Annotated in this window: 59 protein-coding genes, 4 pseudogenes and 1 riboswitch (1 of these 64 only partly in view); of the genes and pseudogenes, 46 read left to right on the top strand and 17 right to left on the bottom strand. The window is 45.3% G+C overall.

Features of this window, described 5'->3' with window-relative positions; translation table 11 throughout:
- Nucleotides 1–12: the 5' portion of a GNAT family N-acetyltransferase gene (locus tag ABLT31_RS29295; protein ID WP_367758341.1), read on the bottom strand. It extends 438 nt beyond the left edge of the window; 12 of the gene's 450 nt are visible here — the first part of the coding sequence; it begins with the start codon at nt 10–12; its stop codon lies beyond the left edge, outside the window.
- 346 nt (nt 13–358) lie between these two features.
- On the bottom strand, nt 359–544 hold the full coding sequence (locus tag ABLT31_RS29290; protein ID WP_367758339.1) for a twin-arginine translocase TatA/TatE family subunit: 186 nt from the start codon (nt 542–544) through the stop codon (nt 359–361).
- 196 nt (nt 545–740) lie between these two features.
- On the opposite strand from ABLT31_RS29290, the gene ABLT31_RS29285 reads away from it, so the two are divergent.
- From ABLT31_RS29285 to ABLT31_RS29265, 5 genes are all read left to right on the top strand, one after another.
- Nucleotides 741–1,667, top strand: coding sequence for a hypothetical protein (locus ABLT31_RS29285; protein WP_367758338.1), 927 nt, complete (start codon nt 741–743; stop codon nt 1,665–1,667).
- Between the two features lie 17 nt (nt 1,668–1,684).
- Nucleotides 1,685–1,939, top strand: coding sequence for a hypothetical protein (locus tag ABLT31_RS29280; RefSeq protein WP_367758336.1), 255 nt, complete (start codon nt 1,685–1,687; stop codon nt 1,937–1,939).
- A gap of 18 nt (nt 1,940–1,957) precedes the next feature.
- On the top strand, nt 1,958–2,932 hold the full coding sequence (locus ABLT31_RS29275) for an NAD(P)H-dependent flavin oxidoreductase (protein WP_367758334.1): 975 nt from the start codon (nt 1,958–1,960) through the stop codon (nt 2,930–2,932).
- A 304-nt stretch (nt 2,933–3,236) separates the two neighbouring features.
- Nucleotides 3,237–3,536 carry a 4a-hydroxytetrahydrobiopterin dehydratase gene (locus ABLT31_RS29270; RefSeq protein ID WP_367758332.1) on the top strand — a complete coding sequence of 100 codons (300 nt, stop codon included), beginning with the start codon at nt 3,237–3,239 and terminating at the stop codon, nt 3,534–3,536.
- A 152-nt stretch (nt 3,537–3,688) separates the two neighbouring features.
- Complete coding sequence (locus tag ABLT31_RS29265; protein ID WP_367758330.1) at nt 3,689–4,207, top strand: DUF3907 family protein; 519 nt, start codon at nt 3,689–3,691, stop codon at nt 4,205–4,207.
- Between the two features lie 30 nt (nt 4,208–4,237).
- Here ABLT31_RS29265 and ABLT31_RS29260 read toward each other — a convergent pair whose 3' ends face one another.
- Together ABLT31_RS29260 and ABLT31_RS29255 are read right to left on the bottom strand one after the other, a co-directional pair.
- Nucleotides 4,238–5,659, bottom strand: coding sequence for a S8 family peptidase (locus tag ABLT31_RS29260; protein ID WP_367758328.1), 1,422 nt, complete (start codon nt 5,657–5,659; stop codon nt 4,238–4,240).
- A 141-nt stretch (nt 5,660–5,800) separates the two neighbouring features.
- Nucleotides 5,801–6,610 carry a metallophosphoesterase gene (locus tag ABLT31_RS29255; protein WP_367758326.1) on the bottom strand — a complete coding sequence of 270 codons (810 nt, stop codon included), beginning with the start codon at nt 6,608–6,610 and terminating at the stop codon, nt 5,801–5,803.
- Nucleotides 6,611–6,823: 213 nt separating this feature from the next.
- Here ABLT31_RS29255 and acsA point away from each other — a divergent pair, with 213 nt between their 5' ends.
- Nucleotides 6,824–8,539 carry an acetate--CoA ligase gene (acsA, locus tag ABLT31_RS29250; RefSeq protein ID WP_367758324.1) on the top strand — a complete coding sequence of 572 codons (1,716 nt, stop codon included), beginning with the start codon at nt 6,824–6,826 and terminating at the stop codon, nt 8,537–8,539.
- 69 nt (nt 8,540–8,608) lie between these two features.
- Here acsA and cysK read toward each other — a convergent pair whose 3' ends face one another.
- The gene (gene cysK / locus ABLT31_RS29245) at nt 8,609–9,535 is read right to left on the bottom strand and encodes a cysteine synthase A (protein WP_367758322.1); all 927 of its coding nucleotides are present in this window, start codon (nt 9,533–9,535) and stop codon (nt 8,609–8,611) included.
- Nucleotides 9,536–9,832: 297 nt separating this feature from the next.
- Here cysK and phaQ point away from each other — a divergent pair, with 297 nt between their 5' ends.
- Nucleotides 9,833–10,228, top strand: a complete 396-nt coding sequence (phaQ, locus tag ABLT31_RS29240) for a poly-beta-hydroxybutyrate-responsive repressor (RefSeq protein ID WP_367758320.1) — start codon at nt 9,833–9,835, stop codon at nt 10,226–10,228.
- An 86-nt stretch (nt 10,229–10,314) separates the two neighbouring features.
- Nucleotides 10,315–10,854 carry a MarR family transcriptional regulator gene (locus ABLT31_RS29235; RefSeq protein WP_367758318.1) on the top strand — a complete coding sequence of 180 codons (540 nt, stop codon included), beginning with the start codon at nt 10,315–10,317 and terminating at the stop codon, nt 10,852–10,854.
- Nucleotides 10,855–10,990: 136 nt separating this feature from the next.
- On the opposite strand, the gene ABLT31_RS29230 is transcribed toward ABLT31_RS29235, so the two are convergent.
- Nucleotides 10,991–11,668: a tetratricopeptide repeat protein gene (locus tag ABLT31_RS29230; protein WP_367758316.1), complete on the bottom strand. Its 678-nt coding sequence runs from the start codon at nt 11,666–11,668 to the stop codon at nt 10,991–10,993.
- 229 nt (nt 11,669–11,897) lie between these two features.
- Here ABLT31_RS29230 and ABLT31_RS29225 point away from each other — a divergent pair, with 229 nt between their 5' ends.
- Both ABLT31_RS29225 and ABLT31_RS29220 read left to right on the top strand, forming a co-directional pair.
- Complete coding sequence (locus tag ABLT31_RS29225; protein WP_367758314.1) at nt 11,898–13,427, top strand: fumarate hydratase; 1,530 nt, start codon at nt 11,898–11,900, stop codon at nt 13,425–13,427.
- Between the two features lie 121 nt (nt 13,428–13,548).
- On the top strand, nt 13,549–14,583 hold the full coding sequence (locus tag ABLT31_RS29220) for a M42 family metallopeptidase (RefSeq protein WP_367758312.1): 1,035 nt from the start codon (nt 13,549–13,551) through the stop codon (nt 14,581–14,583).
- An 18-nt stretch (nt 14,584–14,601) separates the two neighbouring features.
- Here the strand turns inward: ABLT31_RS29220 and ABLT31_RS29215 are convergent, their stop codons facing one another.
- On the bottom strand, nt 14,602–14,877 hold the full coding sequence (locus tag ABLT31_RS29215) for a small, acid-soluble spore protein, alpha/beta type (protein ID WP_367758310.1): 276 nt from the start codon (nt 14,875–14,877) through the stop codon (nt 14,602–14,604).
- A gap of 91 nt (nt 14,878–14,968) precedes the next feature.
- Between ABLT31_RS29215 and ABLT31_RS29210 the strand changes: the two genes are divergently transcribed.
- Genes ABLT31_RS29210 through ABLT31_RS29200 form a run of 3 tightly spaced genes read left to right on the top strand, consistent with a single transcriptional unit; the run spans nt 14,969 to nt 17,512 of the window.
- Nucleotides 14,969–15,865, top strand: coding sequence for an EamA family transporter (locus ABLT31_RS29210; RefSeq protein WP_367758308.1), 897 nt, complete (start codon nt 14,969–14,971; stop codon nt 15,863–15,865).
- 56 nt (nt 15,866–15,921) lie between these two features.
- Complete coding sequence (locus ABLT31_RS29205) at nt 15,922–16,995, top strand: M42 family metallopeptidase (protein WP_367758306.1); 1,074 nt, start codon at nt 15,922–15,924, stop codon at nt 16,993–16,995.
- 13 nt (nt 16,996–17,008) lie between these two features.
- The gene (locus ABLT31_RS29200; protein ID WP_367758304.1) at nt 17,009–17,512 is read left to right on the top strand and encodes a hypothetical protein; all 504 of its coding nucleotides are present in this window, start codon (nt 17,009–17,011) and stop codon (nt 17,510–17,512) included.
- A 140-nt stretch (nt 17,513–17,652) separates the two neighbouring features.
- On the opposite strand, the gene ABLT31_RS29195 is transcribed toward ABLT31_RS29200, so the two are convergent.
- On the bottom strand, nt 17,653–18,150 hold the full coding sequence (locus ABLT31_RS29195) for a molybdopterin-binding protein (protein ID WP_367758302.1): 498 nt from the start codon (nt 18,148–18,150) through the stop codon (nt 17,653–17,655).
- A 167-nt stretch (nt 18,151–18,317) separates the two neighbouring features.
- Between ABLT31_RS29195 and ABLT31_RS29190 the strand changes: the two genes are divergently transcribed.
- The 3 genes from ABLT31_RS29190 to ABLT31_RS29180 all read left to right on the top strand — a co-directional run bounded on the left by ABLT31_RS29190 (nt 18,318) and on the right by ABLT31_RS29180 (nt 19,629).
- Entirely contained in the window at nt 18,318–18,620 is a 303-nt protein-coding gene (locus ABLT31_RS29190; RefSeq protein WP_462976546.1) for an Fpa/YlaN family protein, read from the top strand.
- A 210-nt stretch (nt 18,621–18,830) separates the two neighbouring features.
- On the top strand, nt 18,831–19,085 hold the full coding sequence (locus ABLT31_RS29185) for a DNA alkylation repair protein (RefSeq protein WP_367758298.1): 255 nt from the start codon (nt 18,831–18,833) through the stop codon (nt 19,083–19,085).
- A 157-nt stretch (nt 19,086–19,242) separates the two neighbouring features.
- Complete coding sequence (locus ABLT31_RS29180) at nt 19,243–19,629, top strand: Asp23/Gls24 family envelope stress response protein (RefSeq protein WP_367758296.1); 387 nt, start codon at nt 19,243–19,245, stop codon at nt 19,627–19,629.
- A 71-nt stretch (nt 19,630–19,700) separates the two neighbouring features.
- On the opposite strand, the gene ABLT31_RS29175 is transcribed toward ABLT31_RS29180, so the two are convergent.
- Nucleotides 19,701–20,036, bottom strand: a complete 336-nt coding sequence (locus ABLT31_RS29175; protein WP_367758379.1) for a YugN family protein — start codon at nt 20,034–20,036, stop codon at nt 19,701–19,703.
- Nucleotides 20,037–20,214: 178 nt separating this feature from the next.
- On the opposite strand from ABLT31_RS29175, the gene ABLT31_RS29170 reads away from it, so the two are divergent.
- On the top strand, nt 20,215–20,664 hold the full coding sequence (locus ABLT31_RS29170) for a CBS domain-containing protein (protein WP_367758294.1): 450 nt from the start codon (nt 20,215–20,217) through the stop codon (nt 20,662–20,664).
- A gap of 160 nt (nt 20,665–20,824) precedes the next feature.
- A complete protein-coding gene (locus ABLT31_RS29165; protein WP_367758292.1) occupies nt 20,825–21,745 on the top strand; it encodes an NAD(P)/FAD-dependent oxidoreductase in 921 nt (306 codons plus the stop codon).
- Nucleotides 21,746–21,757: 12 nt separating this feature from the next.
- Here ABLT31_RS29165 and hprK read toward each other — a convergent pair whose 3' ends face one another.
- From hprK to ABLT31_RS29150, 3 genes are all read right to left on the bottom strand, one after another.
- Nucleotides 21,758–22,672, bottom strand: coding sequence for an HPr(Ser) kinase/phosphatase (gene hprK, locus ABLT31_RS29160; protein ID WP_367758291.1), 915 nt, complete (start codon nt 22,670–22,672; stop codon nt 21,758–21,760).
- Nucleotides 22,673–22,788: 116 nt separating this feature from the next.
- A complete protein-coding gene (locus ABLT31_RS29155) occupies nt 22,789–24,177 on the bottom strand; it encodes a hypothetical protein (RefSeq protein ID WP_367758289.1) in 1,389 nt (462 codons plus the stop codon).
- Between the two features lie 87 nt (nt 24,178–24,264).
- Nucleotides 24,265–24,702, bottom strand: coding sequence for a protease complex subunit PrcB family protein (locus ABLT31_RS29150; protein ID WP_367758288.1), 438 nt, complete (start codon nt 24,700–24,702; stop codon nt 24,265–24,267).
- A gap of 99 nt (nt 24,703–24,801) precedes the next feature.
- On the opposite strand from ABLT31_RS29150, the gene ABLT31_RS29145 reads away from it, so the two are divergent.
- From ABLT31_RS29145 to ABLT31_RS29085, 13 genes are all read left to right on the top strand, one after another.
- Entirely contained in the window at nt 24,802–26,616 is a 1,815-nt protein-coding gene (locus ABLT31_RS29145) for a helicase-associated domain-containing protein (RefSeq protein ID WP_367758286.1), read from the top strand.
- An 81-nt stretch (nt 26,617–26,697) separates the two neighbouring features.
- Nucleotides 26,698–27,150, top strand: coding sequence for a YlbF/YmcA family competence regulator (locus tag ABLT31_RS29140; protein ID WP_367758284.1), 453 nt, complete (start codon nt 26,698–26,700; stop codon nt 27,148–27,150).
- Between the two features lie 265 nt (nt 27,151–27,415).
- A complete protein-coding gene (locus tag ABLT31_RS29135; RefSeq protein WP_367758282.1) occupies nt 27,416–27,745 on the top strand; it encodes a YlbG family protein in 330 nt (109 codons plus the stop codon).
- Nucleotides 27,746–27,948: 203 nt separating this feature from the next.
- On the top strand, nt 27,949–29,133 hold the full coding sequence (locus tag ABLT31_RS29130) for an LL-diaminopimelate aminotransferase (protein ID WP_367758280.1): 1,185 nt from the start codon (nt 27,949–27,951) through the stop codon (nt 29,131–29,133).
- Nucleotides 29,134–29,705: 572 nt separating this feature from the next.
- Nucleotides 29,706–30,800, top strand: coding sequence for a GspE/PulE family protein (locus tag ABLT31_RS29125; RefSeq protein ID WP_367758278.1), 1,095 nt, complete (start codon nt 29,706–29,708; stop codon nt 30,798–30,800).
- On the top strand, nt 30,790–31,809 hold the full coding sequence (locus ABLT31_RS29120) for a type II secretion system F family protein (RefSeq protein ID WP_367758276.1): 1,020 nt from the start codon (nt 30,790–30,792) through the stop codon (nt 31,807–31,809). Before ABLT31_RS29125 ends, ABLT31_RS29120 begins: the two co-directional genes overlap by 11 nt.
- A gap of 14 nt (nt 31,810–31,823) precedes the next feature.
- Nucleotides 31,824–32,189, top strand: a complete 366-nt coding sequence (locus ABLT31_RS29115; RefSeq protein ID WP_367758274.1) for a competence type IV pilus major pilin ComGC — start codon at nt 31,824–31,826, stop codon at nt 32,187–32,189.
- Nucleotides 32,149–32,619: a GspH/FimT family pseudopilin gene (locus ABLT31_RS29110; RefSeq protein ID WP_367758272.1), complete on the top strand. Its 471-nt coding sequence runs from the start codon at nt 32,149–32,151 to the stop codon at nt 32,617–32,619. The genes ABLT31_RS29115 and ABLT31_RS29110 overlap by 41 nt, the downstream gene beginning before the upstream one ends.
- Nucleotides 32,612–32,959, top strand: coding sequence for a hypothetical protein (locus ABLT31_RS29105; protein WP_367758270.1), 348 nt, complete (start codon nt 32,612–32,614; stop codon nt 32,957–32,959). Before ABLT31_RS29110 ends, ABLT31_RS29105 begins: the two co-directional genes overlap by 8 nt.
- The gene (locus ABLT31_RS29100) at nt 32,914–33,354 is read left to right on the top strand and encodes a hypothetical protein (RefSeq protein ID WP_367758268.1); all 441 of its coding nucleotides are present in this window, start codon (nt 32,914–32,916) and stop codon (nt 33,352–33,354) included. Before ABLT31_RS29105 ends, ABLT31_RS29100 begins: the two co-directional genes overlap by 46 nt.
- A 72-nt stretch (nt 33,355–33,426) precedes the next feature.
- Nucleotides 33,427–33,750, top strand: a complete 324-nt coding sequence (locus ABLT31_RS29095; RefSeq protein ID WP_367758266.1) for a hypothetical protein — start codon at nt 33,427–33,429, stop codon at nt 33,748–33,750.
- A gap of 78 nt (nt 33,751–33,828) precedes the next feature.
- The gene (locus ABLT31_RS29090) at nt 33,829–34,008 is read left to right on the top strand and encodes a YqzE family protein (protein WP_367758264.1); all 180 of its coding nucleotides are present in this window, start codon (nt 33,829–33,831) and stop codon (nt 34,006–34,008) included.
- 5 nt (nt 34,009–34,013) lie between these two features.
- Entirely contained in the window at nt 34,014–34,262 is a 249-nt protein-coding gene (locus ABLT31_RS29085; protein WP_367758262.1) for a YkuS family protein, read from the top strand.
- Between the two features lie 100 nt (nt 34,263–34,362).
- On the opposite strand, the gene ABLT31_RS29080 is transcribed toward ABLT31_RS29085, so the two are convergent.
- The 3 genes from ABLT31_RS29080 to ABLT31_RS29070 form a co-directional block, all read right to left on the bottom strand.
- A complete protein-coding gene (locus ABLT31_RS29080) occupies nt 34,363–35,127 on the bottom strand; it encodes a hypothetical protein (RefSeq protein WP_367758260.1) in 765 nt (254 codons plus the stop codon).
- A 123-nt stretch (nt 35,128–35,250) separates the two neighbouring features.
- Nucleotides 35,251–36,114: a YqhG family protein gene (locus ABLT31_RS29075; protein WP_367758377.1), complete on the bottom strand. Its 864-nt coding sequence runs from the start codon at nt 36,112–36,114 to the stop codon at nt 35,251–35,253.
- Nucleotides 36,114–37,802, bottom strand: coding sequence for a DEAD/DEAH box helicase (locus ABLT31_RS29070; RefSeq protein ID WP_367758258.1), 1,689 nt, complete (start codon nt 37,800–37,802; stop codon nt 36,114–36,116). The genes ABLT31_RS29075 and ABLT31_RS29070 overlap by 1 nt, the downstream gene beginning before the upstream one ends.
- Nucleotides 37,803–37,958: 156 nt before the next feature.
- A riboswitch (glycine riboswitch) is annotated at nt 37,959–38,050 on the top strand.
- A 179-nt stretch (nt 38,051–38,229) separates the two neighbouring features.
- Here ABLT31_RS29070 and gcvT point away from each other — a divergent pair.
- The 8 genes from gcvT to ABLT31_RS29030 all read left to right on the top strand — a co-directional run bounded on the left by gcvT (nt 38,230) and on the right by ABLT31_RS29030 (nt 46,331).
- On the top strand, nt 38,230–39,330 hold the full coding sequence (gcvT, locus tag ABLT31_RS29065; RefSeq protein WP_367758256.1) for a glycine cleavage system aminomethyltransferase GcvT: 1,101 nt from the start codon (nt 38,230–38,232) through the stop codon (nt 39,328–39,330).
- Nucleotides 39,331–39,335: 5 nt separating this feature from the next.
- Entirely contained in the window at nt 39,336–39,728 is a 393-nt protein-coding gene (locus ABLT31_RS29060) for a glycine cleavage system protein H (protein ID WP_367758254.1), read from the top strand.
- 2 nt (nt 39,729–39,730) lie between these two features.
- Nucleotides 39,731–41,083 carry an aminomethyl-transferring glycine dehydrogenase subunit GcvPA gene (gene gcvPA / locus ABLT31_RS29055; RefSeq protein WP_367758252.1) on the top strand — a complete coding sequence of 451 codons (1,353 nt, stop codon included), beginning with the start codon at nt 39,731–39,733 and terminating at the stop codon, nt 41,081–41,083.
- Nucleotides 41,076–42,539 carry an aminomethyl-transferring glycine dehydrogenase subunit GcvPB gene (gene gcvPB / locus ABLT31_RS29050; protein ID WP_367758250.1) on the top strand — a complete coding sequence of 488 codons (1,464 nt, stop codon included), beginning with the start codon at nt 41,076–41,078 and terminating at the stop codon, nt 42,537–42,539. Before gcvPA ends, gcvPB begins: the two co-directional genes overlap by 8 nt.
- A 53-nt stretch (nt 42,540–42,592) precedes the next feature.
- Complete coding sequence (locus tag ABLT31_RS29045) at nt 42,593–42,718, top strand: hypothetical protein (protein WP_367758248.1); 126 nt, start codon at nt 42,593–42,595, stop codon at nt 42,716–42,718.
- Complete coding sequence (locus ABLT31_RS29040; RefSeq protein ID WP_367758246.1) at nt 42,718–44,022, top strand: sensor histidine kinase; 1,305 nt, start codon at nt 42,718–42,720, stop codon at nt 44,020–44,022. The genes ABLT31_RS29045 and ABLT31_RS29040 overlap by 1 nt, the downstream gene beginning before the upstream one ends.
- Nucleotides 44,012–44,914 (top strand): response regulator, encoded by a 903-nt coding sequence (locus ABLT31_RS29035; protein ID WP_367758244.1) that lies wholly within the window; start codon nt 44,012–44,014, stop codon nt 44,912–44,914. Before ABLT31_RS29040 ends, ABLT31_RS29035 begins: the two co-directional genes overlap by 11 nt.
- A gap of 151 nt (nt 44,915–45,065) precedes the next feature.
- Nucleotides 45,066–46,331: a cation:dicarboxylate symporter family transporter gene (locus ABLT31_RS29030; protein ID WP_367758242.1), complete on the top strand. Its 1,266-nt coding sequence runs from the start codon at nt 45,066–45,068 to the stop codon at nt 46,329–46,331.
- Nucleotides 46,332–46,718: 387 nt separating this feature from the next.
- Here ABLT31_RS29030 and ABLT31_RS29025 read toward each other — a convergent pair whose 3' ends face one another.
- Nucleotides 46,719–47,549, bottom strand: coding sequence for a DMT family transporter (locus ABLT31_RS29025; protein WP_367758240.1), 831 nt, complete (start codon nt 47,547–47,549; stop codon nt 46,719–46,721).
- 164 nt (nt 47,550–47,713) lie between these two features.
- Between ABLT31_RS29025 and ABLT31_RS29020 the strand changes: the two genes are divergently transcribed.
- Entirely contained in the window at nt 47,714–48,553 is an 840-nt protein-coding gene (locus ABLT31_RS29020) for a lipoate--protein ligase family protein (RefSeq protein ID WP_367758238.1), read from the top strand.
- A gap of 134 nt (nt 48,554–48,687) precedes the next feature.
- Complete coding sequence (locus tag ABLT31_RS29015) at nt 48,688–51,378, top strand: S-layer homology domain-containing protein (RefSeq protein ID WP_367758237.1); 2,691 nt, start codon at nt 48,688–48,690, stop codon at nt 51,376–51,378.
- A gap of 61 nt (nt 51,379–51,439) precedes the next feature.
- Here the strand turns inward: ABLT31_RS29015 and dat are convergent, their stop codons facing one another.
- On the bottom strand, nt 51,440–52,282 hold the full coding sequence (gene dat, locus ABLT31_RS29010) for a D-amino-acid transaminase (RefSeq protein ID WP_367758235.1): 843 nt from the start codon (nt 52,280–52,282) through the stop codon (nt 51,440–51,442).
- 205 nt (nt 52,283–52,487) lie between these two features.
- Between dat and ABLT31_RS29005 the strand changes: the two are divergent.
- From ABLT31_RS29005 to ABLT31_RS28985, 5 genes and pseudogenes are all read left to right on the top strand, one after another.
- Nucleotides 52,488–53,156, top strand: a pseudogene (locus ABLT31_RS29005) (adenosylcobalamin-dependent ribonucleoside-diphosphate reductase); the annotation flags it as partial.
- Between the two features lie 430 nt (nt 53,157–53,586).
- Nucleotides 53,587–53,973 (top strand): annotated as a pseudogene (locus ABLT31_RS29000) (adenosylcobalamin-dependent ribonucleoside-diphosphate reductase); the annotation flags it as partial.
- Between the two features lie 359 nt (nt 53,974–54,332).
- Nucleotides 54,333–54,842: pseudogene (locus ABLT31_RS28995) on the top strand (glycyl radical enzyme family protein); the annotation flags it as partial.
- A gap of 311 nt (nt 54,843–55,153) precedes the next feature.
- Nucleotides 55,154–56,122: pseudogene (locus ABLT31_RS28990) on the top strand (TSCPD domain-containing protein); the annotation flags it as partial.
- A gap of 271 nt (nt 56,123–56,393) precedes the next feature.
- Nucleotides 56,394–56,628, top strand: a 235-nt coding sequence (locus tag ABLT31_RS28985; protein ID WP_367758233.1) for a YdbC family protein, incomplete at its 3' end; no start/stop codon positions are given.

Here is a 56,628-nt window from a genome sequence, read left to right as displayed (position 1 = left end):
ACGATAGACCAACTCGATTCCCCCTCATTGCATGCATAGTTATTCTATGATGATGCGATTCGCTGAGTCACTTAAGCGCAGAAAATCGACTTGCTGCATATAGTAATCAAGGATAAGGGAAAAGAAGTGGGGAGATAAGCGTGAGGGAAGAGGAGCGCTGTCAGCTGATTCCGGTACCGCGATCTGCTCTTTGGGGACTGTTCTCCAAAATATACCGTTGGATTAAACGGTATTTCGATCTGAAGAAAAGCTTCTGATGAAGCCTTCACAGAAAAAAAGATTCTCCTAGCGCAGAGGAGAATCTTTTTTTTAGTATTAGTAACAGCTGAAGAGGAAAAATCCTAAAGCTGTCATCTTGCTACTTTATAAGCTTAGGATCTTCTTTCTTGTCGTCATCATCCATAATTCCTTTAGTGGAATCCTTAAATTCTTTTAGAGTACGTCCGACAGCTCTTCCCAATTCAGGCAATTTGCTTGGGCCAAAGATGACTAAAGCAATAACAAGGATAAGGATTAAACCGGGTACGCCAATGTTCGAAAACATATTATCATACCTTTCTGGGTAAGTAATGTGACATTCTTAGTTTAGCTAAAAAAAGAATACTTAACAATGTTTCTTTTTTCTATAGATCTGAAAAGAATGTGACAGAAAAACCGATGAAACATGAGACAAACTGTAGTAGACATGGTATAGTGTAAATATACCAATTTTTGAGAGTTAAAGGGGGTTAACGACACCATTGCTAGAACATATTTATACGCCCATCAGCTTAATCAAAAAGACATTCAAAGCAGGCGAAAGGTCGTTGGCGCGCGAGGAAATCGCACACCGGCTTCAAGCGATGTTTGGGGTAGAAGATTCCGCAGCGGATTCTTTTATCCAACTGTCCTTAGACCGACCTTCCTCACCGTTGCGTGAAGGAAGCTCTCGTGCTGTTATTGAATATGTACAAGAATCTCAACCTTTATCCCAACACGCATGGAAAATTCTTCAGGATAGTGGAAGCCCTTTAACGGAGGAACAGATTCTTCGGAAGCTGAGGAGCCTCAACTTAGTCTCATGGAGCTTTTCCTTTGATCGATTAGGGCTGTTGGGGGACCACCGCTTCTCCCAGCTTAACGATGGGCGCTGGATTATAAGCGAGTGGGAGATTGTCAACGATGACATTTTTGAGCTGATTCAAAGAAAGGAAACAAAGGAGCTCCTTATCAAGGACGTCCCTTACATCATGCAAATGAGTAAAGGGCTTTCGAAGAGAAAAGGATTGTTCCTGCCTGAACTGGATTCTCGTTTTGAGATCTCGGAAGATAAGATTTACTTACATGAAAGTTCAGTAACTGTCATGGAGAATGAGACCATTCCTTCTTCCGACAGCCACATCTTGGATATTAACCAAACAACAATAATGGAGGTGGCGGCAGCCATGAATCAGGAGACCTTAGAATTGGTACAAGAAAAGCAAGAGAAGACCGTTGTAGACCAAGTTGTAGAAGATTTGATGGGTGCACTAATCAAATTGGAAAAACGCTCTGCTGAAATGAAGGAAGAAGTTCTTTCCCATTTTACGGCTAACAATTTGGACGCCATTAAATCCTTAATGTCTGAAAAAGAAAAGAACGAAAGAGTTCTCCTTAAAATAAAAGATATTGTGGACGAGCTGTCTTAGATCAGGGATGGTAACACGTGGAGACGGAAGTTTTCCTTTCTAGGCGTTTTGATCGCCTTCGTCAGATTATTCAGCTGAGAAATGATAAAATTCGAAGCTTGGACGCCCAGGTCCTAGATTTGTTTGAAGAGGGTAATTTGGAAGGCATAGAAGCCCTCATGCATCAAAAAAAGTCCATGATGATCACCAACCATCAACTCGCCCTCTTTATCGACAAATGGGAACCCAGGGCTTCCGGATGGCTGGGAGAACAACTCTATACGTCCATATGATAAAGAGGAGTGTGCAGGATGGGAAAAAACCGGATTTGTGAAATGCTGGGGATCGATTACCCCATAATCGAAGGAGGCCTTGCCTATGTAGGGAATGGGGCTTTAGCTGCTGCCGTTTCCAACGGGGGCGGATTAGGGGTTGTTGGGTCCGCCGGTCGCTCGGTTGACGATTTTCGAGAGCAAATTCGCATTGCTGAAGAAAAGACAAGCAAACCTTTTGGAGTAAACCTTCCGATCAGTGAGCATTCTGATAATTCCGCTTATGTGCAAGCGATTCTTGATCATAAGCATCTCATTAAAGCCGTTAGCATATCTGCAGGGAATCCTAGACCGCTCATCCCGATTTTTAAAGAAGCTGGGATGAAAGTCATGGTTTTAACCTCGACCGTTACTCATTCGCTCAAAGCAGAGCAGGCCGGAGCCGATATTATTATCTGCGAAGGATTTGAAGCTGGGGGCCACAACGGGCCTGCTGAGATGACCCTGTTCTCGCTCATTCCGCAAGTGTCCAGGGCTGTAAAAGTTCCTGTAGTAGCGGCAGGCGGAATTGCTGATGGCCGAGGAATTGCAGCTGCCATGATTCTAGGCGCAGATGGGGTGCAACTCGGTACAAGGTTTGTAGCCACCATAGAGTGCCAAGCCCATGAGGCGTATAAGCGCATGCTCATTGAGTCACAGGATGACGCAACTGTGGTGATGGAGAGAAGCATTGGCCGAGTTACACGGGTACTGAAGGGTCCTTTTGTGGATAAAATTCTAGAGGTTGAGAAGACCAACCCAAGCATAGAGGATATGCTCCCTTACATCCGGGGAATCAATAATAAAGTGGCTGCCATTGAAGGAAGTGTGCAGGATGGGTGGCTCAACTGCGGACAAAGTGTCGGTTTAATTGATTCCATCCAAAGTGCAACGGATGTGGTAAGAAGTCTTGCTGCAGAGGTTGAAGCCATCATGACCCATTCGCCTTCCTTTTTTGAATCTTTTCGGTCATAGCCATAGTCAAGATTGGATCATGCCCCCTGGAGAAAGTTTCTCGGGAGGCATGATTTTTGCACCAAAATGTATGCGATTTCAAAAAAATAGGCAGTAATTTATAAACATATATCAAAATATTCCTATTATATAGTATATAATGAAGCGTAAAAAAAGCTTCATTGAAGCATTTCAGGGTAGCCAGACCACCTTTAGAGGAAGCTTTTTATGCGTTTAAGAAAGTTTGTTCACTTTAGTGCTTTAGTGAACTTAAACTTTCTCTAACAGTAAAAAATTAGGGTGTGAATGAAAGGAGCAAATCCGCATGGCAAGACTTTCAAAGGAACAGATTGCATTCAATATGTCCAAAATACCCGGGTGGAGACTTAATCAGGACATGATTGAGAGGGTGTTTGAATTCGAAGGTTTTAAGCAGGCCATTTCTTTTATCAATCAAGTTGCGGAATATGCTGAGGAGATGAATCACCACCCTGATTTTATCTTGCGTTATAACAAGGTATCGCTCACCCTGACTTCCCATGACAGCGGAGGGTTAACGGGGAAGGATTTTGCCTTGGCACAACGGATCAATAAACTGCTCCCTTCGAAAGGAAAAGCAGTATAGCCCTCTTTTCTCGAACCTGCTCAGTATAGAGTTCAGGTTCTTTTTTTGCCTATAAAGATACAGATTATAAATAAGAATATAATTTTCCTCTTCTTAATCCTCCGGTTATTTGCTAGAATAGATATAAATCAAAAGTTGGAGGGTATACAACTATGCCTGAGATACAAGTTAGGGAACTTTGTGAAGAATCCTATCACCGTCTTAAAAAGTCGGCATTAGACATTGAGAATTTCCTGAACTCAACCACACTTCAAGATCTTGTCAACCGCAGTGGAGACCAAGAAGAATATAGTTCTTATTACAAAGCTTATTTATCTGACTTAAGAAGCCTGTTGGTTCATTGTGAGAAAGTTTATGAAAACATTGGAGTTTGTTTGCGAAGATCAGAATTTAATAAAGAATTCGCTGAAGAAGCCCTTTATCATTTATACCACACCTGCGTAAACCTTTTTTATTATCCAAAAGGTGAAGTGTATGAAGAGGATGGCAGACACAGTTATACCGGCAGGGATGCGATCATTTTCCGCAAGGAAGTCACCCCTGAGCTGAAAGCTTTAACACTGTCCTTGTCTAAGACTTTTGAATACTTGCGTGACGAGTTGCAGTATTATGAGACAGACTACATCACGATGAAAAAAATGAATAGCCAGAAGAAAAAAGCAACCTTATAAGGTTGCTTTTTTCTTTACTCAACCTGGAAATTAAAATCCAAATCGATCTTGCAGCGATCCGAATCTAAATCGCCAGAAAAATTTATCTCCCCATCCTATTTTATTGGGAGGCTCCTCAGCTTTTGGTTGGGCCGGTGTGTTTTCCTCTTGCTGATTGGTTGCCAACTGAAGCGCCTGCGCAACGTTAATCAACCCATGTCCATACTGAGTATCCCAGCCAGTCGGCCCCAAATCCATGGAGGATTTTTGGATGATATCACGGACATCTTCGACACCTAACTCCGGATTAGCCGATAAGATCAGACCAGCTAAGCCGGCTACATGGGGACAAGCCATGGACGTGCCAGACAAGGCCGCATATTCATTATCCAAAAAGGTGCTCGGGATATCCACACCAGGTGCAGCTACTTCAATATAGTTCCCATAGTTGGAGAAATTTGCGCGTTCGCTTCGGTCATCCACTGCGGCTACGCTGATGACTTCAGGGTAAACAGCAGGATAGCTGGACTGGTCCGTGTTATCATTTCCTGAAGCAGCGACGAGAACAATCCCTTTATTATAAGCATACTGTACGGCTTCGTGAAGGATAGCCGAATGATTGTAATTGCCGACACTCATATTAATGACTCGCGCTCCATGATCCGCAGCCCATCTAATACCTTTAGCAATATCGAAAGAAGAGCCCGTTCCGTCGCCACCCATCGCTTTGATAGGCATGATTTTATTGAACCATGCAACCCCGGCAATCCCCAATGTATTGTTGGTTTTAGCCGAGATAATCCCTGCTACGTGGGTACCATGCCCATTATCATCCTGGGGATTGTCGTTTTCCGCTACGACGTTATACCCATCTACTAGCTTACCCTGAAAATCCTGGTGTAATAAATCAACCCCTGTGTCGACAACAGCAATTACGATGTCTTCCTTTCCGGGAGTTACTTCCCAGGCTTCATCTGCATGAATAAGCGGCAAGTTCCATTGGTAGCGAGTATATAAAGGATCGTTTGGCATGCGATTAGGAAGCAGAAGATAATTGGGTTCAACAAACTCCACGGTGTCCATGTTCTTAAAATAGTCGATCAATTCTTCGGTTGTTTTCGTTGAAGATTTGAAAATGTGGTATGGATCCCAATTTCTTTTCACTTTTCCTCGGATGTCGTCACATATTTGAGCCAATTCAGCTTCGCTTGGATGATCTTTAAACTTGACTGTAACTTCTCGTTTCACAGCATGGCTCTTATCCTGTGAATTGTGGTGAATGGTCATGATGTGCGGGCTGTGATTAAGCGCCTCAACCGTCTCCCTGACCTGCCCGATATAGTTAATCCTCACGGGGACTTGATCGGTTCGGGAGTCATTGGAGATGCCCGGCTGGTTTTGCTGATAAGGCATCCTGTTTGAAAGAGGAGTAATAACTAACGCAAAAAGAAAAGCAATTAGCGAAAGAGTCATGAAATATCGAATCAATGGGCTCACCTCAAGATTTTAGTCCTTAAGGTTAGGATGGTTTAAATGGCTTCTCTTCATGATGGGGATTGATTCCATGTAGAAAAGCGCAAAAAAAAAGCGCCCCTGTACAACAGGTACGCTTGTTTATTCTTTATTTGCTGTTAACGTATGAAGCGTAATTTCAGGCCGAGATCTTAAGCGGATATTAAATCCGGTTTGTCCTAGGCCTTCGCTGATGTAAAAGGCCTTATCATCATGATAATGCAGACCTTTAATGATGTTCATGCGCGGGAGCTTTCCCATTTTGGCTAAGTGGTAAGCTCGCGGATAATGGATTTGACCGCCGTGGAAATGTCCGCTTAACAGATAATCGTAGTGGTATCCTTGCATTTTCAATACAATGTTCGGATCATGGGTTAATACAAGTACTACCCCATCCACGACTTGATCATAAGCCTCTGCCACATCACTGCGCCGTGTATGATGGTCATCGATTCCAACAATATTTATGGTCTTGCCGGCATGTGTAATCTGTCTTGTCTCATTGATAAGAACATGAACCCCTTCTTGAATCATGGCTTCCTTCATTTGATTAAAGTCTGGTTTTTTCAGTACATAATCATGATTGCCGAATACCGCATATATGCCATGCTTAACAGGCAGCTGCTTGAGTACTTTTATATATTCCATAAACTTTGGAATACTTTTGGCACGATCAAGATAATCACCTGTCAGAGCAATTAAGTCAATTACTTCGTTTTTGAGATCGTCATAAAGCTGTTCTGGCGTGATTGATAGGTTTTCCATGTGCATGTCAGATAAGTGCAGCACCTTCATATCCCCATCCCAGGATTGGTTAACTGGAAGGGTAATGCGGGTAAATACCGCTCTCTTCGTATTTTGATAAGCATAGAAGAGGACGGCAGCGAAAATAAAGCCAATAATCCAAAACATAATATATCACTCTTTCTATACTCAGAATATATAACGATTATACATCATAATTAATATGTGATGGTTGATAAAATCTTGGAAGAGGAATCGCCTGAGACAATAATGAAGTTTTTTTAAAAAATTTTTAAAAGTAGGCAGGATTTGTAAAATTTCCGTGGAATTGTTATATAACATAGAGATATATAAATAGAACAATAGAGGAGTGAGTCTGCAATGACGGTAAGAAATGGGGAAATTTTACTTCTTGATGAGCAGGCCAATCTAAAAAACTATAATGAAACAGCAGCATCAATGGATTGGAAACAGGTTGAAGAGCATTTCAGCTGGGCCCATACAGGGCGTGTCAATATTGTTTATGAAGCAATAGACAAGCATGTGGACGAAGGAAAAGGCGACAAGGTAGCCCTTTATTATACCGATGGCATTAGGGATGAACAATACACCTATGCACAGCTTCGTCAACTATCTTGTCAATTTGCTAATGGACTTAAAGAATTAGGAGTCACTAAAGGTGAGAGAGTGTTCATCTTTATGCCCCGAAGCCCGGAGCTCTATATCGCTTTACTAGGAATTGTCCGCATAGGGGCAATTGCTGGACCTTTATTTGAAGCCTTCATGGAGGAAGCTGTTAAAGATCGTTTGCTTGATAGCGGGTCTGTAGCGGTTGTCACTACCCCTCAGTTGCTTAAACGGATTCCCGTAGCGGAATTGCCTCAGCTTAAGCATGTAATCCTGGTCGGTGCAGAAGGAGAACCTGCGGAAGGCCAGGTCCGATTCGAACAATTGCTGCAGGTGTCTAATGATTATGTAATCGAATGGGTAGACCGTGAATCAGGGATGCTGCTTCATTACACCTCAGGTTCCACGGGGAAGCCAAAAGGAGTCCTGCAGGTTCATGATGCTATGCTTCATCAGCTGATATCAGGCAAATGGGTTTATGACCTAAGAGAAGACGATATCTACTGGTGCACAGCAGATCCGGGTTGGGTAACCGGGACATCTGCAGGGATGTGGGCACCGTGGTTAAACGGAGTAACCATCGTACTCCGAGGCGGCCGTTTTAGGCCAGCAGATTGGTATGCGACTTTGGAGAAATATAAAGTAACCGTTTGGTTTAGTGCTCCTACCGCTTTTCGGATGCTGATGGGAGAAGGAAATGAATTGCCGAAGACGGCAGATCTTCGTGCCTTGCGTCATATCTTGTCTGCAGGAGAACCTTTGAATCCAGAGGTTATCCGGTGGGGACTGGATATTTTAGGAAAGCGCATCCATGATAATTGGTGGATGACAGAAACGGGATCTACCATTTGTGCCAATTATAGAAGCATGCCGATTCGACCCGGATCGATGGGTAAGCCCCTGCCTGGAATCCGCCTGGCCATCATCGACAATGAAGGCCAAGAAGTTCCGCCAAATACCATGGGCAATTTAGCGATCAAGCCGCCTTGGCCAGCTATGATGAGACAAATATGGGGCAATGAGCAAAAGTACAAAGAGTACTTTGCAACGGGCTGGTATGTGAGCGGAGATTCGGCTTATATGGATGAAGACGGATATTTCTGGTTTGAAGGCAGAGTGGATGATGTCATTAACACCTCCGGGGAGAGAGTCGGGCCTTTTGAAGTCGAAAGCAAGCTTGTCGAGCATCCGGCGGTTGCAGAGGCCGGGGTGATTGGAGTTCCTGATCCGGTTCGCGGAGAAGTAATCAAAGCCTTCATCACGCTTCGAGCCGGATATGAAGAAAGTGAAGCACTAAAACGCGATATCACGAGCTTTGTTAAAGAACGCTTAGCAGCTCATGCAGCACCTCGCCTCATTGAATTTAAGGATAAATTACCTAAAACCCGTTCTGGAAAGATCATGCGCCGCGTACTGAAAGCTTGGGAGTTAGGCCTGCCGACCGGTGACTTATCCACGATGGAAGACTAACAAAGAAGTCTTGCCCGCTCGGTGGAGTCGGCAAGACTTCTTTGTACTGATATCCTTAGAGGATTACTATTAGTCTTCTTCAGCAAATAAATCGCTAGACAGATAGCGTTCGCCAGTATCAGGAGCAATGCAGGCTACTCTTTTCCCTTTTCCGAGCCGCTTGGCGATCTGCAAGGCTGTATAGACGGCAGCGCCAGCGGAAGTGCCTACAAGAATTCCTTCCTTGCGGGCCAACTCCCGGGTTGTGCGTACAGCATCTTCATCAGCAATGGCAAAGATTTCATCATAGACTTGAGTGTTTAATATTTCAGGAATAAACCCTGGGCTTGTACCCACAAGCTTATGAGGCCCAGGTTGACCGCCTGATAGAACGGGAGAGCCTTTCGGTTCCACGACATAGACTTTAATTCCTGGAATCTTATCTTTTAGCGTTTCTCCTGTCCCGGTGATTGTGCCGCCGGTTCCTGCTGTCGCCACAAATGCATCTAAGTTTCCGCCAGTCTGATCTATAATCTCTAAGGCTGTTGTGGTTCGGTGGATATCCGGATTGGCCCGGTTTTCGAACTGTTGAGGGATAAAGCTGTTCGGGATTTCCCTTTGCAGTTCTTCTGCTTTGCGAATCGCTCCGGGCATCTTTTCATCACCAGGGGTCAATACCACTTGTGCACCGTAAGCTTTCAGGATATTAATGCGTTCTTTTGTCATCGTATCCGGCATCACGAGAATCGCCTTGTACCCTCGGGCAGCAGCGTTCATCGCCAGTCCGATTCCGGTATTTCCGCTCGTCGGTTCAATAATGGTGGAACCCTCTGTCAGCAAGCCGGCTTTTTCCGCCTCAATAATCATGTTAAAAGCCGCACGATCTTTTACACTCCCGCTAGGGTTAAATTTTTCAAGCTTAACTAAGACTTCTGCATCTTCAGGACCAACGAGTCGATTCATTCGGACCATCGGAGTACTGCCAATAAGTTCTGCCATATTTTGTACCACACGCATATTGTACCTCCTTATGCCGGTCGAGAAATGTCGTAATTCCTATTATTTTTACTGGTTTTTGTGTATAATCATATGTTCTTCTGTAAGACTTGTCAATCTATGGGCTTCTCTATTAAACTAAAAGTATTTATTACATGTCACAAGGTTTGGATTCAAGACAAATTTCGAGGCGATTCATCAGTCTTAGATGCCAAAACTTGATTGGATTTTGGGTATACATGCATATAATACTTAATCAAGTAATACAATGTTCACGTAAGGTGTACGCAGATAAAGGGTACTGGGAGGAGAGAAGGAATGTCTGATATGGATAAACTACAGAACGATAAGCTTGGAGGCATAGCGGCAAGAAAAAACTTGCTGATCCCGTGCTTATTGCTTCTGCTTCGAGATCTCAGAGTCCATGGCTATCAATTGATTCAAGAATTGGTCTCCTTCGGATTTGAATCCATTGATCAGGGGTACGTGTATCGGACATTAAGGCAAATGGAGAAGGAAAATCTGGTTCATTCCCAGTGGGATACGACATCAGGTGGACCTGCGAAGCGAATTTACTCCATTACTCAGCAAGGGGAAGACTATTTAAGCGCTTGGGCGACTACCCTCGAGCAGTACCAAAAAACCCTGGATCGTTTTTTTGCTATGTACGAACGGCTTTTGTTTTCATCCTCAAAAAATAAGCCGGATAAATAGAGTTTCGGGAAGGAATTTATATAGATAAAGAAGAATGTTATACTCTTAGGACTCAAAACCCATTAGTAAGGTGGTATTAAATCTAGATGGCTGATAAGGGTAAAGGGATTTCATCTGATTTACATATGATGATCAATGTAGTACGTGCCATGTATAAAACGCTGGAAGAGGATTGGACAAGACAAGCTAGACAGCATGACTTGACCTCTCCCCAGCAGCATTTGCTATGGATACTCCATTTCCGGGATGGAAGCACGATTACAGAAGTAGCGAACTTAGGCTTGTGGCATATCTCCACGGCTATGCATCTCATTGACAAGCTAGAGGAGAAGGAATTAGTCCGCAAGGAAAGGATGCGCAATGACAAGAGAGCTTCCCGCGTATTCTTAACCGATAAGGGACGGGCTCTCCGTGATAAAATGTCGAAAGAGGACGATTTCTCCATCTATAAGCTGCATTCCGTGATTGAAAAGAAAAGAGAAGTCCTAGGCGTAGAATATGGACAGCTTTTGCAGTTTGGCTTAGCTGTGACACAGGAGCTGTACGGCAAGGAATACACGGACTTTCTTGAATCTTCAGCCAAAGTAATTGAAGCCGAGATCGAGAGGGATCGCGTGAACCAATAAGAAGCGGTATTGGCTTGTGCAAACAGAGTAAACAAAAAGAAAGGAGCGCCCTGTCTTATGGGAGCTCCTTTCTTGTCTTCTTGTACTGGTACTGTCAGACATACATTCAGCTAGGCGCGAGCCAAGTATTCTCGCTTTACGCTGTTTTTTTAAGCTGATTAATCCTTTTATCTATTTCAGGCAAATTAAAATAAATGGATGTGTGTTCTTTTCGGCCTTTGGCTTGATCAAATAATTGCACAGCTTTCTGCAAGTTACCTTTCGCTGCTTCAATTTCCGCTTCACAACCAAGCAGGATGATCGGCTTAACCCGTCTCATTCCGCTTAACTTGGTCATGATTTCAATCGCTTGCCCGACCTCCCCGATTCTTGCCAGATTACATAAAATGAGCGCTAAAACATTCGGGGTAGAAGGAACCTTTTCATAAAGACGGAAGGCAATTTCTAGTGATTCTCTATGCTGTCCTCGGTAATAGAGAATCCACGATAGATGGTTATAGAATAAAGTGCGAATCAATCGGTTCCGCAGGCCGCGAAGCTTAATCACTTTTTCAATGCCGGTCAGGATGTACGTTTCCGCCTTATCATAATCCCCATCCAATATCTCTTTGGTTGCCCGGTCAAGCAGCCCGACAGCCGAACGGTTCCTATGATAGGAGCGAATTAAAATTCTTTTTACCCAATGAGGAGATCGTTTAAACGGCAGACAAAGGTACTGATACCGAAAAGGAAAATAAAAACGTAGGAAAGCTACCAAGATGACCGTAATTAGTCCGAGAGTCAAGGAAAGGGGAGTGGGTTCTATTACATTCATGATAAACCTCTCTCTTAAATTTCTTCTAGCTTCTAGTATAGCATAACAGAAAAAGCTCTGAGAATGTTGGTGATGGGGTGCACGACCTGACCTATTTTCATATTCTACGAGAGTTGTGTCCAGATTATAACTAAGGGGGTCTTCATACTGTTCCATCTTGATGGTTTGAGATATAATAAGGTCGAGATCCAAAACAAATAAACTAATAAACATGATAGGGGCTGAGGAGTTGAAACATTTACAGGATAGTATCTACCAATTAATTGTTGAAACATCTACAAACCTTCCTCCGGATGTTCGCCGTGCCATCCTTAAGGCAAAGGAGATGGAAGATGCCGGAACGAGGGCTGCTCTTTCCCTGGCCACAATTACAGGAAACATTGAAAGTGCAGAAGTAAATCAATCTCCGATCTGCCAGGATACGGGAATGCCTACGTTTGAAATCAAGACACCTGCTGGAACCAACCAAGTGGAAATGAAAAAAGTCATTAAAGAAGCCATCGCATTAGCGACAAAAAATGGGAAACTCCGCCCGAATTCGGTCGATTCTTTAACAGGGGAAAACTCTGGAGATAATCTTGGACCAGGAACCCCTGTATTCCACTTCGAACAATGGGAGAAAGATGAGATTGAAGTAAGTCTCATCCTTAAGGGCGGCGGGTGTGAAAATAAGAACATCCAATACAGCCTTCCTTGCGAATTAGAAGGTCTGGGCAAAGCAGGCCGTGACTTGGATGGCATTCGCAAGTGCATCGTGCACAGCGTTTATCAAGCTCAAGGACAAGGCTGTTCTGCGGGCTTCATCGGCGTGGGAATCGGCGGCGACCGCACGTCCGGGTATGCTTTGGCCAAAGAGCAGCTGTTCAGAAAAGTAGATGATGTGAATCCAAATCCAACTTTGGCTCAGCTAGAGGACTACGTGTTGGAAGCAGCTAACAAGCTTGGAATCGGAACCATGGGATTCGGCGGACAAGCTACGCTTCTTGGCTGTAAAATCGGCGTGATGAACCGCCTTCCTGCCAGCTTCTTTGTATCAGTAGCTTATAACTGCTGGGCGTTCCGCCGCCAAGGCGTCTCCATTAACCCGGAGACTGGAGAAATTAAAGGATGGCTTTATAAGGATGAAGAAGTAAAGGTAACCGGCGACAATCAAGGCCAAAATCAGCAAGAGGGGAAAGAAGTTGTTGTTCTTCAAGCGCCTATCTCTGAAGAGCAAATCCGTTCCCTTAAAGTGGGAGACGTTGTCGTCATCAATGGCTTGATGCATACCGGACGCGATGCTCTGCACAGCTACCTCATGAATCACGATTGCCCAGTCGATCTCGACGGGGGAATCATCTATCACTGCGGACCTGTTATGCTGAAGGATGAGCAGGGCGAATGGCATGTGAAGGCTGCTGGTCCTACTACAAGTATTCGCGAGGAGCCTTACCAGGCCGATATCATCAAGAAGTTTGGCATTCGCGCCGTGATCGGAAAAGGCGGAATGGGACCTAAAACGCTAGCGGGTCTTCATGAGCATGGAGCCGTTTATTTGAATGCCATCGGTGGAGCAGCCCAGTATTACGCTCAGTGTATCGAGAAAGTAGAGGGCGTAGACTTTATGGAATTCGGTATCCCTGAAGCTATGTGGCATCTGCAAGTAAATGGCTTTACGGCCATCGTTACGATGGATTCTCATGGCAACAGCTTGCATGCGGATGTAGACAAGTCCTCCTTTGAAAAATTGGCTGAAATGAAAGAGCCTGTATTTAAATAAGGTATAAAAGAAAGAAGCCTGCTTGTTAGGCTTCTTTTCTTTTTTTCAAGACAGGATTTTGCTTTAAATTTCTAGTAATACTAGAGGATAACAATAGGATGCAAAGGAAGGGGAACGATGAATGACAACGTTGGACTATATTACAGAACAGCTTGTGGCCATTTTAAATATTCCAAGTCCATCTGGAAATACCGGAAAAGTGATGGCCTACATGGAACAGAAATTAAGCAGGTTGGGGATCGCTTGGACCAGAAATAACAAAGGCGGGATGATCGCAACCTTGCCGGGTAAACAAGATCGTCCTCAACGGATGCTCACGGCTCATGTAGATACGTTAGGAGCGATGGTTAAGGAAATTCACGCCAATGGAACGCTTCGCTTAACAAACATTGGCGGCTTTCGCTGGCATTCGGTAGAAGGGGAATATTGCTGGGTTGAAACCGCACAAGGGAAAGTATATTCAGGTACCATTTTAACGAAACAGCCGTCGGTTCATGTCTACCGGGAGATGGAGAAGCTGCCTAGGACAGAGGAAAATATGATCGTTCGTTTAGATGAAATGACCAAATCTGCCGAGGAAACACGGAACCTAGGGATCGAGGTCGGTGATTTTGTTAGTTTCGATCCTCGCGTTCAGATTACAGAGAGCGGATTTATCAAGTCCCGCTATCTCGACGATAAGGCCAGTGTTGCAGTGTTGCTGGGGCTGATTAAGGAAATCGTGGAGAGCGGAACCCCCTTGCCCTATACCACCCATTTTCTTATCAGCAATAACGAGGAAATCGGCTATGGGGGAAACTCCAATATTCCTTCAGATGTCAAAGAATATCTGGCGGTCGATATGGGAGCGATCGGAGAGGGGCAGGCCACGGATGAATACTGCGTCTCCATCTGCGCAAAGGATAGCTCCGGACCCTACCACAAAGAGTTTCGGCAAAAGCTGGTTGAACTGGCAAAGGAGGCAGGGGCTTACTACAAGGTCGACATTTATCCTTATTATGGTTCTGATGCCAGTGCTGCCCTACGGGCAGGCCATGATATCGTTCACGGCTTAATCGGGCCGGGTATCGACGCCTCCCATTCCCATGAACGGACGCATAAGCAGGCCCTGGAGAATACTTTGAAGCTGCTGCGCGCTTACCTTCGAAGCGAGTGAAGAAGGAATAGCCTTTCGCTATTCCTTCCTGCTCATTTGTTCCTGAGCCATACGAATCATTTCCTTCACCATATGGCCTCCGATTTTTCCTCCAACCCTTCCTGCATCTTTGGCTTCCAGATGACCATTATAGCCTTTTTGCAGGGGTACACCCAATTCTTTGGCGACTTCATATTTTACATCCTCATTTCCCTGGGTTCGGTACCCTTCTCTTTGCATAATATTCTGCTTGAATTGCTGCAAACCAGCGCGTGCTTCCGGGACGAGTAAACGATTCCGGTTTCGTTTTGACATCGCTTCATTCCTCCTTTATGTACTAGGATGTACATGGATGGCTTTACTAACCCGGAAGAAAACTATAATGTAGGGTGGAGGTGAGAATCTAATGGGGTACTGGAGGTCGGCCGCGCTGGTGACAGCGGGGGCCTCGTGTTATGGAGTTTTATCTACGATTGTGAAAACGGCTTATAGCCATGGGTTTACTACTGCCGGAGTAACGGGAAGCCAAATGCTATTCGGAGTTTTGCTATTGTTCCTGCTTACGCTAGGAACGGGTAATCTGACGAGCGTTCCATTAAAAAAGTGGGGAATGTTAACCTTGGCAGGGATGTTTACAGGCTTAACGGGCATTTTTTATTACGGCTCCCTTCAGACGATCCCTGCTTCCATTGCCATTGTTCTGTTGTTTCAGTTCACGTGGATCGGAGTTTTTATGGAAGCTATCATCGATAAAAGATGGCCGGAGCGGCCGAAGCTTTTTTCGCTTATTTTCCTGGTTCTTGGAACCATCCTGGCGGGCAATATCTGGCAAGCCGAATTCCGGGCGATTCCTATAGGAGGGATTCTCCTAGGGCTTTTGGCCGCTTTTTGTTATGCTGGATTTATTTTCTCCAGCGGCCGGTTGGCGGTTGATGTAAACCCTTGGATGAGAAGCTTGTATTTAAGCTTTGGTTCAATGGTGGTCGTCTTCCTTGTGTTCCCCCCAACCTTTCTCTACAATGGGACCATTGGGGAAGGGTTATGGCTCTGGGGGATCCTATTGGCCGGATTGGGAATCGTTCTGCCAAACCTCCTGTTTACATATGGGGTCCCAGAAATTGGCTCAGGCATGGCTACCATTCTTAGTTCGATTGAACTGCCCATGGCGGTCTTCATGTCTCATATCATATTGCAAGAACAAGTTTATTCTTGGCAGTGGCTAGGCGTCTTCATTATTTCAATAGGCATTATGGTCGCAAGGATACCTTTTGGAAAACGCGCTTGGCGGGTGCAAGAAGATTGAAATTGCAGGAAATGAATGGGATACTATAAGTAGAAACAAATTTTGGCAAAGGAGACATGTCGATGAGTTGGCAGATGGACCTTTTTAAAACGTTAACGGAAGCGCCAGGAGCTCCTGGATTTGAAGGCCCTGTGCGCCAAGTCATGAATCAATACCTAACCCCTTATGCGGAAAAGATCATTCAGGATAATCTAGGGAGCATTTTTGGCTTAAAAACGGGGAATCCGGAGGGTCCAACCATTATGGTGGCTGGCCACATGGATGAAGTAGCCTTCATGGTGACTCGGATAACGGAAAAAGGATTTATTCAATTCCAGCCTCTGGGCGGTTGGTGGAGCCAGGTGCTGCTGGCGCAGCGCGTAGAGATCCAAACGGATGAAGGGCCTGTTGCAGGGGTCATCAGCTCGATTCCTCCCCATGTCCTGAGTGATGAAGCCAGAAACAAACCCATGCAAATTAAAAATATGTACATTGATGTTGGAGCAGATGACCAGGCCGATGCGGAGAGAATGGGCGTTAAGCCAGGGCAGCCTATCATTCCGATTTGCCCTTTTACCGTTCTGGGAAATGAGCAGAAGCTGATGGCAAAGGCTTGGGATAATCGGTACGGCTGTGCTCTGAGCGTTGAATTGCTAAAAGAAATGCAAGGGGAAAGCCATCCCAATATCATTTATTCCGGAGCGACTGTACAAGAAGAAGTCGGCCTCAGAGGGGCTGCAACCGCTGCTCAGATGATTCAGCCGGATTTATTTATTGCCCTGGACGCTAGTCCAGCAGGGGATATTCCGGGGGTTTCCGAAGGAATGGGGAAACTCGGCGGAGGATTATTAATGCGGATCCTGGACCGGACGATGGTTACGCTGCCTGGTTTGCGCGACTATGTGATCGATCTTTGCGATGCCGAAGATATTAAGTATCAGTTTTTCGTATCCCCTGGGGGAACCGATGCAGGAAGAGTCCACACGACCGGGAAGGGAGTCCCTTCACTTGTTATCGGTATTCCATCCCGTTACATCCATAGCCATGCATCCATAATCCATCGGGAGGATTATGAGGCAGCGAAGAAGCTGCTGATCTCCCTTATTAAACGAATGGATCGTGCAACCCTAGAGGAAATCAAGAAGCGCTAAATGAGGGATAGTCATGCACCATCTTTACTTGCGAAAAAAAAGCCAGGCAGAACAGCAGCGCGTTCAGTATACGTACTTATTTGATGACCATGGACTTTCACCTGCGAATCAAATCCTAACGCGTCTGTACCGGCAGATGATTCTCGCCGTTGAGGAAAGCCTGACGGCCGTAGAGGTCGAATATGTTGACATCTTTTTGGCAAAAAACCTGGGTGCGGAAAGAGCAAAGCAGCTATTGCAGCTGCTGGGGGCAACGAAAGAAAACATCCGGGAAAACAAAAAAGGGGAAGTGGTGCTCAGTCGAAGTTTTCGGGCACCGTTGACTCCTGAGGCTTTGCACTATTTCAAGCGCATGCAAGATCTAGAGGAATTATCCGCATATGCCCTTTATTCTGATCAGGAAAAAAAGGTAGAAGTTTACTTTGCCAAGCACATGACCGTGATGTTGAATCCCGCTGAGGAAGACCGTTTTTTTAAGCTGCTCGAAGAAGACAGAATACGCTACAAAACCGTCTAAGCGGTAAAATATTTGTAAAATAGGATTGTATTGTGTCATATTTTGTTATATGCTTGATTATGGACCATTCGGTATGAACGCCAAATGGTTGGGAGTTATTGAACTTGACCCAGATGAAAACATCTGGGTCTTTTTTTGTCTTATTTAACTTCGATCTGCTGGATCCCTTTGATTGGGTTGTTTCGGTTGCTGCCATCAGCGAAGAGAAGATGAAACGGCCCTTCGCTGCGGATAGGCTTGCCATCTAAAGCAAAGCATAAAATGCTTTCCATAGCGGTTTCAATGTCCAATTCGACCTGCTCACCTGACTCCAAGTGGCAAACCACGGTGGTCGCGTCCTCTAAGGGATGAGCATTCCTAAGGAAAGGCTTAAAGGGAACAGCCCAGTCGCCGGAGATATCTTTTTTCTGGACAAAAAGCTGCTTCTCGCGTTCGGGGTCGGGCAAGGCTGCTCCTTCTCGCAATTCCTTGTCCCATAATTGTCCAATCGTTCTTTGATAGGCCGCAGCTTCATCTTCTTGTTCTTCTGCCTTAAAAAATTCTTCGAGACGTTTTTTGCGGTCATCAAAAATCCAAACCCCCGGGTCCAGCGTAATGCCGTGTTGTACTTTTCCTTTGATTAAGACAACGTCTGCCATATGTAATCTTTGCCTCCATAACTAGTCTGCCTTCTATATTAACATATTCCTTATTTCCAAGCTTACCGATTCTAGGATTTGGTAACGCATTCCATTGTTTTTTTGTCTTCCCAATCAATCAGATTATGATACACTAATACTTAAGGATACTATGGGATTAGGAGGGAATGAGAGTGCCTACTGTCACGGCCATTGAAATTCAGCAAAAAGCCATTCAAATGTTGCAGGCTGATGCTGACAAAATATTGAAGCTTATTGAGGTCCAAATGAAAAGCTTTACAATGCCTCAATGCCCTCTGTACGAAGAAGTACTGGATACTCAAATGTTCGGTTTATCACGAGAAATCGATTTCGCCGTGCGATTGAAGCTGATTCAAGAAGACACAGGAAAGCGCATTTTGCAGGAGCTTGAACGCAAACTAAACGAACTTGATGAGCTGCATCAAAAAAATGAAGATATCGCCAACTAGTCCCTTTTGAAAAGGGGCTATTTTTTTTATTAAAAAAGAGGGGGAATCAGTCCCCCAAGCTGCTGAAGGTATATAAGTAACAGAACAAAAGTGGCAGGTGTTTTGTTTGTTATTCTCTTTAGCATATGTAGGAGTAGTAAAAGGAGTGAAACTTGGAAAAGATAAGCAAGCAAGCTTGGCGCTCATTTGCCAAAAAAGGAGGTAGGAAAGATGACACAGCCTTATCTTTGTCCAAGATGCAAAACGAATCGTTCTCGTTTTAACATTATCCAGCAGGTCTCTCAGTCGATTAAAATGGACCCATCAACAGGAGATATCGTGCAAGTGTACCAAGACGAAGTGACAGATCCTTTTCATAACCCTTATGCAGGGCCCTCCTACCGGGTTCAATGCGCCCTCTGCAGCCTGATCGAGGATGAGGAAGTCTTTTTAAAGGCAGCATTGAACCCAAGCTTAAGCCGGTAATTTTATCGGCTTTTCGTTTGAGTAAAATTAACAGAATAGTTAAAGGATTTTCTATTCGCGATAGAGAAATACATAGGTATAAGAAATCTTAGTGGATCATGTTCCGTGAGCCCAGGTTCCGGAATAAGATAGAGAGTATAAACAAGGAGGGATTATAATGGCTGAGAAACTCGAAAAAGGCATTGTCAAAATCGCAGATGATGTGGTCGCAGTCATTGCCGCCATTGCCGCGGCGGAAACCGAGGGAGTAGCAAGCATGTCTGGGGGGATCGTGGAAGGATTCGCCCGGAGGGTAGGCGGAAAAAATGTCCATAAAGGGGTTCATGTCGAAGTGGGCGAGGTGGAAGCAGCGATTGGCCTCCGCGTCATTTTGCATTACGGCGTAAAAATTGATGAAGTTTGTAAAAGGCTTCAGTATCAAGTCAAGGATGCGGTTGAAACCATGACCGGGCTTCGCGTTGTGGAAGTCAACGTAAAGGTAGAAGGTGTCGAATTTAAAGAAACGAAACCCCCGGTATTGGAGGAAATATACCGGCTAAGATAACCGTCAATTATGGAAAAAACTCTTATGCCCCAAGCGTTTTGGGTTATAAGAGTTTTTTAATTCCACGTCGATTATTTCAATTTATCCTTGATCGAAGCAAGCTTTTTCTTCGCCGCTTCAGATACGGAAGATGGCACAACCGCTTGATAGTCGATGCCATGCGGGAAAAGGTGCTTTCCGATATAAGGCTCCTCAAGCTTGAGGATCGTGTCGTGATCCAATGTCTCTCCTTTAACCACGTGAGCTTGTACACGCAGATAAAAAGTGGACTTGGTTGCTCTATCCTCAAATTTATAATCGTATGTAGCGTGCTCATAATCCCATGCCCAACGAACAAAACCAGCATCAAGAAGGATATGGTCCAGCTCCCCTAGGCTTACTTCCAATCCGTTAAAACCCACATTCATTAACACGGTGGTATGCCTCCTTTTTCTCTGCTTAGTAAATCAACGCTTTTACCATGATATTATGTTTTCCTGAAACGCGCAATCCAAAAGTAGGATGTATTTGGTGACGATTTGGTGTATGAACAGGGGAAATTTCGGGAAAAGTACAATTGATCATGATTTAAAGGAGGGTTTTTAAATGGCTAATTCAATTCGAGATATCATGTCTACAAATGTGGAAACCGTTACGTTAAAGGATAATGTTTTTGAAGTTGCCTGTAAGATGAGAGACCATAACGTAGGTGTCATTCCTGTTGTTGATGAAAGTCAGAATTGTATCGGCGTGATTACGGACCGTGATATCGTCATTCGCGGCTTGGCTGAGAAGAGAGAAGGGTCTGCTGCCGTTGAGAAGGTAATGAGCACTGGTCTGGTTACAGGCTCTCCGGAAATGTCGATAGACGAAGCCGCTAAATTGATGGCAAATGAGCAAATTCGCCGTCTTCCCATTGTGGAAAACGGAAAGCTTGTGGGGATCGTAGCAATGGCTGACCTTGCGACACGCACCAACTTTGCGGATGAGGCTGGTTATGCTTTAAGCGAAATTTCCGAGCCCACTGGACAGCATTCTCAAGGAATGCAACAATAAACCCTCCATGAGCCCTTTTACCTGGGGCTCTTTTTTTATGCCATTAACCGATAAGTCTTTCTGTTCCTTTTCCAACAGACAACCTCCAAGATGTTACTGGAATTGAAGTCAGATATTAGCTAGAATGGAATCAATAGATGATTTATAAAGAGTGGTGAAAATGAAAAAGAAATATGACGCAATCATCATTGGCGCTGGCGCTGCAGGAGTTTCTGCGGCCATATGGGGGAAACGGCTGGATTTGGACATCTTGCTTGTCGAAAAGGAAAACGGGGTCGGAGGCCAGTTATACCGGGTAGGAAACCCCATCATCGATTATCCGGGAGTCAGGGTGAACCATGGAAAAGAGCTGGCGGCTTTGCTGCAAGAACATCTCTCCGCCCTTCAAGTCCCTGTGCTGCAAGCGGAAGTCGCTCAAATAGATCCCCTTCATAAGCAAGTGATAACCAGCAAGGGGTCGTTTTTTTGCGATTACCTTATCCTTGCGACAGGAGCTAGAGATAAGAGGCTTCATATCCCGGGAGAACAAGCGATGTTATCAAGAGGGGAACAATATTCTACGACAAAGGAACGACATCAGTTTGCCGGAAAAAAGGTCTTGGTGGTCGGGGGAGGTGATCGAGCGATAGAAGGAGTTCTTAATGTGGCCGATGTGGCGGAACATACTTGGCTCGTTCACCGAAGCTCCCAATTTCGGGCTCAGCAGCGATTTATTGAAGCCGTTCAGGCTCACCCCAACGTTACGCTTCTTATGGAGTCCCATCTGATCGAAATTGGGGATGAAACCGCTCTTAAAACCGTTCGATTAAGTGTGCAAGGAAATGAAAGGACCATTCCGATGGATCGCGTGCTGATACGCATTGGCATGGAGCCGGATAACCAGTTGGTCAGAGAGATAGTACAGATCCAAGAAAACGGGTCTATTGAGATTGATGCCATTTGCCGTACCTCGGTTCCTTGGATCTTTGCTATTGGCGATGTGGTGACAGCTCCAGAATATCGCAGCGTCTCCTGGAGTGTAGGACAAGGGATGGTCGCAAGCAAGTCCATCTTGGTTGAATTGATGCAGAAAAGGGAGTAGCCGAGGTCCAGTCTACTCCTTTGTTTCTTTTAACCGTTCTTCAAATACCTTAAGCGCATTATACCCCTGCTGCTGAAGCCTCCAGTTTTTTGCTGCCACTTCAATTAAACCGGCGATATCCCGGCCAGGACGGACAGGAATTTCAATGTGACGGATGGTCACGTCCAAATAGGTTACGGTTTGTTGTTCGACCCCTAAAGCATCATAATGATACTTTTCTTTCCAAGGGGAGAGAAGGATATCTAGGTTAACCTGTGTTTCCTCTTGGAAAGAGCCAGATCCATACAGCCGAGGAATATCCACAAGGCCGATTCCCCGAAGGGACAGAAAATCCCGGTTACTCTGGTTATGGGTTCCCAAGAGCGTCACGGGGTCAATTTGCTTTAAGATGACCAAATCATCGGAGACGAGACGATGCCCGCGTTCCACCAAAGCCAAGGCGGCCTCGCTTTTTCCGATTCCGCTGTCTCCGCGCAGCAGAATTCCAACACCGAATACATTCAGGCAAACGCCATGCACACCGATTTCATTGGCTAACGCTTTTTCTAAAAAATTATTAAGCTTCGATAGAAACTTTGTCGTTTTTTCAGGTGTTCGCAACAGAGGTACGTTTTCTTCCATGCAATGCTTTTCGAAGTAGGTTAAGTCCTCTTGTCCTCTTGCAATAATGAAGCAAGGAGGGTGCTGCTTGACGACATCTCCAATTCTCCTGTCGCGGTCTGCATGCGACAACGAATGCAAATACGTGATTTCCTGCCTGCCTAGAAGCTGGATCCTCTCCTTCGGGAAATGTTCGAGAAAACCGGTAAATGCTATCCCTGGGCGATGAATGTCGTCGTGAAAGACATAAGCGGACAGTCCTCCATCACCCGTGACAACCTCCAGCTCCATTTTTTGGACGATCTCTTGAATCGATATTTTTTTCATGATGTCTCCCTCTTCAAGCCGTCTTCCCGACTAGTTTTCCTCTAAAAATAAAAAAAGAAGGCCTGTGAACGAGGCCTTCTTTTACCAGGGTTTCGAAATGCTTCAATGGAGCTTTTTTACAAAAGAAACATAGCCACTATAGTCGTTACAATCAGGCCGATCACGACAGGAACCAGGTTTCTTCGGGCCAATTCAAAGGGATCGACATTACAGATAGCTGCCGCTGGGATCAGTGCCCATGGAATCAATGTACCTCCTCCTACCCAAATCGCAGCAATCTGTCCGAGAGCTGTAAGGGTGGCAATTCCTGTTCCTATGGCTGTACTGAACAGCTGGGCGATCGAACCGGCAAGCGAGATGCCGGAAAAGCCGGAACCGTCTAATCCTGTAATTGCGCCGACGATTGTTAAAGTAACCGCGCTGACAGGGGCATTGAGAGGAACTGCGGAAGCCAGGGCAACCCCAAGGTCATTGACGATTCCATGAGAACCGGATGGAAGAACTTCCCCAATGATTTTCGCAATTCCGCTATCTCCTAAATAAAAAAAGGCAGCAATCGGAATGACGGGGCCAAATACCTTAAACCCGAATTGGAAGCCATGAATAAAGTAGTCGGTGATTTTTTCCATTCGTTTTTCGGAATAATGAATCATGGTTGCTAAGATGAGGATGACAATGGCCGTTCCGCCCACTAAGGCCGTCGCATCTCCGCCTTGCAGGCCGAGGAGAACCATGGCTACGACATCCAACGCAAAAAGGAGGGGGATGACAATAGCCATGAGCTTAATCCAGAAACTCGGCTTGGCACCTTTTCGTTTGGCTTGCAGGGTTCGCAGCTGATCATGATCAACCGTCAATACCCCTTTTTTCATATCGCGTCGCAAGAAAAAGTAGGCCACTGCAGTTGTCACGACGCCCATGGTCACCACCAAGGGGACACTGGCACTGACTACATCACTGACCGGGATCCCAGCGGCACCCGCTGTGAGAGCAGGAGCTCCTTGAATGACAAAATCCCCTGACAGCGCAATTCCATGACCGAATAAATTCATTGCCATGGCTACGCCTAATGCTGGGAGGCCGACTCGCAGGGCTACAGGCAGCAAAACGGCCCCAATCAGGGCAACGGCCGGAGACGGCCAGAAAAACCAGGAAATAAGCATCATGACAATACCAATGACCCAATAAGCCAATGTCGGGGATTTAATCAGTCCCGCAACAGGACTAATCATCAATTCATTGATGCCGGAGTCGGTAAGAATTTTACTCATCCCTACAATAATGCTGATGACGAGGATCGTCCCCAGCAGTTCGGTGATAGCAAAAACAAAGCTGTTAAAAACGGTGCCGACCGATTGGCTAATCGATCCCGTGGTGAGAAGCCCAATTGTCAAGATGCCCAAAATGCATGTCAGTGTCGTATCTCGACGCATGACCATTACGCCAATGATGAGCAAGACAAACAGGAGGTATACCCAGTGTAAAGGCAGTAATTCGACACCCATAAAAAAGCCTCCTAGTATAGATTGAAAACGACCTGTTGAAAAGGTTGTTATCAGCCTATGCCTAGGAGGTAAGAGGAGTTCCTGCCATTAGCCCAGTTTTTTGAACTGGACAGGATGGTTGTTTTTGGTCATTTTCACTACGGCAACCGGATAGGTAATGACAGAAGCCGCCATGCCTTGCGGTTTTTTTTCTTCGTAATAGATGACGGTCTTTCCATCCGCATGCTTCACTTTTTCGATCACAACAGAGTATCCAGCGGATGGTCGCTGTCCCAAAGCGATGACGACAAACGTATGCCCTTCCTTATGGATGACTTTGGAACCACCCTTTTGCTTCATGGACTTGACAGCGTCCTCCACAAACGCAGGATAAGGGGGTTTAAGCACTTCAAAGCTCACTTGGGCGTCATTCCTTTCTTTGGCAACAGGGCTGGCAGCCTGAACGCTGCATCCCGTGATGATCCCAATGGATAATAAAAGGCAAAAAAGTGCCTGCCATTTTATGTTTATGCACAAACGCTTCATAATAAACACTTCCTTTCTCAAGCATCACATAAGTTTAGTATGAATTTTTTTCTTGCCAGGTATCCATGGTATGATAGGAGCAGTGAGGTGTTGGACGCAATGAGATGGATGGAAACGGTCAGCATGCTATCCGACCGGGTAAAAAAGCAAATGATACAGGAACATGGGCAAAGCGGAGAGGATCTATCGTTTCTCCTCGATCCCCATTATTTAGATCAGTGTTGGACACGGCTTGCTGAGGATGACAAGCAGGTCATCCGTTTTTTCCTTTGGGCCAAGGGGGAGGATTTTTTAACTTATCGAGAATTAGAGCAGGGGAATCTCCCCCTCCCCTCTGCCAGATTTCGTTTGGCCTTAACCCGGCTTCGCCGGTTGGGCTTCGTTTATACGTTAAGAAGGCTATGGGGTGAATTGGCTTATGTGATCCCCCGGGAGCTTTTGGCTCTATTCAGGAGACAATTAGTACCTGAGCATTCATCGTGGAAAAGGGACAGAATTCTGCCCGTTGAATCATCATATCACATCCTGCAGGATATCCTGCAAGCGTTAAATAATGTCAGATATCACCCGCTTGAGCTGACCAAAAAAGGGACAGTCAATAAAAAAAGCTTGCGCCAGATGTTTGCCGGACTTGCGGTAAGCAAAGAAATGTTTGCGTTTGCGGGCAATTCTACCCCGTGTCTTCCACCCTATGACAAGCATGAAGCCATCCTACTGGATCTTTTATCCCAGTGGGATCTCTGGCAGATAGAGGAGGACCGCCTTGGTCTGAAGCAGGTGGAAAACTGGGTGCAAGAAAGCCAACAAAATCTTCAAAGGCAGTTTTGTGAGCTTCTCTATCCCTATTTAAACTTGTCCCCTTCGCTGCAATTTTGCTGGGACCTTTGCATGTCCTTGAGGCGAAACCAAGTCTATTCTTTAGGTGCGATTCTTGAGTCTATGGGAGATTTTGCGCCCTCTATGGAATCGGTGCTCACTAATTGGCTGGAGCCTTTGGCACGCATGGGGATTATCCGTTCCTTGCCTGTTGAGGGAGATACACTGTGGATGTGGGTCGAATGGGAAGAGTGGCCTTCTGCGACAATCTATGTTCAGCCCAACTTTGAAATTTTACTCCCCGCCTTTTCTCCTATGAAAAGAAAGTGGGAGATCCTCTCCTTTGCATCCTTGCAAAAAAAAGAGGAAATGTGGAGCTTGAGCTTGACGCGGCAATCCGTTCAGCCTTACTTAGAATCCGGTGGCACCGCCCAGGAGCTGTTAGCTTATTTGGAACAGCACAGTTCGGTTCCCCTCACCGATCAAATGAAGGAAACCATCCAGCAATGGGAAAGGGAATTTCAGCAGATTTCCTTTATGGACTGCCGCATCATGCAAGTCAGTCACCGCGATTTAGCGGATGAAATGGTAAAAATCCCTTCTATTGCAAGATTTCTGAGGGGAAGACTAGGGGACCGGGCTTTTCTCGTTCACGTCACGGCATTCGAACAATTGAGAGACGAATTGGAATTGCGGGGCTATCCGATAGGGCCTGTCCAAAACCTATTGCTGCCCCAGGAAGAAAAGAAGACAAGAGAGCTGCAGGTTTTTAAGCCTTCAGCCATGACCGTCGATTATAAGGTGGAGAGTGTGTTTCCGGATTTGGAGGATGCGATTCCTGGCCTGCGACAGCTTCCCAAAATGTGGATGGCCAATTATTCTCGCTACCACGAGTCTACTTTAAGAGACCTTCTGCAAAAAGCGGCCCAATTGAATATGGAGGTCCGCTTGCAGTGGAAGGGAAAAGAGTCCCGCATCTATCCCCTAAGCGTTGTAAACAAAAATGGCTACTGGCATGTTCAGGGCTATGGTGAAGACCGGAAGGAACAGGACGTTCGGCTAGAGGATATTGGCAATATCCAGATTTTATGGCCCTGAAGAAATTGGAATGAGCTCGACAGCAAGCCAACATGAAATTTTTGAGGTATAATAAAGGAGAAATGAGGTGACTATTGACCGATGATAGCCCACGAGCTGAACATCGTTGAAGTGCTGGGTTCAGCACAAGATATCGCAGATATGATTATGGCCTCAGAGGAAATGAAGATGTATCTTGCCGCTAAGCAAGCTTTGGCACAGGACCAAGAGGCTCAACATAAATTAGCTGCTTTTCAGCGGCTTAAAGAGGATTACGAGGAAGTCGAGCGGTTTGGGAAGTATCACCCCGATTATGAGCGGGTGAATCGGCAAGTGCGGGAGATGCGCCGCGAGCTGAAGGCCATAGGGTCAATTGAAGCCTTCAAGAAGGCAGAAAGCCGCTTGGATGATTTGCTTTACCACGTCTGCCGGACCGTGGCCGATGGAGTATCCGAATCCATCAAAGTCCCGAGCGATAACCCTTTATACAGCCTCGGTGGAGGTGGATGCGGATCCGGAGGATGCGGCACAGGCGGCGCTTGTGGCTGCGGATAAGGAAAGACCTTCACATAACTGAACGAATTGTCGACCGCCTGGTGTGCAACTAGGCGGTTGATTTTCTTTCGGAGGGAATGAAATGGAATGGAATGGCAAAAGCAGACGAATAATTTCATTTTATGGCGATTTTAGTATTGCGAACCGAGTGATTCTATCATAGGATGTAGGTAAAGCGCTTGCGTGACAAAGGCAGACATGATACCATTTTCCTAATGTGGTGCAAAGAAAAAACATCTCCTCATCAAGGATACAGGAGGTAGCTATGAGAGAGAGGCGAGTAGGCCTTGCCGTGTGGGTCAAGAGTAACAAAGCTGCCCGCAATCTGCGACGCTACGGCAACATTCACTATGTTTCCCGTCGCTTGAACTATGTGAGCATGTATGTAAAAGCAGATGAAGTAGATTCCATCATTGAGCGCATCCAGCGGCTGGACTTTGTCGTTCGTTTGGAACGCTCGCACCGTCATGAGATCCCGACAGAGTACAAGAATTCCAAGCCGGATAAGGCGAAGGAATATGACTATAAGCAGGAAGAAAAACGGATCGCAATGCTGGATGGGACAGAAAATCTCGAGGTATTACAAATTAAATAACCCTTAATGCATGTAAAACTCCTTTATTAAGGAGTTTTCTTTACTGGATGGGAAACTTTTAGTTCTTTAAAGTTATAAAGAACCAAACTTTCCCAGAAGCATGAAAAGCTTCCGCTAAAGAAGAATTTGACTACATCTCCGAATGGGCTTCGATAGAAGCTTTTCTTACGAAAGATATAAGTTTAAGGAAGGGGAAGCAGAAAGTGAAACCATCAAAAAGACTTGGAGCCCTTTCATCCGCTGTTTTTACAGAAATGAATAAAAGAAAGCGGGCCCTTGAAACAAAAGGAATGCAGGTAATCGACCTAGGCATCGGCAGCCCTGATCAACCGCCTGCTGCCCATTTAATACAAACCTTGGTTCAAGCAGTACAGGACCCGGCTTGTTATCGCTATCCGACATCCGAAGGCTCGATGGAATTCCGAAAAACGGTAGCGGACTGGTATGACCATCGTTTCGGCGTTAAGCTGCATGCAGAAGAAGAAGTCCTTTCCCTCATGGGATCCCAGGATGGTTTGGCCCACATGGCGCTTGCTTGGATTGACGAAGGAGATGTGGTGCTCGTTCCAGATCCGGGGTACCCCATCTATGCAGCAAGCGTTACCCTTGCCGGCGGGAAAATCTATACCATGCCATTGACTGCGGAAAACAGCTTTCTCCCCGATCTGGAATGCATCCCAGCGGATATCAGACGGCGGGCCAAGCTCATGGTTTTAAATTATCCCAACAATCCTCTCGCCGCCACGGCAGATCGAGACTTTTTCCAGAAAGTCGTCTCTTTTGCAAAAGAACATGACATTATCGTCGCTCATGATATGGCCTATTCTGAATTGGCTTTTGACGGGTATAAGCCCGCCAGCTTCCTGGAAGTGGAGGGAGCTAAGGAAATTGGCATCGAATTCAACTCCCTATCCAAAAGCTTTAACTTGGCTGGTTGCCGCATCGCCTACGTGGTAGGAAATGCCGGGATCATCCGACCGCTGACGGTCGTTAAAAGCAACATTGACTATGGCGTTTTTCTTGCTGTTCAGCAGGTTGCTATTGAAGCCATGAGATCGGATATGTCAGGGGCGTTTTCTAATCCAGTAGCTCACATCTATGAAGCCCGCCGCAACGTCCTTCTTGGCGGTCTTGCAGAACTTGGCTGGAACGTGGATAAGCCGAAGGCCACCATGTTTGTGTGGGCCAAGATCCCCCAAGGGTGGAGCTCCTCTGATTTTGCTTTTGCTTTATTAGAACGGGCTGGGGTGGTAGTCATTCCAGGCAATGCGTTTGGCCAGCAAGGAGAAGGATACGTGAGGATCGCCCTCGTGGAAGGGGAAGAGGTCCTGGAGGAAGCGGTGCGAAGAATTGGTGAGTCAGGGATTCTGAAAAGCAGGGCACTGTGATCATTGATTGTTGATCCTTGATTGAGCGGGGAAGAGGTTGGAATTGGGATAACAGGAGAATGTCCGCTTATTTATTTTTTTCAAAGGCTCTGTTAAATGCCCATCCTGTTCCATTGCGGACATGAGATTCGTTAAATGGGAAAAAAGCGCTGTGATTGAGAGTGGAGTGGACATAAGTTCCGTTATTTTGTTAAAATTCTGCTCTATTTTACCATTCTTAAGCAAATAACAAACTTAATGTCCGAAAAAATCTCCTATATCTGTTTTTTACGAGAATAGCGAACCCTATGTCCGCCTAATCCTGCTGAACCTATTCAAAAAATCAACACCCCATGTTAACAGAGCCTTTTCAAAAGAAAAAGGGGAATTTAAACGGACGTTTTCCGGTTAAGTCCCGAAAAGCGAGGATGTTTCGTCTGGTTTATACGATTTACCGGATGTTCTCCCGTTAACGTCAGACTCGGCTTTTAGACTGAAACAACAACCTTATGATAAATTTTCCAATTGAGAAGGAATCTGTCATAAAATGACGAATAGTAGGGGAGAAATGTATTTCGAAGGAGTGAAAGCCCATGAATGATGTTTCTTCCTACCTCTCTTACCTGTTGGAGGTAGCAATAAACCGCAGAGCAAGCGATATCCACTTAGAGCCTTTAAGCGACAGGATTCAGGTTCGCATGCGAATTGATGGACTGATGATCCGTTTTGATCAAAAAGAAGAAACCTGGGGACCGCCGCTCATCTCGAAGCTAAAGCTGATGTCCCATTTGGACATTGGGGAGCGAAGAATTCCGCAAGATGGAGGCTTCTCATTCCGATTGCACGACCAAGATTTTGACCTTCGAGTTTCCACCCTTCCCACCATCCATGGAGAGAAAATCGTCCTCCGTATCCTGACTAGAAAGCTGCCCTTCCAAAATCTTTCCTCGCTAGGTCTAGATGAGCGACAGTGTCGCGCCATTCGCAAAATGATTTATTCTTCCCAAGGCTTGCTCCTCGCGACAGGTCCGACCGGATCGGGAAAAACAACCACTCTCTATACTCTCCTGCAAGAAATTCATCATCATGACCGCAATATTATTGCCTTAGAAGACCCTGTGGAATATCAAGTAGCCGGCATCAATCAAGTTCAAGTGAATACCAAGGCAGGCTTAACTTTTTCTTCGGGTTTGCGAGCTAGCTTGCGCCAGGATCCAGACGTCATTCTTGTCGGTGAAATCCGAGACAAAGAGACCGCGGAAATTGCTGTCAGAGCTGCTCTCACAGGTCATCTGGTGCTGTCCACTTTGCATACGAACGATGCGGCCAGCGCAATTACCCGACTCCTGGATATGGGAATCGAGCCTTATTTGCTGACCTCCGCTATCCGAGGGATTATTGCCCAACGGCTCATCCGCCAGGTATGTACCTGCACCATCGGTCAGACAGAGCCGTGCGCCCATTGCCATGGCACCCGATATTTTGGGAGACAAGCCATCTACGAGGTCTTGACTATGCAAGACGAATTGAACCCTCTGATTATGAAACGGGCATCGGCCGCTGAAATTCGCCACTTCCTTCGTACCCGCGGATTTTGCAACTTGAATATGAAGCTGAGGGAAATGGTCAGGCAAGGTGTAACGACGATCAGTGAATATCAGCGGGTGCTTATTGCCGATGTGGAATAAAAGGAACTGGTCCGATCGCCACGTCGCCGCGGTCAGCCAAAAGCTGCATCAGCTTCTTGATGCCGGATTACCCCTGAACGATGCCTTTCAAATTGTCCGCCACCATTGGCCGAAAAAAAGAGAAAAAGATTTTCATCTCTTACTCGAAAGTTTACAAGCGGGGCATCCTCTCTCCGAAGGTTTGCAGAGGATTCGCTATCCTCCCTTTTGCCTATTCCTGCTGCGGGCAGCAGAGCAGCATGGTCAACTGGTTCCTGCCTTAGCAATCGCCAAAGACTTTTACCGCAAAAAAGATCAACGACAAAAGAAACAAAGAAAAGCCATGGTCTACCCTTCCTTAATCTTGTTTACCTCTATATGCACCTTGTTCATCTTGATCCATTATTTACTTCCACAATTCATTTCCTTGTATCAAACCTTTGATACTCCTCTGCCGCCCATGACGAAAATGCTCGTGGAATCAAAGGAGGGAAGCAACCTGGTTTCCTTAGGGATCTTTAGCATTGTCTCATTTTTAGCCCTGATGGTCTGGATGCTGAAAAAGCGGTGGGGCTATCTCGTATATAAGATCCCGGGGGTTGCTTACTGTTACCGTCTTCAGCAAACCTATGTTGTATGTATACAAGCAGGCTTGCTGCTGGAAGCGGGCGTATCGATTCTCCATGTTTGTGCGTTGTTTCGTCAGGATGGGCCAAACTCAGCCGTTCGTCATGCGTTTGCTGTCATCGAAGAAAAGCTGCTGGCAGGAATCGGAATCAGCGAAGCCTTTCGCTCCAGTGTTTGTTTTCTTCCTGTGCTTTATGAAATGCTTACGATTGCTGAACGAACGGGCACACTAGGTGTTTCTCTTTTACGTTTAGGAGAACAATTGGAGCAGGATTTGGAGGAATTGATGGAACAGCTGGTTTCTATCGGCGAATCTACAGTAACAATCGGAGCAGGAGGAATCGTTTTGTTTTTAATGCTTCTCTTGTTTATTCCCATGTTTCACTTGATCCAACAAATCTAGGAGGCGGATTCAATATGAATTTCTGGAAAGATCAAAAAGGCTTTACGTTCTTAGAAATGAGCATTGTGGTAGCGATTATTGGCATCATCATGCTCATGGCCATGCCGAACTACCAGGGTGCTGCGGCAAAGGCGCAGGCAAAGAGCTGTGAGGCGAATCGAAAATTGATTGAGGCACAGGTGATTAATTATATGATGGACAAGGCTTCGGAACCCACCAATGTCGAAGCCCTTTGGACTGCAGGATACCTAAAGGATAAACCTAAGTGCCCAGTAAAAGGTGAGGGTGCCTATACCTTTGAAATCGTACCGGCAGATAATATCTCACTGCAGAAAATTAATGTTTTTTGTTCCGAACATGCAAAAGATCCTGATGCTTAATAACCCTTCCGCCTACTCCCTTCTCGAACTCACCATTGTTATGTCCCTTCTCAGTCTCTTTTTTCTTACCGCCATGCCCGCAATCCCTTTTCTTCTAGATCAACAGAAAACGAAAGGATTCGTTCAGGAGCTTGCCAGTGATTTGTATTTAGCATCTAATGAAGCGAGAGCAAGGCAGGTAGAAGCCGTGATTGATCTTTACCCGAGCTACTCCACGTATCTGGTGAAGGTAGGAACCAAACAAGTGAAGAAAGTCCAAGCTCCCAAGGGTAATACGATATCCAGCAACTATACTAGTAACCGGATTACGTTTTATGGAGATGGACAAGTGTCGAAAGCAGGGACCATTAAGGTAAAAGATTCGAGAGGGAGAGAGCATAAACTGGTGATTCAACTTTCCAGCGGAAGGTTTTGGGTAAAAAATGAATGAAAAAGGCTCCATGTACCTGGAAGTCATGCTAGCTTGGCTGATCTTTTCTTTACTGTTGCTCCCATTGTTATCGCTCTCTGTAGAACTATCAAGAGATAGCAGCACCCTCTCCCAACGAAGCGAGGCTTATTGGGCAGTTACCAGAAGCATGGAGAAATGGAAAAAAGGAATGCTATCGATGAACGCGGAGACCCAGGAAAAAATACGGATCTCCCTAACGGAACGGAACTTGTCAGAAAAAGTGATGGAAGGAGAATTCCGAGTCGAGTGGAACAGCCCAAAAGGTGCCGAGGAGTGGATCGTTTACGCCTACAAGCAGGCTACACCCTCATTGAAGTGACAATTAGTCTTTCTTTGGCCTTCCTCTTGTTATCAGCTAGCTTGCAGATCTTTCTCTTTGTCCAAGATCGGGTAGAAAAGGGGAAGGCCCGGCTGATGATGCAAATGGAGGCTGCTGCATTTCTTCACTATTTGGAGAGGGAAATCAGCTGTACGGAACAAATTTTTATCGCTCAAGGACGAATGTTTTTCTTCTGTGGCCCTACTCGCTATGATTACAAGCTATATGGAAATTATATTGTTCGGGAAGTGGATAGCAAAGGTTGGATCGAAGTTTGCCTTTATGTAAAAGATTTTCAGATTGCTCCTCTTCCAAGAGGGATTCTATTGACTCTCACGATGGAAAGAGGGGGAACAGAATGGGGGATGCAGACGGTACTGACATACTCCAAATAAAAGTGGGGGATTAAGATTAAAAATGAAAGGGGATCCGTCCTGCTGGTTGTCTTATTTCTTTCTACATTAATAATGGTGCAGTTATCGGGGAATATAGCTTTCTTACTCAACGCCCGAAAAATGATGACGAATGACTGGAAAAGAATTCAGGCAAAATCTTATGCGGAAGCAGGCGTTTGGTTAGCGATAGAGCAGTGGGAAGCCCAGCCCCACACAAGTATGTCCTTTTCCTTTCCTCTAAACGATGGTTCGGCCGGCGTCACGCTAAAGGGCATAAATCAATTAGAAATTCGTTCGGAAGGAAGGGTGCCACCCTATTATGTTGACCGACTATTCGTTCTCTACGAGCCATCATCCAGAAAAGTTCTAACCTGGAGCCATGTCGTCGGCTTTTGAACGGAAACAGGAAGGGTTGCGGCGATCGAATTTGGGCAAGACTATACATAGAGATCCTTAATAGGGAGGATTGCCCTTATGAAATCCAATGACATGGTAAAATATCTCACCCAAGAATTTGTCAAATATATTGATACTCCAAAAACGGAACGTAAAAAAAGACCTAAAGAACGATGGTCTTCCCGTTGGTTCGGCATGATTCCCATGGCCATACGGATGTTTATCCAACGCATGAGAGAAACTAGGAAAGGGAGGTGAGAGGAATGCCGATGCCAGTTATTGCTATCGAACAGTCCCTTCGTGAAGTGGAGCATTTTTTGCGGAGTAACGGCATGAACGTTGTAGGGATTGGGACAAATGCAGCCAGTGATGCCGATTGCTTTGTCATTTCAGGAATGGATGAAAATGTGATGGGGTTTGCGGAAGCAGCGACCGGGTCCCCAGTCATTAATGCGGAAGGAAAGACACCGCAAGAAATCCTAAGACAAATCAATCATGCTATCCCGCACTAATAGAACGCAGAAAGAGGCTGTCCCTAAAGGTCGGTAAAAACCATTTTACCGACCGATAGGACAGCCGCTTAAGTTTGTCTTATTTCGTCTTTACGCACTCCTATTGATAAAACTCCCCCACTTGGACTGCATACCGAAAAGGGATATACCGGCTTCCATAATCATCGAGTTCCACGAAAAGCTGCTCTCCCCATTGGTGGTAACCAAGGACCTTGAATGGGGCAGTTACTGTATTTTGGAATAAGCGAGCGATAAAGGACACTTCACCTTGAGCTATTTCTGTTACCAAGTCCATTTCCTCTTGGATGATTTCCCCCGGCTTGAGCCATCCTTCCTTAAAGGGAAGAGCTTCTTGATGAAACGATGTCTCCAGCACAGCTTCTTTCCGAACGGACGACGCTAGCTCGGTCTCCGTTAAACCTGCTTCGACAGGATATTTTTCTCCTGATTTTCCATCGAAAATTCTACTTTTATCTAGCCATACGGATTCCAATGCCGCATAATGCTTGGACATATCGGATTGCGAGGATTGGAGCTGCTTCATGGTTTCCTCATCAAATAAAGTATATTCTCCTAAACCATATTCCAATAAAACAAATCCGGAAGGGTCTTCCCCAACGACCATATACCCAACCTTCTGATGTTCGTTGAAAAAGGTAACGAGCCATTGCTTCGAGTTTGGACCGAGTCCTTCATGCCGAATGGAAGCTTGTGCGAAGGGAGCAAAACGCTGATCTTGAAGAGCGAGTTCTTCTGCCCATTGCTTGACTTGGGACTGGAATGACTCCCTCCACGTTTCTGCTTGTCCCGTCCATGGCACAATCAGTAATGCGCATAATAGACAGATCACTAGCCATCGGTTCATGACGATTCCCCCTAACTCCCTATGATATGTCCATCTTACAGTAAAATGTTTACAAAATTTGCTATTCTTTGTCGGGGGTTTCTGTCGGAACCGATAAATTTTCCGTCCCTTTCCGACAGAAAACTACTCCTGAATGGAAGTCCTAAGATAAAAAAGACCTGCATTTACAGCGGAAACTTCAATGCGTGGCTGGAACTGCCACTCCAATTCTTGCAACCGCGTTTCTTTTTCGGCTGCCAGCTTTATTTTTCTTTCCTCTGCTAGTTCCTGTTCTTCCTCGGTCTTCCCTTGACGAATCGATTCTTTTTGGTAAAAGGACTCAATCAGCTGCTTTTCTTCATCTAATCGTTCGATGGCTAACTTGGCCCAAAGCGTATCTTCCTGGTCCAAGCAGCTTTGAATAAATTGTTCGAGACGGGATATCCCCGAATCGATACCGAAGATGGGCTGCATTGTAAAAGAGTAATCGGGAAGCTTTGGGGTAAGATCCAATTGAGAAACGGATTGGTAGAAATTTGACACAATTGCCCCGGAAATCAGATTGATCCCGAGGGGCAGCAGCAAATCCTTTTTTTGATCACAAATGAATTCCACTTTAAAGTTAACCCCTAACCAGGGAACCAAAGCGACCGAGGAAAAAGAACCTAAAGCAGGTTGAGGCTCTATGTGCTCATACAGTCGAACAAACTTCCCATGTTTCTTGGCCGATTCAAAAATCTGATGAAGCCGCCTGGAGCCAAAAATTAGTTCCTCTCCACGAACGCCCTCCGGAACTTGCTCCCGATCAAAGATGAAGGTTAAGTGGAGAGGGTTTGGCTCTAAACCAATTTTCTCCACATAGGTCCAATAAAAGGGCCGATTCCCTAAATCCTTATCCACTTCGACGGGAAGCTGCACCGTAAAGTAAGCGGGGGTCTCTTCCGTAAATGGACTTTGAAAGGCTCTGAAATAGCCTTCAATATAGCTGCGAATTTCTTGCTGATTCATCACTGTAGCATTTCCTCCCTCGCGGGAATGGATTCCTTACACATGCTCATTACCTCTCCGATGTTATTGATCTTAATCTCCATTTCACGGAAGGATTCTGATTCAAGGAAAATATTCACGAGATTGTTTTCAATGGATTGAGTCAATTTCATTTTTTCAACAATGGTGTCTAACTCGCCGATGACCATTTCGAAGAGGTTAATCTTTTCGTAAAGCAAATGTAAAATATGCTCTTCAATCGTGTTTTGAGTCGATAGATTGTAGATGAACACATCTCTCGTTTGCCCCAGACGATGGACGCGGCCGATCCGTTGCTCTACCCGCATGGGATTCCAGGGCAGGTCAAAATTAATGATCCGATTACAAAACTGAAGATTGATTCCTTCCCCTCCTGCTTCGGTGGCAATGAGCACCTGAGCGCGGTTTTGGAATAGTTCTGTCATCCAATCCTTTTTATTTCGTTTAAATCCTCCACGAAAGAGGACAGAAGTGATGCCGTGCTCCGCTAGGAAATGATGCAAATACTCCTGGGTTTTCCGGTACTCGGTAAAGATGATGACCTTATCCCCGCATTCTTGGATTAACTCTAGCGTTTTTTCCGCTTTCGCATTTTTCTTGATGCCTCGGACCAGCTCTGCTAGCCTGACAATTTCTTGTCTCCCCGGTGAATCTTCGGGCAATTTGTTGTGCATGTTCACGAGCGTGTCAAAGGCAGCGAACCGGCTGCTGCAGACCTCTCTTTGGAGCGTGATGAGAGCCAGGGGATTTTTAAACACCGAATTCTGGTATTGCTCCTTGACGAAGCGGGTAACCCCGTCATAGAGCTCCCACTCTTCTTCAGATAATGTGACAGGAATAGCCTCTACAATCCGTTTGGTAAAGAACAGCCCTCCGTCACTCCGCTTATTGCGAATCATGATGTCTTTGAGTTCATCCTGCAATACCTCATGGTTTCTAGCTTGTCTCTTACTTTCCACATAGTTTTTCTGAAAGTCCGTGGTTTGGCCCAGATAACCCGGTTTAAGCAGGGTGATGAGATTGTACAGTTCATCTAAATCGTTTTGGATCGGTGTCGCAGTGAGCAACAAACAATATTTCTTTTTGATTTCCTTGATAAACTGGTAGTTTTTCGTATTTTTATTTTTAAGCTTGTGCGCTTCATCAATGATCAACATATCATAATCCTGGGAGAGAACGTGTTCGCGGTGCGGATCTCTCTTGGCGGTATCAATGGAGGCAATGACGACGTCATATTGCTTCCACATATATTCTTTCTTTTGGGCAACAGCGGGAATCCCGAATTTTTGGTTTAACTCTCTTGCCCATTGAACAACGAGGGAAGCTGGAACAAGAATGAGAATCTTGCTAGCTAGTCCCCGAACCATATATTCTTTAATAATTAAACCGGCCTCAATCGTTTTTCCAAGTCCCACTTCATCCGCAAGGATGGCCCTGCCGTGCATTTCTGTGATTACCTTTTTGGCCGTATCGAGCTGGTGGGGGAAGGGTTCTAACTGAGGAAGGTGCTTTAAGCATTGCAATTCATCGAAATTCGCTACCGAAGTGACTTCCTCGGCCTGGTAGGCCAATTGAAAAAGCTCCCACTTATGCCATGGTCCATCTTCCTTGAGCCTTTGCTTGAAATCTGTTACCCATTCGCGGTCGAAGTTGACGGGAATTTTAAACATAAGATTCGTCCTTTCCGAATAAGAAAGTTGTAGCGGATAATTCCCTTTTTGGAAAATCTATGATAGGATTATTAGGGTTACAATATAGCATTTAACAAATTAGCGGGTTTCATACTAAATTTAACATCTTCCTTACGGAAAAAGTTAAATATGCGAATGAGGATAGAGGGAGAGACTGCTGGTGCAGCGCCGAAGGAGCAAGCCTATGAAGAGGTGAATCTCTCAGGCAAAAGTACTTCTATCTGACGCAACTCTGGAGAGCGCCTGATTAGGCCACCCAAGGGGAAAATCTCTCAGGTACCAAGGACAGAGTAGGCTAATGCAATAGCCTACGTCTGTCCTTTTTTGCGTTCCCGCCTAGACTTCTTTATCATGAGGAAGAATAAGGATAGAGGGAAGAAATACATATCACGTGGAGGTGTACCTTGTGACGGAATTGAAAAGAACGCCCTTATTTCCCGTCTATACCAAATATGGAGCGAAAACCATCGATTTTGGCGGTTGGGAGCTGCCGGTCCAATTCTCCAGCATTAAAGAGGAACATGAAGCTGTTCGGGAAAGAGCCGGATTGTTTGACGTTTCTCATATGGGAGAAGTCGACGTCATAGGCCCTGATGCCTTGGCCTTTGTCCAAAAAATGACGACCAATGATGCTTCAAAACTAGTAGAAAATCAAGCCCAATATGCTATCATGTGCTATCCGGACGGAGGAACCGTGGACGATCTGCTGGTTTACAAAAAAGCCGACGATCACTATTTGCTGGTCATCAATGCAGGAAATATCGAAAAAGATGTTGCTTGGCTGCAAGAGCATGCAGAAGGAAATGTGAAGGTAACCAACATTTCCAGCGAAGTGGCGCAATTGGCTCTGCAAGGACCTCTTGCGGAACAGGTTTTAGCTAAACTCACAGATACCGATTTATCCAAAATTGGTTTTTTCCGATTCCTGCCAGATGTAAATGTAGGAGGATTCCAAGCCTTGGTATCTCGCACCGGCTATACAGGGGAAGAGGGATTCGAAATTTATTGCCGTGCAGATGAGGCCGCGGCCCTTTGGGAAAAGATTCTCGAAGCGGGAGAAAGCGATGGCGTGCTGCCATGCGGGCTCGGAGCAAGGGATACGCTCCGTTTCGAAGCCAAGCTTCCCTTGTATGGGCAGGAATTAACGAAGGAAATTTCGCCATTGGAAGCGGGGTTAGGTTTTGCCGTGAAATTGGATAAAGAAGCTGATTTTATAGGCAAAGCCGCTCTACAATCACAGAAAGCCCAGGGAGTCCCTCGCAAGCTCGTAGGGATTGAGATGATCGAACGCGGGATTCCGCGCACTCATTATCCGGTCTTTTCAGGTAACGAACAAATTGGAGAAGTGACAACAGGAACCCAGTCGCCAACCTTAAAGAAGAATGTAGGCTTGGCCCTCATTCGTTCTGAATTTGCAAACTTGGATGCCGAGGTTGAGGTAGAGATTCGAGGAAAACGCGTAAAAGCGAAAATAGTAAAAACGCCTTTTTATAAAAGGAGCAAATAAATTGAATGGATGCCGGTTCTAATCATCTTTACTTTACTCGGCAGCATGTATGGGTACATATCGTTGATCCGCACCGAGTAAAGCTGGGAATTACCCCCTATGCCTGTGAGCAGCTGGGGACGATCATCGCCGTGGAATTTCCTGAACCCAGCACAAGGGTAAAGCGGGGGCAGCCCGTGGGCGTCGTTGAGTCCGCAAAAACCTTAACAGACCTATATGCCCCCGTCGAGGGGGAAATCACAGAGGTGAACGGATCCCTTTTGGAATTGCCCGAAAAGCTTTCCTCCGGGAATGCCTATGCAAAAGGCTGGATCGCTTGGATGTCAACGGATTCTCCCATAGAAACCACTTTTTTCATGAACGCGAATGAATATGCTTTATATATAAAGGAGGAGTAACTGTGCAATATCGCTACCTTCCCATGACGTCGGAAGATAAAAAAGAAATGCTGTCGTTCCTTGGGATAAAAGATGTAAATGAATTGTTTGCGGACATTCCTGCCAATGTCCGATTCCAGGGGAAGCTGAACATTCCCGAAGCGCTGTCTGAGCCCGAGATTGTCCGCTATTTTTCCCAACTGGCCAGCCAGAACGCCAACAGTAATGAATACGCCTATTTCCTTGGAGCAGGCATCTATGACCATTACATTCCAAGCACGGTCAATCATGTTCTATTGCGCGGAGAGTTTTTCACGGCCTACACGCCTTACCAGCCAGAGATAAGCCAGGGTGAGCTTCAAGCCATTTTTGAGTTTCAAACGATGGTAGCTGAGCTGACTGGGATGGAAGTCGCTAACTCTTCCATGTATGATGGGCCAACCGCTTTAGCGGAAGGCGCCAATTTAGCTGTTGGCGGAGCGAAAGGAAAAACAGTTGTTGTTTCCAAAACCGTCCATCCTGAAGCCCGGGCCATTCTCAAGGTGAACGCAAAAGGGCAAGGATATGAAGTGGTAGAAGTCGATTATCAAGATGGGGCGACGGATTTAGCGGCATTAGAGCAAGCTTGTGATGAAAATACCGCTGCCGTGATTGTCCAATATCCAAACTTCTTCGGCGTTGTCGAGGATTTGGCGGCGATTGAAAAAATTGCCCATCAGCATAAAGGTTTATTCATTGTTTCCTCTAATCCGCTAGCACTGGGCGTTCTCGAGCCGCCGGGAGCTTTCGGAGCCGATATCGTCGTGGGAGATATGCAGCCGTTCGGAATCCCGATGCAGTTGGGTGGGCCGACTTGTGGATATTTCGCCGTAAGAGAAAAGCTCATGCGCAAGATTCCTGGACGCATCGTCGGACAAACGAAAGATACCAACGGAAAACGCGGCTTTGTTTTAACGCTGCAGGCCCGTGAACAGCATATTCGCCGCGAGAAGGCAACCTCAAATATCTGCTCTAACCAAGCGCTCAATGCTTTAGCGGCATCGGTAGCGATGACGGCCTTAGGCAAGCGCGGGGTACAGGAAATGGCAATGCTCAACGTCCAGAAGACACAGTATGCCAAGAATCAAATTGCGAACCTAACCGGATATGAAGCAGCTTTCTCAGGTCCTGTCTTTAATGAATTTGTGATTAAAGTTCCCGGTCAGGTAGGGGATATTAACCGAGCCTTGCTCCAGCAAAAGATTGTTGGGGGATATGATTTGGGCCGAGATTATCCTGAATTGGCCGGTCATATGCTGGTAGCTGTTACGGAGATCCGTACAAGAGAAGAAATCGATGCACTTGTGAAAGGATTGGAGGGGATCACTCGTGGTTAAAGATCAAGATAAGGCGCTGATTTTCGAGATCAGCAAATCCGGTCGTTCGGCGTATTCATTGCCAGGTTGCGATGTGCCTGAAGTCGATATCACATCCGTCCTTCCACAGCAGTTTATCCGTGAAACACCTGCAGAACTGCCGGAAGTATCCGAATTGGAACTGGTACGCCATTATACCGAATTGTCCAGACGAAACCATGGGATTGATAACGGATTTTATCCATTAGGATCCTGTACGATGAAGTACAACCCGAAGATTAACGAAGATGTCGCCCGCTATGCCGGGTTTGCTAAAATTCACCCTTATCAAGCGGAAGAAACCATGCAGGGTGCGCTTAAAGTCATGTACGATCTTCAGACCGAATTGGCGGAGATTACTGGAATGGATGAAGTGACCCTCCAACCAGCGGCTGGAGCCCAAGGCGAATGGACCGCACTGATGATGATCCGCGCCTATCATGAAAGCCGCGGGGAAAACCGGACCAAGGTCATTGTTCCGGACACCGCTCACGGAACCAACCCAGCTAGCGCATCCGTGGCAGGGTTAGATACCGTCACCATTTCTTCGGATGAAAATGGATTGGTCAATGTAGAGGAATTGCGCAAGGCGGTGGGTCCGGACACAGCGGCCTTAATGCTCACCAACCCTAATACGTTAGGACTATTTGAAGAAAACATTCTTCAGATTGCAGAGATTGTCCATGAAGCTGGCGGATTGCTATATTACGATGGGGCAAACGCCAATGCGATCTTAGGCATTGCCCGTCCCGGAGATATGGGCTTCGACGTTGTTCACCTGAACTTGCATAAGACATTCACGGGACCACACGGTGGCGGTGGACCGGGATCTGGTCCAATCGGCTGCAAAAAGGAGCTTGCACCATTTATCCCTCGACCGCAAGTCGTTAAAGAAGGAGAGCAATACCGACTTAATTATGACATTCCACAGTCAATCGGACGCGTAAAAGGATTCTATGGAAACTTCGGCATCAATTTGCGAGCTTTTGTCTATATCCGCTCCAACGGGCCTGAAGGATTGCTTCGCGTTTCCCAAGAAGCCGTGTTAAATGCCAATTATATGATGAGGAAGCTTGCGCCTTATTATGATCTGCCTTATGATCGCATTTGCAAGCATGAGTTTGTCTTGTCCGGACGCCGGCAGAAAAAGCTGGGTGTCAGAACCTTAGACATTGCCAAGCGGTTACTCGATTTTGGCTATCATCCGCCAACGATCTATTTCCCGCTGATCGTGGAAGAGTGTATGATGTTTGAACCAACCGAAACCGAATCGAAGGAAACCATTGATGAATTTATTGAAGTTATGATTCAAATTGCCAAGGAAGCGGAAGAAAACCCATCCGTGGTTCAGGAAGCCCCTCATCATACGGCAGTGACCCGTCTAGACGAAGTGACCGCCGCGAGAAAGCCTGTTTTGCGTTACAAGAAAGCGGATTAAGTCTTCGAAAATGGAAACCCTAGAATCGAATTCACCTTAAAGGAGGGGTTTCCATGACGGAACGGAACCAGGATAAAACAGATCGTCGTTCCCAAGTCACCTGGGATGGGGCCAATGATGAGCGCGGCAAAACAGAAATCAAGGATCCGAACAAGGGACCTAAACACAAGAGAAAGTAATGCAGGAAGAGGTTGTCTCTAACGGACAGCCTCGTTTTATTTCGGATGACTTGCAAGGAGGATTAGCGTTGTTTCTGATTGCCATATTAACCGCGATTGCTGGTGAATTTAAGGTGATGCCCTTCAGCTGGGAACCTTTCCGATTTAGTTTAGGGAGTGCAACCTTCTTTTTTCTTCTCCTCATACTTCAGCCAAAATCGTACATTCGGGCAGGGCTGGTTACAGGGATTACCGTGATGGCGTTTCGGTCATTGCTCGATGCCATACTAGGATCTTTTTCCTTGTCATTAAGCTTTCAACACCATTTTCCTGCCATGATTTATTATGTATTATATAGTTGGGGGCTCAGTAGACTCCGTCTGGAAAATTTGCAGTTTACTCCCATCCGGATGGGCTTCATGGCTGCTGGCATAGAGTTTATCGTCAATGCAGGGGAACATCTCTTGCGTTTGGAACTGCTTGGTACCGACTATCCTTTTAGGATAAGGGAATGGTTCTTGCTCTTATTGGTCGCTATTTTTCGAAGCTATTTTGTCGTAGGCTTGTACAGCAGCATTAAGATGCCAGAACAGCAAAAGAAAATGGAGAGTATGCTGGAATTAGGTTCTGGCTTATATGGGGAAACCCTCTATCTTCAAAAGTCGATGGATCATATCGAACAAATTACGGCTTCCAGCCATGACTTATATAGAAAGCTAAAGGAGATGGACGAGCCTCATCTTAGCAGACAAGCCTTAGGAATAGCTCAGCAAATTCATGAAGTGAAAAAAGATTCCCAGCGGATTCTAGCCGGTTTATCCAAGCTGTATCGGTATGAGCAGGCTACTGAGATGAAGCTGGCCGAAGTATTGGATTTCGTGGTAAAAGCCAATGAAAAATATAATGAAATGTTAGGCAAAAGCATTATGATTCAGCGTTCCTCTTCCATAGACTGGGATACGGATCAGCCCATTCCTCTTCTTTCCATGCTGAACAATCTGGTAGCCAATGCCGTTGAATCGATCGAACATGTTGGGACGATTGAGATTGAAGCGGTCGAAAAACACCAAACCACTTGGTTTACCATAAGGGATACAGGAAACGGAATCGCTCCTGAGGATTTGGAGTTGATTTTTGAACCGGGATTTACTACCAAATTTAACGAAAATGGAGTAGCCTCGACAGGGATTGGCCTGTCTCATGTAAAAGAGATCGTCAATATCCTGGAGGGAGACTGGGATGTGAGGTCTTCTGAAGCAGGGACTACTTTTGAAATACGGATTCCTACGAACAAAATAAGGAAGGAGACCCACTTTGAATCTTAGCTATTTTATTGTTGATGATGATTCAGGAAGTCGCCGAATGTTAGAGCGGATCATTGCAGACGATGAGCTGGGAGAGGTAATCGGCTCTGCCCCGAGCGGTCAGGAGGCGGTTCCCCAGATCCTCCTGGCACGACCTGATATTGTCCTGATTGATCTGCTCATGCCTGACATGGATGGGATTGAAACGATGGAAAGGCTGAAAAACCAAAACTTTAGCGGCCAGTTTATCATGATCTCGCAGGTCGTGAATAAGGATATGGTTGGGGAAGCTTATTTAAAGGGTGTAGAATTTTTTATACATAAACCGATTAATCGGACCGAAGTAAGAAGCATCTTGCAAAAAATTGCCGAACAGGTCAGGCTAAAACAATCTTTATTAGCGATCAAGCAATCACTTGCTGGACTTGATCATTCCTATACCGCGCCAAAAAAAGCATCCAAAAAAGAAACGGTCCTCTCCATCCTCAATGATATGGGGATTGCAGGCGAAGCGGGCTGCGGTGACATCGTAGCCATGATGGAGTATCTGTTGGATAACCAGACAGCCAAAACGGCGTTTCCTCCACTAAAAGAATTATATGAAGCCATTGCCCGCAAAACAAAATCTGCGGAATCCGATGTGAAAAAGGAAAGCAGGGCCATTGAACAGCGGGTGCGCCGGACCATTTTTGCAGCCATCAGCAATTTGGCATCGATCGGAAGTATGGACTATGCCCATCCTAAGTTTGAGTATTATGCTCCGCGCTTTTTTGACTTTCAGGATATAAGGATCCGTATGAAGGAGCTTGAAGAAGAAGGAGATATTTCGAAAGTAAAGCTAAATATAAAAAAATTTCTCATGGTTCTTTATCTCGAAACTCTGGAAAAAATGGACACAGGTTACAAAAATTAAATTCAACCAGTGTCTTTATTTTTTTGTCGGATTTTATAGGATTTCATAACTCTCTCTTTATAATAAAAACAACAATTCAACCATTTATCCTTTGCATTATTTTATAAGGTAAAGGAAAGCGATTTCATATTAATAAAGGGAGAGTGACAAGATGAAAAAGTTTGGATTAGCCTTTCAAATCCTTGTCGGTTTGATTCTCGGTATCATTGTTGGTGCGATCTTTTTCGGCAATCCAATGATAGAGAGTTACTTAAAGCCGATTGGAGATGTATTTATTCGATTGATTAAAATGATTGTCGTTCCGATCGTCATCGCTACACTTGTGATCGGCGTTGCAGGAACCGGCGATATGAAGAAGCTCGGGAAGCTTGGCGGAAAAACGATCCTATACTTTGAAATCGTAACAACCATCGCCATTGTGATCGGCTTATTGGCTGCAAATGTTTTTCAGCCGGGTGCTGGAATCGACATGACCAAATTGGAAAAAGGCGATATCCAGAAATATGTGGATACAACGGAATCTGCTGTAAGCCATAGCTTCGCAGATACTTTTGTCAATATCGTCCCAACCAATATCATTCAGTCGATGGCGAACGGCGATATGCTTGCTATTATTTTCTTCTCTGTTATGTTCGGATTGGGACTTGCAGCCATCGGTGAAAAGGGAAAGCCGGTTTTGGCCTTCTTCCACGGTGTTGCGGATGCCATGTTCTGGGTGACGAATCAAATTATGAAGTTTGCTCCATTTGGCGTATTTGCCCTGATTGGTGTAACAGTTTCCAAGTTTGGGGTGGAATCCTTAATTCCGCTTGGAAAATTAGTGATTACGGTTTATGGCGCAATGATCTTTTTCGTGATTGTCGTGTTAGGCGGAATTGCAAAAATGGCAGGGACAAGCATTTTGTCTCTAATCAGGATCTTGAAGGACGAATTGATCTTAGCCTATTCAACGGCGAGTTCCGAGACTGTTCTTCCTAAAATTATGGAGAAAATGGAGAAGTTCGGCTGTCCAAAAGCCGTCACATCCTTCGTTATCCCAACAGGATATTCCTTTAATCTCGATGGGTCCACGCTGTATCAAGCCCTTGCGGCCATATTTATTGCCCAGATGTATGGAATTGATATGAGTATCGGGCAACAGGTTACCTTGCTTCTGGTACTGATGATAACATCGAAGGGAATTGCCGGGGTACCGGGTGTTTCGTTTGTGGTGCTACTGGCCACATTAGGCTCCGTTGGAATTCCTCTCGAAGGTCTGGCGTTCATTGCCGGTATTGACCGAATCTTGGATATGGCCAGAACGGTTGTTAATGTGATCGGCAACTCCCTTGCGGCCATCGTCATGTCCAAGTGGGAAGGGGAGTATGACGCGAAAAAAGGAAAGCAATATATACAATCCATTCAAAAAGCTGCGTAATAGACAGGAACCGGGATATCCCCCGGTTCTTTTTTTGCAGAAAGGCTCTGTTAAATTTCATTGTTGATTTTGTCCATCTTAATTACATTGCGGACATCAGGTACGTTAATGGAGTTAAAATCTCTGTGGATTGAAGTCGAACGGACATGAATTCCTTTATTTTTGTTAATAAACACCTCCCTTACGCTTTTATTGAGCAAATAATGAACTCCATGTCCGATAAAAATCCCTTGCAGCGTTTTTAGGAGAAATAACGACTCCTATGTCCATTCAATACGGAGCCTATTGCTAAAAAATCAACAGCCAATAATAACAGAGCCTACAGAAAAAAAGAGGATGTCCAAACGGAGATTTTCCGTTGGCACCCTCTTCAACAACATTTATGATCTAGAGCTTGGTCAATACAAGGCCAACCAGAGCGGCAAAAATGCCGACTACTTGGTAATACTTTAATCTTTCTTTGAAAATAAAATATCCTGCCAGGATAACAATAAGACAGTTTAAGCTGATCACCGGAAAAACAATACTGGCGACACCTGATTTCAGAGCATATAGATAACAGCTGAAGCCCATGACACTGAGCAGCCCGACGAAGGAACCGATCTTGGCTTCTTTTATTTTCATAGCTTTTTTACTTAAGCGCATAGCTAGAAAGAGACTTCCGCCACCGTACATCGTGACCAGGACATCCAGCGGATGAATGTGCAGGTAAGAAGATGTCTTCATTAAAATACCCAGAATGCCGAATGAAAGAACAGCTAGCATAACCCTTAACAGCCAAGGACCATAATGGGTATTCTCTTTGGATCCTGGTTTATATTGAATAACAATCACAGCGAGCATCATGATGCTAATCCCTGCCCAGTGAACAGGCCGAATTTGTTCATGAAAGATGAATCCCGCAGAGAGGACCGGAAAAATCGAGTTGGCTGCGATCAAAGCTGAGGTTAGACTGGCGGGCCCTTTTTCAAAGGCACTCGACATTTGTATATTTCCATTCGCATTCAGGATGCCAATGAGAGCCCCCAATGGGAGAGAAATTAGGGTAGGATGCAATTCATCCGTATAGATGCCATAAAGTAATGTGATAAGAAAAGCAGAAACGTAGAAAAAGAACTGAATGTTTACCTTTGACAAGTGGCGAGTAGAACTCCACTTGAAAATGGTATTATTGATTCCAAAGCAGACGGCCGTCGTTAAAGCTGCCAGTAGCCACATAGAACTGGACCCTTTCTGGATAGTGTTTAGTTTTCTATTTGTTCATGCCAATTATAACTTAATCCTACAAGAACCGACATAAAACTAGGAAAAGTGCTTTGCTTCCATTTCGGTGCTCGTGCTACAGTAGAAAGGAAGAAAAGAAAGATTGAGAGGAGTATCCCATGAAGGAAAAAGTGCAATGGCGGTTTATCGATACGGGTGCCATGTCACCGGCCATGAACATGGCGATCGATGAAGCCCTGCTGACCATTCATAGTCAAGGAAAAACCGCTCCTGCGGTAAGATTTTATACTTGGGAACCGTCTGCTTTATCGATTGGCTATTTTCAGAAGGCGGAGAAGGAAATCGATCTTGAGGCGGTTAAACGATACGGACTGGGTTTCGTGCGCCGTCCTACGGGAGGCAGAGCGGTACTTCATGATCAGGAACTGACTTACAGTGTGGTTGTATCGGAGAGCTATCCTGACATGCCGTCGCAGGTGACAGAAGCCTATCGGGTAATCAGCAACGGCTTGCTCAAAGGTTTTCAGTTTCTAGGCTTGCATGCGGAAATGGTTTCGCTCACTTCAGAGGAAGAAAAGGCAAAGTACGCCTCCTTAGGGTCATCGGCGTGCTTTGATTCTCCATCCTGGTATGAATTGGTGGTGGAAGGAAAAAAGGTGGCAGGCAGTGCTCAAACCAGGCAAAGGGGAACCATCCTTCAGCATGGATCCATTTTGTTGGACTTCGATGTAGACATGCTCTTTGACGTCTTAAAGTTTTCATCTGAACGGGTTAAGGAACGAATGAAAGCATCGTTTTTGGAAAAAGCAGTTGCCATCAATCAATTAAGCTCCAGAAAAGTAAGCTTAGAAGAAGCAAGAGAAGCTTTTTATCGAGGATTTGCAGCGGGCTTGGAGATTGAGCTTATCCCCAGCGAGTTAACCAGAGAAGAGTACGAACTGGCGGAGCAGTTGGCCCTCGAGCGTTACAGCAATGGGGAATGGACCTTTAAGAGATAAAGTTCGGCAAATTTTTCTTCTAGAAGAGGAATTTGGAGGATGGTGTCGAAAGGTAAAAAGAGGGAAAAACCTTCCCTCTTTTTCTGTGTCCGCCGTTAAAGGAAAATTTTACATAGGGAGAGGAGAATAACAGCATGAGTAGAAAGTTCAGACAAAGTATTTCCAGCATATTATCTTTTTGCCTTATCATTGGCCTGTTGTTTGCCACACCGCTGACAGCCAATGCACAAGGAAAGAAATTCAGCGATGTCAATGCCAAGCATAATTGGGCATTGCAGCACATTACCAAGATGTCCCTTAAGGGACTGATAGAGGGAACGAATGATGGCCGATTTCTCCCAGACCAAAAGGTAAGTAAAGAACAAGCCCTTGCTATGGCTCTTCGGACCATGGGCTTGAAGGCTCAAGCTGAGTCTTATACAGGGACAGACTATTCGGCTTTGTATGGACAAGCCAATGAAGTCTCCGCCTGGGCAAAGGGATATATTTCCGTGGCCCATCAAGAAGGATTGCTGAAAATCGATGACCCAGAAGTGAAAGGAAAGCTGATGTATGAAGCTTCCCGCCAATGGGTGGCCCAGCTTCTTGTCCGCATGATCGAGAAGGAAGCCGAAGCGGTGTTATATGAAAGTGCGCCAAGCGCATTTACGGACCGTAACAATATCGCGGATTGGGCCAGCAACTATGTCAAGTTAGCGGCATCCGATGAATTCCTGCTGATCAAAGGATTTGAAAATGCGAATGGCAGCTTTAGCTTCAAGCCAAAGCAAGCCGTAACCCGAGCGCAATTCGCTGTGTTGGTCAGCTTAGCCGAGAAGTTCCTTCCGGAGACCGTTGGAAATGAAGTGCAAGGACAGATTTTATCCTATACCAGTGATGAGCTTTTGCTTGAGACCTCCAATGGTCAACAAAAGGTACTGGTAACTTCAGATACTCACGTGTTTAAGGATAACCTAAAGGTAAGTCTTTCCTCCCTTGCTCGATTCCAGCCTGTGACTGTCGTTTTTGGAACAGCTGGTACGACAACGGCGGGAATGATCGAGATTTTAGATGAAGCCGCCGTTCAAGAAACCATTACGGGAACGTTATCGAAGGTCGTTGAAGAGTTCAAGACGATTGCCGTAACAACTACCGAGGGGCTGAAAACTTATCAATTGGTGGATCAAGTAAGCTTCGGATCCAAAGATGGCACCGTTCGATCTATTAATGATCTAGCGGTAAATGATACCATTGAAATTTCCGTGATCGGGGGAAAAGTAATCAAGATTTACCGAGTGCTTGGACAAGCGGATCTTAGCAGCACTGGAAACATCTATGAAGTAGATGCAACGAATAAGCTATTGACCATTCAAAACGGCACTTCGGTAAAAGTTTATTCCATTGCTCCTAATGCTGCAGTTTCCTATCCGGATCAGCGCTTAGCAGGATTGAATGGTCTGCGAAAGGGAATGGAAGTAGAAGTGAAACTGCAAGACTCCGTGGTTACGGAGATTAATGTGAAAACGATCATTGAAGAAGGAACCGTTATTTCGATTTCGCAAGACCAAGCCTATGTCACAGTACAGGGTAAGGACAGCCAACGTCCAAGCGTTTATAAACTAGCTCCTACTGCTACCATTAAGCTTCAAGGCCAGACCGCATCCGGAGCTTCTGAAATCAAAGCGGGTGACCAGATTGTCAGTTTAATCGGCACCGACGGAACGATCACTTCATTGGATATAACGAACCGTTCTCAAACGAGCAGCGATGCAGAAGATAACGATTTAATTAGAGGGAAAGTTTATTCCCTGGACAAAGCGAACAAAACGATCATTCTTGAATTCGAAAAGGATGGCAAGAAGTCCTATCAGCCGTATGAGTTTAGTACCACGTATGAGCTTTACATTAACGGAAGCTATCGCAACTCGCTAGACGACGTGAAGAAGGATATGCGAGCTGCCCTTCAATTATATGAAGATAAGATCGTATATTTGGAAGTCGATAACCGCGTGGAAGGAACCGTGGTGCGTGTAGATGCAGACCGTCGCATCCTCACCCTAGCCTTAGCGAATGGAGATCAAGTTCCTTACTATGTGACGAGTGACTATGACGTGACGATTCGCCATGAGAGCGGAGAGGATTTATCCGACATCGAGAGAAATGATTACGTCAGCGTGAAGCTCGATAGCACCAATAGGATTACGGAAATTGATGTTCGCAGAGATTATATTTACGTAGTAACGGATCTTTATGAGAGCAGCAAGAAGTTCTATGCTGAGGATGAAGATGAAGATGAATACAGCTTCTACTTGAACGCTGGGGTAGATCTTACCATACCAGGCAAAACCACTCCAAAATTCGCTGATATTAAGGAAGGCGATACGATCAAGGCTACTTATATCGGAGATGACTTGGAGGCGGTAGAGGTCCTGCCGAGCTATAAGGGTATGGTGACCAACATCAATACCACAACCAAACAGTTTACAGTGTTGAAGAACGATGGAACGACCGTGAATCTAACCTTTGAGACTGGTGATGTCATTAAGTATAAGACAAGCCAATATACTCAACTAAGCAACTTAGCTGTAAACGACCGAATTCAGGTGAATGCTTGGGCAGGAGGCAAGAAGCGACTGCTGAAGATGGAGAAAATCACAGGCGAATTCTATTATAAGGATCCTAATTTCGTTTATGTCATTGAAGGAGTCAAGAGCTATAAATATGCTCCAGAGCTATTTGTCCGTTCGGGCAATACTGGCGTAACGCTTGATTCCTTGAAGCGAAATGATAAAATTGAAATGTATCGCCTAGACGATTTAGTGTACGAAGTCAATAAAGTGAATTAGAAAAGATTCATTAATAGAAGAAGGGCACCAAAGCGATTGCTTTGGTGCCCTTTTCTTTGAGTTATACCTGGATGAGACTGTTAAACTCTTCTTGAAGTTGCTTCGTTACCGATCCACGAATCCCGTTCTTAACCGGTTTACCGTCTATCGTCACGATGGGCATGATCTCAGAGGTCGTACTGGTCAGGAAAAGCTCATCGGCTTGCGCTAGGTCCTCTAGCGTAAATGGAGTTTCTACAACTTCTATATTAAGCTTCTTGGCAATTTCTAAAACGACAATTCTTGTGATTCCCCCAAGGATAAGGTTACCCAGAGGATGCGTGTACAGCTTTCCATCACGTACCATAAATAAATTGGAGGCACTTCCCTCGGTCACAATGCCGTCACGGTGTTGGATAGCCTCGTAGCCGCCTTGTTCTGCAGCTTTTTGCTTGGCCAGCACGCTACCCAGCAGGTTCAGACTTTTAATATCGCATCGTAGCCAGCGGATGTCTTCTGTGACGATGACCGAGACGCCCTTTTCCATCAGTTCCACAGGACGCGGTTTGCGGGTAACATACCCGGTCAGGACTGGATGGGCCGGATCAGGAAAGGGATGATTTCGCGGCGCATAGCCACGCGTCACTTGAAAATAAATTTGTCCATTTTTAAGCTCGTGTACTTCCATTAACTTATGTAGATTCTCTTTCAAGTTCTCTAAGGATACAGGTAAGGTAATCCCAATTTGATTCGCACTATATTCAAAACGATCAAGATGTTCTTGTAGTCTGAAGATTTGTCCTCCATAAATGCTAACTACCTCGTAGACACCGTCTCCGAATTGATACCCCCTGTCTTCAATATCAATCCGTACCTCTTCCCGGTCAACTAGCCTATCGTTATACAAGATCATGGGGCGGTTCATCCTTCCTCAATGGAAATTTGAATAGTAAGAACTATCTTTCTTCACATTTTCCGCAAAACGCACAATATATAGTGTGAGCACACAAATACCTTGTCAAGATATTGAATGAAATGAAGGCATATGTTATCTTTAACTATACCTGCGCATCACTACTTTATCAAACATCATAGAGATAGGTCAATTTAATATAATTGGAGGACTAAGGATGGAATTAACGAAGAAAACGTATCGCTTGGATGGTCTAAGCGAAAAGATTTTCCTAGACCGCTATGCGATGAAAGATCTTGATCCAGATCATGTGACTGTTGGGGATACCGTCATTTGCTTAACGAAGGATGATCCGAAGTTCCCTCAAAAAGAAGTCGGCGTGGTCACGAAGCGCAAAGGCAACGATGTTACCGTAAAATTGCGCAGCGGGGAAGAGATCGTTACCATTCCTGAACGAATGATTAGAACTCTTGAAGAGACTCCAGATAAAATGTGGGACAGACTAGCCAAGACGATGTCCCGTTGCGAACAAACACCTGAAAAACAAGATGAATGGGAAAATAAATTCAGATACTTATTGGATGACTGGAAGCTTGTACCCGGCGGACGAATTGCAGCTGGTGCAGGCACCAACGATGAGCTAACGCTCTTTAACTGCTATGTTATTCCTTCACCGCACGATAGCCGTGGCGGAATCATGAACACCTTAACCGAGATGACTGAAATCATGTCCCGTGGCGGCGGTGTAGGAATCAACCTTTCCTCCCTTCGTCCAAGACGAGCTCTCGTTAAGGGCGTAAATGGATCCTCCAGCGGTTCTGTAAGCTGGGGCGGATTGTTTAGTTATACGACAGGATTGATTGAACAAGGTGGAAGTCGCAGAGGTAACAATAGTTAACGATGCCTCTTAACCCTGTGAATTGCTGGGAAGTCTTTTATAGGAGCTACTTGATAGTAATAATCTACATAAGAACAGTTGTTCTAGTATAATGATATCAAGGAGATACGTCTGGTTCCTAATGATGCGAAGGTTGAAAACATGCATCATATGTTTCATCAGCTACAACGTAATCGGAAACGATAAGCGTGAATGCTAAAAAATGATGAAAGGATAAAGACAATCAGCAGCCAAGCCCCTAAGTCCATTGGGTATGGGGAAGGTTCAACGACCATCGAAAGCACGTATTACATACGGAAGCGAGTAGAGTAGGGTTCAAGCGAACCCGAAGTGCAGGGACGCTTAATAAGCGTAAGATATGGTCTGAACTCTAAGGTGACTTAGAGAGTCGATGTAGCGAATCGGCGCAACATAATTGGCGTTAATGTTAATGCTCTGGGACTGGCACCCAGATGTACTTGAATTCATCACCATTAAGCAAACAGCTGGTCTAGTGACCAATGCTAACCTTTCTGTTTGTGTAAGCAATGATTTCATGAAGGCTGTAAAAGAAGATTTAGATTGGGATTTTGTTTTCCCAGACACTAACGACCCAGAATACGATGAAGTATGGGACGGTAACTTAGAAAAGTGGAAAGAGCTTGGAAAAGCTGTTAGAGTTTATAAAACCGTAAAAGCTAGAGAGATCTGGCACACCATCATTGAATCTGCTTGGAAATCTGCAGAGCCTGGCGTGGTATTCATGGAATACTATAACCAGATGTCCAATTCTTGGTACTTCAATCCAATTATTGCGACGAATCCATTGAAGGTTGCTTAAACCATAGTGGATGTAAAACCTCTTGAATTGCTGGAAGTTCCTTAGAGCCCTATGAACCACAACGTGACTGGAAACAGTGAGCGTGAAGGTGTAAAAATCATTGGGATTGGATAACCAGCAGCGAAGCGCCTACTGGATGGGAATACCTAAGGCGAACGTTCAACGACCAACGAAACCATAAAAAGATCCGTCTTTTTACAAGGGAGTAGAGTAGGCTATCAAGTGCTGAATGGATAGCCGAAGCGGGAGGGGCGGTTCATAACCGTCATGATATGGTCTGTTCTGTATCGAAAGATACAGCTGTGAATATCACAGGAGGGTTAGTTTAGCACACTAACGCTTTAACGCATAAAGGTGGGGAACAAGGCCTCCCAGCATGGGGTGTCTGCAATCTTTCTGCATTGAATCTATCAAAATTCTATGATGAAGGAAATCATGATGTCGCGTGGGACGAACTAGCAATGTGCGTGAACTATTCTGTACGCTTCCTAGACAATGTCATTGATACCACACCGTATCATTTTGATGAAAATGAAGCGAATCAAAAGAAAGAACGTCGCGTTGGCTTGGGAAGCATGGGGCTAGCGGAATTGCTCATTAAGTTGAATATCCGCTACGGTAGTCCGGAATCGCTTGAATTCCTTGACAAGCTCTATGGATTTATCGCTAGAGAGTCTTACTTGGCTTCATCCGAAATCGCGGCTGAGAAAGGTTCCTTCGGGGCTTTTGATGCCGAGAAATTCCTGCAAAGTGGATTTATGAAGAACCTGGCTGGATCTTATCCAGAAGTAGCTACAGCCATCCAAGAAAAAGGAATTCGCAACGTAACAGTTATCACCCAGGCCCCTACGGGTAAATGTATTGCCCCCTATGTTCGCAAGAACGTAGCGTAAACTTCACTATATGCGGGAAAACCTGAGTATCCTTTCGTACCTGTGTCTTGCCAACACAAAAGTAAAGGTAAAAATCGAAAGGTGCAGGCAATCCGCAGGGAAGTCGTGGCTGACCCCTCAACGACTAAACGTGGAGCACCGGTTTAAATTCTCACTTCAAGATGGAATGATAATATTAAACCGGTTGATGATATAGTCTGATCCACATGGCGACATGTGGAGTGGGTAGTAATAGTCCCACCACCTACATTATGTAGGGAGTAACAAAAGTGAGTACAGGGACCATGGTTGGAACAAGCACAGGCATCGAGCCTTATTTTGCGTTTGAATATTTCCGTCAAAGCCGTCTAGGTATGGACAAGCAGTATGTACCGATTGCTCAAAACTGGCTAAATGAACACCCAGGTGAAGAGCTTCCGTTCTATTTCGTAACGGCACAAGATCTATCTGCTGAAGATCATGTTCGCGTACAAGCGGTCATCCAGCGTTGGGTGGATAGCTCCATTTCTAAGACAGCTAACGCACCTCATGACTTTACAGTTGAAGATACAAAGAATCTTTATGAATTAGCATTCGAATTAGGATGTAAAGGTGTTACGATCTACCGTGACGGAAGTCGTGACGTTCAGGTTCTATCCACAGAAAAGAAGGATAAGCCGGAAGAGAAGAAGCAGCAAGTTGTAGAAGTGAAAGTGAAGTCACCGGAGAAGGAAAAGGAATATCAACGCCGTCCACAAATTCTTCAAGGTGCAACCTATAAAATGAATACGCCATTAGGTAAAGCCTACATTACCATCAATGACTCTAACCACGCTCCATTTGAGGTTATTGTTAACGTAGGTAAAGCAGGTTCTGACGTATTTGCTATGTCTGAGGCACTCGGTCGTGTAGCCACACTGTTCTTGCGCTTTGGAGAACTGCCGGATGGCAACAAAGCTCGTTTACTCATCAAGCATTTAAAAGGTATTGGTGGAACAGGAGCTGTCGGATTTGGAGCAAACCGAGTTGAGTCTGTCGCAGATGCGGTAGCTAAAGCTATGGAACTCCACTTAGACGGAACGGATACAAATGGACTCGTAGCAGCTACTGAAGCAGCAGCAATCGAAGAAAAAGATCTCCATGACGATGATCATTTTGATTTTGGCGTAAAGGATATTTGCCCATCTTGTGGAGCAGCTTCTTTAGTGAATAGTGAGGGATGTAAGAGTTGTACCAATTGTGGGTATAGCCGCTGCGGATAATAAATAAACTGGAACGGATGTAAACCGTCGTTGTTGTAATTACAAAATGAAAGTCAAGAGGAATTTCGGCATCTAGAGGTCCACACACCTTTGAGATGCCGTTTTTTTATTATTTACATTTGCATACTTTATTCAACATTGAAAAACAAATGTGAAAAATATTATTTGTTATTGTGGAGGCGTTATAAATGGGTATGGCTCCAACAAATATTGATACAATGTTTGAAATTAGAAGGTATCCTCAACAATATAAGAAGTTTGAAAATTATGATTGTGTGAAACAATTGGTATCCTTTCTGAGGGGTCAAAAGGTTGGAAAAAGGAACTTAATCTGATTAGCTGGAACGGTCGCGAACCGAAGTATGATATTCGCGACTGGTCAGATGATCATAGCAAAATGGGTAAAGGAGTGACCCTTTCAAAAGAAGAGTTCGAAAAGCTTAAAGAGATATTAACCCGAATTTCGAAAGTCTGTAACATCAACAACAATCATGAAACAACAAAAG

This window comes from Ammoniphilus soli (genome assembly GCF_040813775.1).
The sequence above is the reverse complement of the archived record's forward strand: the minus strand, read 5'-3'. Positions and strand labels throughout refer to the sequence as shown.

Excerpts from the sequence above, each read along its gene's own strand:
- ABLT31_RS29230 (WP_367758316.1), bottom strand. The coding sequence starts at position 11,668 with ATGAATGTAATAGAACCCACTCCCCTTTCCTTGACTCTCGGACTAATT.
- ABLT31_RS29265 (WP_367758330.1), top strand. The coding sequence starts at position 3,689 with ATGCCTGAGATACAAGTTAGGGAACTTTGTGAAGAATCCTATCACCGT.
- ABLT31_RS29145 (WP_367758286.1), top strand. The coding sequence starts at position 24,802 with ATGAGATGGATGGAAACGGTCAGCATGCTATCCGACCGGGTAAAAAAG.
- ABLT31_RS29080 (WP_367758260.1), bottom strand. The coding sequence starts at position 35,127 with ATGAACCGATGGCTAGTGATCTGTCTATTATGCGCATTACTGATTGTG.
- ABLT31_RS29150 (WP_367758288.1), bottom strand. The coding sequence starts at position 24,702 with ATGAAGCGTTTGTGCATAAACATAAAATGGCAGGCACTTTTTTGCCTT.
- ABLT31_RS29210 (WP_367758308.1), top strand. The coding sequence starts at position 14,969 with ATGGGGTACTGGAGGTCGGCCGCGCTGGTGACAGCGGGGGCCTCGTGT.
- ABLT31_RS29235 (WP_367758318.1), top strand. The coding sequence starts at position 10,315 with ATGGCTGATAAGGGTAAAGGGATTTCATCTGATTTACATATGATGATC.
- ABLT31_RS29075 (WP_367758377.1), bottom strand. The coding sequence starts at position 36,114 with ATGAATCAGCAAGAAATTCGCAGCTATATTGAAGGCTATTTCAGAGCC.
- ABLT31_RS29185 (WP_367758298.1), top strand. The coding sequence starts at position 18,831 with ATGACACAGCCTTATCTTTGTCCAAGATGCAAAACGAATCGTTCTCGT.
- ABLT31_RS29085 (WP_367758262.1), top strand. The coding sequence starts at position 34,014 with ATGCCGATGCCAGTTATTGCTATCGAACAGTCCCTTCGTGAAGTGGAG.
- ABLT31_RS29205 (WP_367758306.1), top strand. The coding sequence starts at position 15,922 with ATGTCGATGAGTTGGCAGATGGACCTTTTTAAAACGTTAACGGAAGCG.
- ABLT31_RS29040 (WP_367758246.1), top strand. The coding sequence starts at position 42,718 with ATGCAGGAAGAGGTTGTCTCTAACGGACAGCCTCGTTTTATTTCGGAT.
- ABLT31_RS29070 (WP_367758258.1), bottom strand. The coding sequence starts at position 37,802 with ATGTTTAAAATTCCCGTCAACTTCGACCGCGAATGGGTAACAGATTTC.
- ABLT31_RS29170 (WP_367758294.1), top strand. The coding sequence starts at position 20,215 with ATGGCTAATTCAATTCGAGATATCATGTCTACAAATGTGGAAACCGTT.
- acsA (WP_367758324.1), top strand. The coding sequence starts at position 6,824 with ATGACGGTAAGAAATGGGGAAATTTTACTTCTTGATGAGCAGGCCAAT.
- ABLT31_RS29270 (WP_367758332.1), top strand. The coding sequence starts at position 3,237 with ATGGCAAGACTTTCAAAGGAACAGATTGCATTCAATATGTCCAAAATA.
- ABLT31_RS29060 (WP_367758254.1), top strand. The coding sequence starts at position 39,336 with ATGGATGCCGGTTCTAATCATCTTTACTTTACTCGGCAGCATGTATGG.
- ABLT31_RS29025 (WP_367758240.1), bottom strand. The coding sequence starts at position 47,549 with ATGTGGCTACTGGCAGCTTTAACGACGGCCGTCTGCTTTGGAATCAAT.
- ABLT31_RS29115 (WP_367758274.1), top strand. The coding sequence starts at position 31,824 with ATGAATTTCTGGAAAGATCAAAAAGGCTTTACGTTCTTAGAAATGAGC.
- cysK (WP_367758322.1), bottom strand. The coding sequence starts at position 9,535 with ATGCGTGTGGTACAAAATATGGCAGAACTTATTGGCAGTACTCCGATG.
- ABLT31_RS29095 (WP_367758266.1), top strand. The coding sequence starts at position 33,427 with ATGGTGCAGTTATCGGGGAATATAGCTTTCTTACTCAACGCCCGAAAA.
- ABLT31_RS29045 (WP_367758248.1), top strand. The coding sequence starts at position 42,593 with ATGACGGAACGGAACCAGGATAAAACAGATCGTCGTTCCCAAGTCACC.
- ABLT31_RS29200 (WP_367758304.1), top strand. The coding sequence starts at position 17,009 with ATGCACCATCTTTACTTGCGAAAAAAAAGCCAGGCAGAACAGCAGCGC.
- ABLT31_RS29215 (WP_367758310.1), bottom strand. The coding sequence starts at position 14,877 with ATGTCAAAACGAAACCGGAATCGTTTACTCGTCCCGGAAGCACGCGCT.
- ABLT31_RS29030 (WP_367758242.1), top strand. The coding sequence starts at position 45,066 with ATGAAAAAGTTTGGATTAGCCTTTCAAATCCTTGTCGGTTTGATTCTC.
- ABLT31_RS29135 (WP_367758282.1), top strand. The coding sequence starts at position 27,416 with ATGAGAGAGAGGCGAGTAGGCCTTGCCGTGTGGGTCAAGAGTAACAAA.
- ABLT31_RS29275 (WP_367758334.1), top strand. The coding sequence starts at position 1,958 with ATGGGAAAAAACCGGATTTGTGAAATGCTGGGGATCGATTACCCCATA.
- ABLT31_RS29020 (WP_367758238.1), top strand. The coding sequence starts at position 47,714 with ATGAAGGAAAAAGTGCAATGGCGGTTTATCGATACGGGTGCCATGTCA.
- phaQ (WP_367758320.1), top strand. The coding sequence starts at position 9,833 with ATGTCTGATATGGATAAACTACAGAACGATAAGCTTGGAGGCATAGCG.
- ABLT31_RS29155 (WP_367758289.1), bottom strand. The coding sequence starts at position 24,177 with ATGGGTGTCGAATTACTGCCTTTACACTGGGTATACCTCCTGTTTGTC.
- ABLT31_RS29180 (WP_367758296.1), top strand. The coding sequence starts at position 19,243 with ATGGCTGAGAAACTCGAAAAAGGCATTGTCAAAATCGCAGATGATGTG.
- hprK (WP_367758291.1), bottom strand. The coding sequence starts at position 22,672 with ATGAAAAAAATATCGATTCAAGAGATCGTCCAAAAAATGGAGCTGGAG.
- ABLT31_RS29175 (WP_367758379.1), bottom strand. The coding sequence starts at position 20,036 with ATGAATGTGGGTTTTAACGGATTGGAAGTAAGCCTAGGGGAGCTGGAC.
- ABLT31_RS29120 (WP_367758276.1), top strand. The coding sequence starts at position 30,790 with ATGTGGAATAAAAGGAACTGGTCCGATCGCCACGTCGCCGCGGTCAGC.
- ABLT31_RS29290 (WP_367758339.1), bottom strand. The coding sequence starts at position 544 with ATGTTTTCGAACATTGGCGTACCCGGTTTAATCCTTATCCTTGTTATT.
- ABLT31_RS29260 (WP_367758328.1), bottom strand. The coding sequence starts at position 5,659 with ATGACTCTTTCGCTAATTGCTTTTCTTTTTGCGTTAGTTATTACTCCT.
- ABLT31_RS29015 (WP_367758237.1), top strand. The coding sequence starts at position 48,688 with ATGAGTAGAAAGTTCAGACAAAGTATTTCCAGCATATTATCTTTTTGC.
- ABLT31_RS29090 (WP_367758264.1), top strand. The coding sequence starts at position 33,829 with ATGAAATCCAATGACATGGTAAAATATCTCACCCAAGAATTTGTCAAA.
- ABLT31_RS29195 (WP_367758302.1), bottom strand. The coding sequence starts at position 18,150 with ATGGCAGACGTTGTCTTAATCAAAGGAAAAGTACAACACGGCATTACG.
- ABLT31_RS29140 (WP_367758284.1), top strand. The coding sequence starts at position 26,698 with ATGATAGCCCACGAGCTGAACATCGTTGAAGTGCTGGGTTCAGCACAA.
- ABLT31_RS29105 (WP_367758270.1), top strand. The coding sequence starts at position 32,612 with ATGAATGAAAAAGGCTCCATGTACCTGGAAGTCATGCTAGCTTGGCTG.
- ABLT31_RS29220 (WP_367758312.1), top strand. The coding sequence starts at position 13,549 with ATGACAACGTTGGACTATATTACAGAACAGCTTGTGGCCATTTTAAAT.
- ABLT31_RS29255 (WP_367758326.1), bottom strand. The coding sequence starts at position 6,610 with ATGTTTTGGATTATTGGCTTTATTTTCGCTGCCGTCCTCTTCTATGCT.
- ABLT31_RS29125 (WP_367758278.1), top strand. The coding sequence starts at position 29,706 with ATGAATGATGTTTCTTCCTACCTCTCTTACCTGTTGGAGGTAGCAATA.
- ABLT31_RS29190 (WP_462976546.1), top strand. The coding sequence starts at position 18,318 with ATGAGAGTGCCTACTGTCACGGCCATTGAAATTCAGCAAAAAGCCATT.
- dat (WP_367758235.1), bottom strand. The coding sequence starts at position 52,282 with ATGAACCGCCCCATGATCTTGTATAACGATAGGCTAGTTGACCGGGAA.
- ABLT31_RS29110 (WP_367758272.1), top strand. The coding sequence starts at position 32,149 with ATGTTTTTTGTTCCGAACATGCAAAAGATCCTGATGCTTAATAACCCT.
- ABLT31_RS29165 (WP_367758292.1), top strand. The coding sequence starts at position 20,825 with ATGAAAAAGAAATATGACGCAATCATCATTGGCGCTGGCGCTGCAGGA.